Here is a 55,896-nt window from a genome sequence, read left to right as displayed (position 1 = left end):
CGGGCGTCACACCCGGTATACGCGATGCCTGGCCCAGGGTCTCGGGACGAGTGGCGCCCAGCTTGCCCTGGATTTCCTTGGACAACCCGGAGATGCCGACGTAGTCGATATCCACAGGCAGACGAGTGTCTTCGCTGGCACGCAGCCGGGCGATCTCGTCCTGTTGACGATCGATGTACCCGGCGTACTTGGTCTTGATCTCGACCTGTTCGGCCACCTGTGGATCCTGCGCGCCGCCACCGGTGACTTCGACCAGACCGACATAGTCGATTTCCGGACGGCTGAGCAGGTTAAGCAGGTTGTATTCATGGGTCAACGGCGTACCGAATTTCTCGGCAAGCGCATCGCCCACGGCGGTGTTCGGCCGGACCCAGGTGCTCTTGAGCCGCTGTTCCTCGATTTCGATGGCTTCGCGCTTGGCACTGAACGCTGCCCAACGGGCGTCGTCGACCAGGCCCAGCTCGCGACCCTTTTCGGTCAGGCGCAGGTCTGCGTTGTCCTCGCGCAGGATCAGGCGATACTCGGCCCGCGAGGTGAACATCCGGTACGGTTCCTGGGTGCCCAGGGTGATCAGGTCATCGACCAGCACGCCGATGTAGGCTTCGTCCCGGCGCGGGCACCAGGCGTCTTTGCCCTGTGCACGCAACGCCGCGTTGGCGCCGGCCAGCAACCCCTGCGCGCCGGCCTCTTCGTAGCCGGTGGTGCCGTTGATCTGCCCGGCGAAGAACAGACCGGCGATCACCTTGGTTTCGAGGCTGTACTTGAGATCGCGTGGATCGAAGTAGTCGTATTCGATGGCGTAGCCGGGACGCATGATGTGTGCGTTTTCCATGCCACGGATCGAACGGACGATCTGCAGCTGCACATCGAACGGCAGGGACGTGGAAATACCGTTGGGGTACAGCTCGTGGGTGGTCAGCCCCTCCGGCTCGATGAACACCTGATGGCTCTGCTTGTCGGCGAAGCGGTGAATCTTGTCTTCGATCGAGGGGCAGTACCGTGGACCTACGCCTTCGATTTCACCGGCTGCCGAATACATCGGCGAGCGATCGAGGTTGGCCGCGATGATTTCATGGGTGCGCGCGTTGGTATGGGTGATCCAGCAACTGACCTGGCGCGGATGCAGTGCCTTGGATCCCATGAACGACATCACCGGGATCGGGGTATCGCCCGGCTGCTCGGTCATCACCGAAAAGTCCACGGACTTGCCGTCGATGCGCGGCGGTGTACCGGTCTTCAACCGGCCTACTCGCAGGGGCAGTTCACGCAGGCGATGGGCCAGGGCGATCGACGGCGGATCGCCCGCACGCCCACCCGAATAATTCTGCAAACCGATGTGGATGAGCCCGCCGAGGAAGGTACCGGTGGTGAGCACCACGGAATCGGCCATGAAGCGCAGGCCCATCTGGGTGACCACGCCCTTGACCTCGTCCTGCTCGACGATCAGGTCATCTGCCGGCTGCTGGAATATCCACAGGTTGGGTTGATTCTCCAGGATTTCGCGGATCGCCGCCTTGTACAGGACCCGGTCGGCCTGGGCACGGGTGGCCCGCACCGCGGGGCCCTTGCGGTTGTTGAGTACGCGAAACTGAATGCCACCCTTGTCGGTAGCCAGTGCCATGGCACCGCCGAGCGCATCGATCTCCTTTACCAGGTGGCTCTTGCCGATGCCGCCGATGGCCGGGTTGCAACTCATGGCACCGAGGGTTTCCACGTTGTGCGTCAACAGCAGGGTCTTTGCACCCATGCGTGCTGAGGCCAGTGCTGCCTCGGTACCGGCATGACCGCCGCCGATGACGATCACTTCAAAACGGGAAGGGAAATCCACCACGCACCTCGTGCCTGTTCAATGTGGGTAATTGGGATAGCGGCGCAGTATAGGGAATTTGCCTCGGCTAAAGAACCCTTCTGCACAAAAAATAACCAGCTGTGGATAGACCGAGTAATAGAAATTAAAAGAGAGAGATTCATTAAAGCTTTGTTTTTATGTTTATTACTATGCAACGAAAAATCTGTGGATAAGGTTCTAAAACCCTCTGTAATCGTGCTGTACAGAGAAATTAAAGGTTGTGTTCACCTGTTCATGAGCCCGGTGTATAACCGAAATTAACCTGTGGGTAACGCGGTTGCTTACCCACAGGCGGATTTATCATCAGCTTTCGGACCCGCTTATCAACCTGGCTCAGGCGGGCTTTTCCACAGGGCTCCTGAAGCATGTATAAAAAAAAGCCGCCTCGAAAGGCGGCTGTTTATCAGTTTCACGCGCGGGTGGTGGCGGTGCTTGCACGCCTACTTGCCGATGCAGAAGCTCGAAAAGATGCGTCCCAGCAGATCATCTGAACTGAATGCTCCGGTGATTTCACCCAAGGCTTGCTGCGCCAGGCGCAGGTCTTCGGCCAACAGCTCGCCGGCACCGGCCAGGGTCAATTGATCACGTCCATGGTCAAGGTGGTCGCCGGCATGGCGCAAGGCTTCGAGGTGACGTCGACGTGCGCTGAAGCTGCTTTCTGCGGTCTGTTCGTACCCCATGCAGGCCTTGAGGTGTTCGCGCAGCAACTCCAGCCCCTCGCCCGCCCCCTTGGCAGTCAAGCTCAAGGTGACGTGTCCGTCGCCGTCCTGCTGCAGGCCGATGGGTTCCCCACTCAGGTCCGCCTTGTTGCGAATCACCGTGACTTTGCCGATATCGGGCGTGAGCTCGAGGAACTCCGGCCAGAGCGCAAACGGGTCGGCCGCTTCGGCGGCCGTCGCATCCACCACCAGCAGGATACGATCGGCCTCGGCAATGGCCTTCAGCGCTCGCTGCACGCCGATCTGCTCGACTTCATCGGCTGTGGTGCGCAGCCCCGCAGTGTCGATCACGTGCAACGGCATGCCATCGATGTGGATATGTTCGCGCAACACGTCCCGGGTCGTGCCGGCAATCTCCGTCACGATCGCGGCTTCGCGTCCGGCCAGCAGGTTGAGCAGGCTAGACTTGCCGGCATTCGGTCGACCGGCGATGACCACGTTCATGCCATCACGCAGCAAGGCCCCCTGCCCGGCTTCCCGCAGCACGGTGGATAACTCGCCACGTACCTTGTCGAGCAGGCTCAGTACATGACCATCGGCGAGGAAATCGATTTCCTCCTCGGGAAAGTCGATGGCGGCCTCGACGTAGATACGCAACGCGATGAGCTGCTCGGTCAAGTTATCCACACGGCGGGAAAACGCCCCTTGCAGCGAACGCACAGCGTTGCGCGCCGCCTGGGCTGAACTGGCTTCGATGAGATCGGCAATAGCCTCGGCCTGGGCCAGGTCGAGCTTGTCGTTGAGGAATGCACGCTCGCTGAATTCGCCCGGACGTGCCAGGCGGCAGCCCAGTTGCAGACAACGCTGCAGCAGCATGTCCATCACCACAGGCCCACCGTGGCCTTGCAGCTCGAGCACGTCCTCGCCGGTGAACGAATTGGGCCCGGGGAAGTACAGGCTCAGGCCCTCGTCGATGACCTGGCACTGCGCGTCGAGCATCGGGCCGTAGTGGGCGTAGCGAGGCGTTGGCACACGGCCGATGATCGCCTGGGCAGCCGCGCTGGCCAGTGGTCCGGAGATACGCACGATCCCCACTCCACCGCGACCTTGGGCTGTGGCAATGGCAGCGATGGTTTCGCGAACGACGTTCATGCAGATACTCCGGTCGAATTTCAGATAGCAAAACGCCCCACGAGGGGGCGCTTTGTGCACAGGTTAGTCGAGCAACCCGTTAAACGGCAGGTTTGTTTGCCGCAGCTTTCTCGATACCGCGCGTGATGTACCACTGCTGGGCAATCGACAGGGTGTTGTTGGTTACCCAGTACAGTACCAGGCCGGCCGGGAACCAGAGGAAGAAGAAGGTGAACACGATCGGCATCATCTTCATCACCTTGGCCTGCATCGGATCCGGAGGCGTTGGGTTCAAGCGCTGCTGAATGAACATGGTCGCGCCCATGATGATCGGCAGGATGAAGAACGGATCCTTGATCGACAGGTCGGTTATCCACAGCAGCCAAGGTGCCTGACGCATCTCGACGCTTTCCAGCAGTACCCAGTACAGGGACAGGAAGACCGGCATCTGCACCAGGATCGGCAGGCAGCCACCCAGCGGATTGATCTTCTCTTTCTTGTACAGCTCCATCATGGCCTGCGACATCTTCTGGCGATCGTCGCCATGCTGCTCCTTGAGCAATGCCAGTTTCGGCGCAACGGCGCGCATGCGCGCCATCGACCGGTAGCTGGCGGCCGACAAGGGGAAGAACAGCAGCTTGATCAGGATGGTCAGGCAGATGATCGAGAAGCCCCAGTTACCCAGGATCGCGTGGATGTGCTTGAGCAGCCAGAAGATCGGTTGTGCGATGAACCACAGGATGCCGTAGTCGACGGTCAGCTCCAGGCCTGGGGACAACTCCTTGAGCTTGTCCTGTACCTTCGGACCGGCATACAGGGTGGCTGTGGTTTCGACCTTGCCACCTGGTGCGGCGGACAACGTCGGACCGGTGTAGCCGATGATGTAGTTGCCCTGGTTGTCCTTGCGCGTCATGACGTTGTTGCTGTCACCGGGGGCAGGGATCCAGGCCGTCACGAAGTAGTGCTGCAGCCAGGCTACCCAACCACCTTGCACGGTTTCCTTGAGGCCGGCCTTGTCCATGTCCTTCATCGACACTTTCTTGTACGGCTCGCCACTTGTCCACAGGGCAGCACCCAGATAGGTCGCGGTACCGGTGGCCGTAGTCGACGATGGGTCAGAGCTGTTGTCTCGCTTGAGCTGGGCGAACATGTTCCCGCTCCAGTTCTGCGCGCTCTGGTTATCCACAAGGTAGCCGACTTTCAGGTCGTATTCGCCGCGGTCGACCGTGAAGCGCTTGACGTAGTTGACGCCGTTGTCGCTGTAGGTCAGGTCGACTACCAGCTGGTTCTGACCCTCGGCCAGTTGATAACTTTTTTGCGTGGCGCTGTACACGGGGCGCCCAGTGGAACGCGCATCCGGGCCGTTCGCACCGGTCAGGCCACTCTGGGCCAGGTAGGTCAGTTCACCACCGTTGTCGAACAACTGGAATGGAATGTTCGGCATGTCCTGGCGCCGAGGGTACTCGGGCAGGTTCAGCTGGACGATATCACCACCGGTAGGATCGATAGCGAAGTTGAGCACGTCGGTCTTGACCCAGATCAGGTCCTTGCTGACCACGACAGGGGTCGGCACAGGCAGATTGGCATCAGGATTGGCGCTGGGTACATCGGCACTGGCTTGAGTGTTGGTGCCCGGTACCGTTTCCGGCAATGCCGGGGTCGGGTTCTGGGTAGCCATATTCTGAGTCGGCAAGGCGGCTTGACCGTAGTCCTGGTTCCATTTCAGGACCATGACGTAGGCCACGACTGCCAGGGCGACGATCAGGATCGTGCGTTTAATATCCATGATTACTCGGCTATCGAAGAAGAACGGGGTGATGGGGCGTCTGGAACCGGGTCGAAACCACCGGCATTCCATGGGTGACAGCGGCCAAGGCGACGAACGGTCAGCCAGCTTCCACGCAAGAGGCCGTGGATCTCGATGGCTTCGAGCGCGTAGCAAGAGCAACTGGGATAAAAACGACAGTGGTTCGCCATGAGAGGGCTGATGGCGTAGCGGTAGAACTGGATCGGAACGATTGCCAGTTTACGCATCTTGACTGTCCACTCCTGCAGGTTCGGTCTTCACCACTGGAGCGGGCCGGTTACGTGCAAGGCGCTTCCAGAGCTTGCCAAAATGCTCATGCAATTCAGGGTTTTCCACGTCGCCCAAACCTTTGCGCGCGACGATGACGATGTCCCAGCCAGCCAGTATGTCCTGGTGCAGACGGAACGAGTCACGCATCAAACGTTTCAAGCGATTGCGTTGAACGGCGAGCTTGACGCTCTTTTTACCGATGACCAGCCCTAGACGGGGATGTTCGAGGCCGTTCTCACGCGCAAGGAGCAGCAAGTTCTTGCCGGGTACCTTGCCAGACGGCGAGTCGAAGACTGCTTTGAAATGCCGGGCTGTCAGCAGACGCTTTTCCCGACCGTAGTCCTGACTCACCACCTGTGCCGAAGGATCAAACTGCCAGACGCTTGCGGCCCTTGGCGCGACGACGCGACAGGACGGTACGGCCGTTCTTGGTAGCCATGCGGGCACGGAAACCGTGAGTGCGAGCGCGCTTGATGGTGCTGGGTTGGAAAGTACGTTTCATGGTTGTTACCTGGTTCGTCCACAACGGGCCGGAATGGACCCCGTTTTAAGAGACCGGCGATTCTAGTGAAAGCGCGGCAGAAGGTCAATTTCCAACCAGCTATTACTTTTGCATCGTTTATCAGAACCCTGCGCTGCACGTAGACATCGACCCTCACCTTCGATTCATCCGCCTCCTGTTTCCAAGCCGCCGTATGACACACCAGAGCCGATCAAATATAGAAATAGAGAAGGGACTTATTTAAAGCTTTTCTGTAATGCTTATAGATCTTAGTGAGGCCCTTTTCTGTGGATAACTACCTTCAGCCCTTGCTGCCCGTACGTCCTGGGGATTCGCAACCCTGTCCAGAAGAGGTGCTGCGCCTGTGTCGATGCTAAGGACAACCTGTGGATTAAAGACGAGGATATCCACAGGGCTGTTATCCACAGATCTCAACCCCCACTTGTGCATAGATCTCAAGCCAGGTTATCCACAGAGCTCAGGAATCAGATTTCGAGGCATTGAACAGCGGTTTTTTCACGCTTTCCAGGCCAGTGGCCGGACCTACATGTGGATAAGTGTGCTGAGCGTCGGTACAATGGGGGTTGTTTTTGCCTTACCGGCTTTCAATTCAGGGGATACCTGTGTCAGTGGAACTTTGGCAGCAGTGCGTGGAACTCCTGCGCGATGAACTGCCTGCCCAGCAATTCAACACCTGGATCCGTCCGCTACAGGTCGAAGCCGAAGGCGACGAGTTGCGGGTCTACGCGCCCAACCGCTTTGTGCTGGACTGGGTAAACGAGAAGTACCTGACACGACTTCTCGAACTGTTGGGTGAGCACGGCAACGGACTCGCGCCGGCGCTTTCGTTGCTGATCGGCAGCCGCCGCAGCTCGACGCCCCGCGCTGCATTCAACGCCCCGCTGGCAGCCTCTGCAGCGGCAAGCCAGGCGCAGGCGGCCCCGGTGACTGCCGTGCCTGCAGTTGCGCCTGTAGAGGCCGTTTCCAAGCCTTCGGCGGCCAGTGAAGAACCGTCGCGAGACAGCTTCGACCCCATGGCCGGTGCCAGTTCGCAACCGGCCCCTGTGCGCGCCGAGCAGCGCACCGTGCAGGTAGAGGGTGCGCTCAAGCACACCAGCTATCTGAATCGCACCTTTACCTTCGAAAACTTCGTCGAAGGTAAATCCAACCAACTGGCGCGTGCCGCTGCCTGGCAGGTTGCGGACAACCCCAAGCATGGCTACAACCCGCTGTTCCTTTATGGCGGTGTGGGTCTGGGTAAAACGCACTTGATGCATGCTGTGGGTAACCATCTGCTCAAGAAGAATCCGAATGCCAAGGTCGTCTACCTGCATTCCGAGCGATTCGTGGCCGACATGGTCAAGGCGTTGCAGCTGAACGCGATCAACGAATTCAAGCGGTTCTATCGTTCGGTCGATGCGCTGCTGATCGATGACATTCAGTTCTTCGCTCGCAAGGAGCGCTCCCAGGAGGAGTTCTTCCATACCTTCAATGCGCTGCTCGAGGGCGGCCAGCAGGTCATCCTGACCAGCGACCGCTACCCAAAGGAAATCGAAGGGCTCGAAGAGCGCCTGAAGTCGCGCTTTGGCTGGGGTTTGACGGTGGCGGTTGAACCGCCGGAGCTAGAGACGCGAGTCGCGATCCTGATGAAGAAAGCGGATCAGGCCAAGGTTGAGTTGCCCCATGATGCGGCGTTCTTCATCGCCCAGCGGATTCGCTCCAACGTCCGCGAACTCGAAGGTGCACTCAAGCGCGTCATTGCGCACTCGCACTTCATGGGCCGCGAAATCACCATCGAGCTGATCCGCGAGTCGCTCAAGGATTTGCTGGCACTGCAAGACAAGCTGGTGAGTGTGGATAACATCCAGCGCACGGTGGCCGAGTACTACAAGATCAAGATTTCCGATCTGCTGTCCAAGCGACGCTCACGCTCGGTGGCGCGGCCGCGGCAGGTGGCCATGGCCTTGTCCAAGGAACTCACCAACCACAGCTTGCCGGAAATCGGCGATGTGTTTGGTGGCCGTGATCACACCACCGTGCTCCACGCCTGCCGAAAGATCAACGAACTCAAGGAATCCGACGCGGATATCCGCGAGGACTACAAGAACCTGCTGCGTACCCTGACCACGTGAACATTCACTACGCAGCTTTTGAGGCAAGGGACTAGACCATGCATTTCACCATTCAACGCGAAGCCCTGTTGAAACCCCTGCAGCTGGTCGCCGGCGTCGTCGAACGCCGCCAGACCTTGCCTGTGCTTTCCAACGTGCTGCTGGTCGTTCAGGGGCAGCAGTTGTCCCTGACCGGTACCGACCTGGAAGTGGAACTGGTTGGCCGCGTACAGCTGGAAGAGCCCGCCGAGCCTGGCGAGATCACGGTGCCCGCGCGCAAGTTGATGGACATCTGCAAGAGCTTGCCCAACGACGCCCTGATCGACATCAAGGTCGATGAACAGAAGGTGGTGGTCAAAGCCGGGCGCAGCCGTTTTACCTTGTCGACATTGCCGGCCAATGATTTCCCGACGGTCGAGGAAGGCCCGGGTTCGCTGACGTGCAGCCTGGTCCAGAGCAAGCTGCGCCGATTGATCGAGCGCACCAGTTTCGCCATGGCTCAACAAGACGTTCGCTATTACCTCAACGGCATGCTGCTGGAAGTATCGGCAGGTATCATCCGCGCCGTCGCAACCGATGGACACCGCTTGGCCATGTGCTCGATGCAAGCCGACATTGGCCAGGCCGATCGGCATCAGGTCATTGTGCCGCGCAAAGGTATCCTGGAGCTGGCCCGCCTGCTGACCGAGCCTGATGGCAACGTCAGCATCGTGCTGGGCCAGCACCACATCCGTGCTACCACCGGTGAGTTCACCTTCACCTCCAAACTGGTCGATGGCAAGTTCCCCGACTACGAGCGCGTGTTGCCCAAAGGTGGCGACAAGTTGGTGGTCGGAGATCGCCAGGCATTGCGTGAAGCATTCAGCCGCACCGCTATTCTGTCCAACGAAAAGTACCGCGGCATCCGTTTGCAACTGGCGGCCGGTCAGCTCAAGATCCAGGCCAACAACCCTGAGCAGGAAGAAGCGGAAGAAGAAGTGGCCGTGGACTACAACGGTGGCGCGCTGGAGATCGGCTTCAACGTCAGTTATCTGCTCGACGTGCTGGGCGTGATGACGACGGAGCAGGTGCGCCTGATTCTGTCCGATTCCAACAGCAGCGCCTTGGTGCAGGAATCGGACAACGACGACTCGGCATATGTCGTCATGCCGATGCGCCTCTGACCCCTGCCTGAATGTCCCTTACCCGCGTCACAGTCACTGCGGTGCGCAACCTGCACCCGGTGACCTTCTCCCCCTCCCCGCGCATCAACATTCTTTATGGCGCCAACGGCAGTGGCAAGACCAGTGTTCTGGAAGCCATTCACTTGCTGGGTCTGGCTCGATCTTTCCGCAGTACGCGCTTGGTGCCGATCATCCAGCACGATCAGGCGAGCGCTACGGTGTTCGGGCAAGTTGAACTGGCCGAAGGTGGACAGAGCAATCTGGGGATATCCAGAGAGCGCCAAGGCGATTTCACCATTCGCATAGATGGCCAGAATGCGCGAAGCGCAGCCCAGCTTGCCCAGATACTTCCGCTGCAGTTGATAAATCCCGACAGCTTTCGGCTGTTGGAAGGCGCGCCTAAAATTCGCAGACAGTTTCTCGACTGGGGTGTGTTCCACGTGGAACCTCGCTTCATGTCGACCTGGCAGCGCCTGCAGAAGGCCTTGAAGCAACGGAACTCGTGGCTTCGGCATGGTACACTTGACGTTGCTTCGCAAGCGGCGTGGGACCGTGAACTCCGTCTTGCCAGTGCAGAAATCGACGAGTACCGCCGTGCTTACATCAAGGCGCTGAAGCCTGTGTTCGAACAGACACTCGCCGAGTTGGTGCAGCTCGATGGGTTGACGCTGAGCTATTACCGAGGTTGGGACAAGGATCGCGAACTTGCCGATGTATTGGCAGGTTCGCTGTTGAGAGACCAGCAGATGGGGCATACCCAGGCTGGACCTCAACGTGCTGATCTTCGCCTCAGAATGGGCGCCCATAATGCGGCCGACATATTGTCGCGCGGTCAGCAGAAGCTGGTGGTATGCGCACTTCGCATTGCCCAGGGCCATCTGGTAGGCCAGGCCCGCCGAGGGCAATGCATCTATCTGGTAGACGATTTGCCCTCCGAACTGGACGAGAAACATCGTCGCGCATTGTGCCGCTTGCTGGAAGAATTACGCTGCCAGGTGTTCATCACCTGTGTGGATCAAGAATTATTGAGGGAAGGCTGGCAAACGGAAACGCCAGTTGCCGTGTTCCACGTGGAACATGGCGGTATTACCCAGACCCACGATCATCGGGAGTGAAGGCATGAGCGAGAACCAAACGTACGACTCCTCCAGCATCAAGGTGCTGAAAGGGCTTGATGCCGTACGCAAACGTCCCGGTATGTACATCGGCGACACCGATGATGGTAGCGGCCTGCACCACATGGTCTTCGAGGTGGTGGACAATTCCATCGACGAAGCACTGGCCGGCCACTGTGATGAAATCACCATCACCATTCATCCAGACGAATCCATTTCCGTAACCGACAACGGTCGCGGCATTCCAGTGGATGTGCACAAGGAAGAAGGCGTATCTGCGGCCGAGGTCATCATGACCGTGCTGCACGCTGGTGGTAAGTTCGACGATAACTCGTACAAGGTTTCCGGCGGCCTGCACGGCGTTGGTGTGTCCGTGGTGAACGCACTCTCTGAAAGCCTGCAATTGACAGTGCGTCGCGCTGGGAAATTGTGGGAGCAGTTCTACGTGCATGGCGTCCCGCAGGAGCCGATGCAAATCGTCGGTGAAAGCGAAACCACCGGTACCAAGATCCACTTCAAGCCATCGGCCGACACCTTCAAGAACATCCACTTCAGCTGGGACATTCTGGCGAAGCGAATCCGCGAATTGTCCTTCCTCAACTCTGGCGTGGGTATCCTGCTGAAGGATGAGCGCACCGCCAAGGAAGAGCTGTTCAAGTTCGAAGGCGGTCTGCGGGCATTCGTCGAATACCTCAATACCAACAAGACGCCCGTCAATCAGGTGTTCCACTTCAATGTGCAACGCGACGACGGCGTAGGTGTTGAAGTGGCACTGCAGTGGAACGACAGCTTCAACGAAAACCTGTTGTGCTTCACCAACAACATTCCCCAGCGCGATGGCGGAACTCACTTGGTGGGCTTCCGCTCGGCGCTGACACGCAACCTGAACAACTACATCGAGCAGGAAGGCCTGGCCAAGAAGAACAAGGTCTCGACCACTGGCGACGATGCGCGTGAAGGCTTGACCGCAATCATTTCGGTGAAAGTGCCGGACCCCAAGTTCAGCTCGCAGACCAAGGACAAGCTGGTTTCGTCCGAGGTGAAAACTGCGGTCGAGCAGGAGATGGGCAAGTACTTCTCGGATTTCCTTCTGGAGAATCCGAACGAAGCCAAGGCCGTGGTGGGCAAGATGATCGACGCCGCCCGTGCTCGTGAAGCTGCCCGCAAGGCGCGCGAGATGACCCGTCGCAAGGGTGCATTGGACATCGCTGGCCTGCCAGGCAAATTGGCCGACTGCCAGGAGAAGGACCCTGCCCTTTCCGAACTCTACCTGGTGGAGGGTGACTCCGCCGGTGGTTCGGCCAAGCAAGGCCGCAATCGCAAGACCCAGGCGATCCTGCCGCTCAAGGGCAAGATCCTCAACGTCGAGAAGGCACGCTTCGACAAAATGATCTCTTCCCAGGAAGTGGGCACTTTGATCACGGCACTGGGCTGCGGTATCGGTCGCGAAGAGTACAACATCGACAAGTTGCGCTATCACAACATCATCATCATGACCGATGCCGACGTTGACGGATCGCACATCCGTACCTTGTTGCTGACCTTCTTCTTCCGTCAGTTGCCTGAGCTGATCGAGCGCGGTTACATCTACATTGCCCAGCCGCCGTTGTACAAGGTGAAGAAGGGCAAGCAGGAGCAGTACATCAAGGACGACGACGCCATGGAGGAGTACATGACGCAGTCGGCCCTGGAAGATGCGAGCCTGCACCTCAACGATTCGGCGCCCGGTATTTCCGGGGAAGCGCTGGAGCGCCTGGTGAACGATTTCCGTATGGTCATGAAGACGCTCAAGCGTCTGTCGCGTCTGTACCCGCAGGAGCTGACCGAGCACTTCGTGTACCTGCCGGCGGTGGCACTCGAGCAGCTGGGCGACCACGAGGCCATGCAGGCTTGGTTGGCCAAGTTCGACGCACGTCTGCGCACCAGCGAGAAATCGGGCTTGGTGTACAAGGCCAGTCTGCGTGAAGACCGTGAGCGCAACGTCTGGCTGCCAGAGGTGGAGATTACCTCCCACGGCCTGGCGAGCTACATCACCTTCAACCGCGATTTCTTCGGCAGCAACGACTACAAGACTGTGACCGCTCTGGGCGCACAGTTGGCCAGTCTGCTGGACGAAGGCGCCTACGTTAAACGGGGCGAGCGCAAGAAGGCCGTGGTCGAGTTCAAGGAAGCCCTTGAGTGGCTGATGACCGAAAGCACCAAGCGTCATACTATCCAGCGCTACAAAGGTCTGGGTGAGATGAACCCAGACCAGTTGTGGGAAACCACGATGGACCCAAGCGTGCGACGCATGCTCAAGGTCACCATTGAGGATGCGATCGGCGCCGACCAGATCTTCAACACCCTGATGGGTGATGCGGTCGAGCCTCGTCGCGAGTTCATCGAGAGCAATGCACTGGCAGTGTCGAACCTGGATTTCTGAGGCTTGGACCCACCCACCGAACCCCGGCGCCCTTGGCCCGGGGTTTTTTTATGGGTGTGCGTATCCAATGCCTCACGCCGAGAACGGACGAACGGCCCTGGCGTGGATCTTGCGCAGGCTTATTGCAGGTGCGCTGCGGGCATGACTACGTCAATGCCGCTTTTCGGCAGGAGTGTCACAGCCCGCGCCCGATAATCAATGGCTCGTCACGTTTGCACAGGGGTAAAGCTAATGGACCATGCATTGGAGGGGCGGGTATCTCCCGCGACGTTGAAAAAGGTGATCTGCGCCGCTGCCGTGGGCAACTTCGTGGAATGGTTCGACTTTGCCGTCTACGGGTTTCTGGCCACGGCCATTGCCCAACAGTTCTTCCCCAGTGGTGACGCTGCCACGGGCTTGTTGAAAACCTTTGCGGTGTTCGCCGTGGCGTTTGCGTTCCGGCCCCTGGGCGGTATCGTTTTCGGCATGCTCGGCGACCGAATCGGGCGCAAGAAGGTGCTGGCCATGACCATTCTGCTCATGGCTGGTGCAACGACGCTGATCGGTTTGTTGCCCACCTATGCCGCCATCGGTATTGCTGCGCCGATCATGCTGACGCTGATTCGCTGCGCTCAGGGTTTTTCTGCCGGCGGTGAGTATGCCGGCGCCTGTGCCTATCTCATGGAGCATGCGCCGCGTACCCAACGTGCCTGGTATGGGAGCTTCATCCCGGTGTCGACCTTCAGCGCGTTTGCCTGTGCTGCGGTAATGGCCTACGCATTGGACGCTTCGCTGTCGCCCGAGGCGATGGCCAGCTGGGGTTGGCGGGTGCCGTTCCTGATAGCGGCGCCGCTGGGCCTGGTGGGGCTTTACCTGCGCTGGCGGCTGGATGAAACGCCAGCGTTCCAGGCGGTCAAGCAAGAACACGACGTTGCCCATTCACCGCTCAAGGACACCCTACGCAGCCACGGTGGTGCGATCCTGTGCCTGGGTGCATTCGTGTCGCTGACCGCCCTCTCCTTCTATATGTTCACTACCTACTTTGCGACTTATCTGCAGGTGGTGGGTGGCTTGAGCCGGGCCACGGCGTTGTTGATCTCGGTGATCGCCTTGGTGTTTGCCGCGTTGATGTGTCCCGTTGCGGGAGCATTCTCCGACAAGGTCGGGCGTCGGGTAACGGTGGGGACCGCTGGGGTGTTGATCATCTCGGTGGTGTATCCGTCGTTCCTGCTCGCCAGCTCAGGCTCGTTCGTCGCTTCCGTCATCGGGGTGATGATGCTGGCGGTCGGTGCAGTGCTCAGTGGTGTGGTGACTGCAGCACTGTTGTCCGAGACATTCCCGACCCGAACCCGCTACACGGCTTCGGCTATCACCTACAACCTCGCCTACACGGTGTTTGGCGGAACGGCGCCGCTGATGGCGACCTGGTTGATCGGTATGACGGGGAGCAACCTGTCGCCAGCGTTTTACTTGATGGCGGTTTCGGTGCTGGCGCTCGCCGGTGGCTTGGCACTGCCGGAGACGTCGAAGATTTCCCTGCATGGCGATGCGGGAGAAGCTGTTCATGGTGGGCAGCCGGTGGTTGTTTGAGCCGGTTGGATCTATGGCGACTCGGCTGGCGTCTTCGCGGGCAGAGCCCGCTCCCACATGAAGGCAACATTCAGTGCCATGTGGGAGCCGGGCATGGGTTTCAGGTGGCGAGCAAGGTAGCCTGCTGGTCGGCGCACAGTTGCAGGAGGAAATCCCAGACCACGCGCAGCCGTACCGATTTGTGCAGTTCGCGTCGGGTGCTGATCCAGTAACTGCGCTGGATGGTTTCGTCGGGCAGTACGCGCACCAGCCGTGGATCCTTGGCAGCCATGTACACGGGCAACACGGCGATGCCCAGGCCGATGCATGCAGCCTCCTGTTGAGCCAGCACACTGGTGCTGCGAAAGGCCACGACCGGATTGCGACAGAAGCTGTTGAGCAATAACAACTCCTGGCTGAACAGCAGGTCATCGACATAGCCGATCCAGCGATGCTGTGCCAGGTCTTCACGATTGCGCAGCGGCTCGGCAGCAGCCAGGTAATCGGCACTGGCATACAGTGCCAGGTTGTAGTCGGTGAGCTTGCGGGTGATCAGCAGATCGGCATTGGGACGCTCGAGGTGCACGCTGATTTCGGCTTCGCGGTTGAGAATGCTGACAAAGCGCGGCACGGCCACCAGCTCGACCTCCAGGCCTGGATAACGCCTGAACAGCTCACCAAGACGCGGTGTGATGAAGGCGATACCGATGCCTTCGGTGACGCCCAGGCGGATCTTGCCCAGCGGATTGAATGACTGCGTAATGTCCTCCTGCGCGCGCAGGGCCAGGTTCTCCATGGCCTCGGCGTGCTTGAGCAGCGTCTGCCCCGCCGGGGTCAGTTCGTAGCCGTGGGCGTTCTGCACGAACAGCGGCGTGCCCAGGTGGCGCTCGATGCTTTCGATGTGCCGGGCGACCGTACTGTGCGTGGTATGCAGGCGCTTGGCAGCGGTCAGCAATCGGCCGCTGCGTTGCAGCTCGAGAAAGAAGCGCAGGTCGTTCCAGTCGAACATTGATTTTCCCTTGTTAATCAACTGCGCTCTGGACTGTGCGAAAACGCTCAGCCCCTGGGTGAAATCTTTAGTTTTCACCACGAAGCTAATCAATAACATGGGGAACGACAAGAACAATAAAACGGCGCGGAGTACACCATGCCATCAGTCCCATCCGTCTATGACTACATCATTGTCGGCGCAGGTCCTGCAGGTTGTCTGCTTGCCAATCGACTGTCGGCCGACCCTTCGGTACAGGTGCTGTTGCTCGAGGCAGGTGGCCGGGACAACTATGCCTGGATCCACATCCCGGTCGGTTATCTGTTCTGCATCGGTAATCCCCGCACCGACTGGTGTTTCAAGACCCAGCCACAACCAGGCCTCGACGGCCGCAGCCTCAACTACCCTCGCGGCAAGGTCCTCGGCGGCTGCTCGTCGATCAATGGCATGATCTACATGCGCGGCCAGTCCAGCGACTATGATCGCTGGGAGGCCCAAGGCAATCCCGGCTGGGGCTGGAAAGACGTTCTTCCGCTGTTTCGCCAGAGCGAAAACCATCATGCCGGCGACTCCGAGTTCCACAGCGCCCAGGGCGAGTGGCGAGTCGAGCAGCAGCGTTATCGCTGGCCCATTCTCGACGCCTTCCGCAGTGCGGCGGCCGAGTCCGGGATCGCCAGCATCGAAGACTTCAACACCGGAGACAACCAGGGTTGCGGTTACTTCCAGGTCAATCAGAAGTCCGGGGTGCGCTGGAATTCGACCAAGGCGTTCTTGCGCCCTGCGCTGAAGCGGTCGAATCTGACGGTGCATACGGGCGTGCGGGTGGACAAGGTGCTGCTGCAAGACGGCCGTGCCCATGCGGTGGCTGCCCGCTGGCAGGGCGCCGACCATCGGTTCGAGACGCGCGGTGAGATCATTCTGTGCGCCGGCGCCATCGGTTCGCCAAACATTCTCCAGCGCTCCGGCATTGGCCCCCGGCCCTTGCTCGAACGCCTGGGTATCGATGTGCAGCACGAGCTGCCTGGCGTGGGTGGCAATTTGCAGGATCATCTGCAGCTGCGGCTGGTGTACAAGGTCAGCAACGCGCGCACTCTCAACCAGGTTGCCAACAGCCTGTGGGGCAAGTTCGGCATGGGCGTGCGCTACCTGTACGACCGCAGCGGGCCGCTGGCGATGGCGCCGAGTCAACTGGGCGCCTTCGTGCGCTCGAGCCCCGAGCAGCCCTCCCCCAATCTTCAATACCATGTACAGCCGCTGTCGTTGGAGCGCTTCGGCGAGCCGCTGCACCGCTTTCCTGCGTTTACCGCTTCGGTCTGCAACCTGCGGCCCAAGAGCCGCGGGCGGGTGGACATCAGCTCTGCCGATCCGGACGCAGCGCCGTTGATCGATCCCAACTATCTCAGCCATCCCGACGACGTGCAGGTGGCGGTCGATGCCATACGCCTGACGCGCAAGATCGTCCAGGGCTCGGCCCTGCAAGGCTTTGCCCCGCAGGAATACCTGCCAGGCGCGGACGTGCAGAGTGAAGAAGCGCTGCGCGCGGCAGCAGGACGCATAGGAACGACTATCTTTCATCCAGCCGGTACCTGTCGCATGGGCAACGACACCCTGGCGGTGGTGGATGCGCAACTCAAGGTTCGTGGCGTGCAGGGTCTGCGTGTGGCAGACGCGTCGATCATGCCGGAAATCGTCTCGGGCAATACCTGCTCACCGACGGTGATGATTGCAGAAAAGGCAGCGCAGATGATTCTGCATCCGCAGCCGCTGGAGGCCGTGCCGGCCACTGCGCTGCAGGTGCCGGAAACGATTTGACCGAGTGCAGGCAGTACTCGGAAAAGGCAACAGTGGAACAACAACAATAATCACTGAGGATGGCAATATGGCGGATTATCTGCAACACGGCGCGGCGGCTGCGCCTGCCGTGAACCGGGACGAGAAGAAGATCATCTTCGCATCGTCGCTGGGGACGGTTTTCGAATGGTACGACTTCTTCCTGTACGGCGCCCTGGCTGCGGTGATCAGCAAGCAGTTCTTCGCCGGAGTGAACGAGACCACAGCCTTCATCTTCGCCCTGATGGCGTTTGCCGCAGGCTTCCTGGTGCGACCCTTTGGCGCCTTGGTGTTTGGGCGTCTGGGTGACATGATCGGGCGCAAGTACACCTTCCTCATGACCATCATCCTGATGGGCGTCTCGACCTTTGCAGTGGGATTGCTGCCGACCTATGCCAGCATCGGCATTGCCGCGCCGATCATCCTGGTGCTGTTGCGCATGCTTCAGGGCCTGGCCCTGGGCGGCGAGTATGGCGGCGCAGCGACGTACGTGGCCGAACATGCGCCGCAGAAAAAACGGGGCTTTCACACCGGCTGGATCCAGTCGACAGCCACCCTCGGCCTGCTGCTGTCACTGCTGGTGGTGATGGGCAGCCGCTATATCAGTGGCGATCAATTCGAAGTCTGGGGCTGGCGCCTGCCGTTCCTGCTGTCGATCGTACTGCTGGGCATTTCCACCTGGATCCGCCTGAGCCTGAGCGAATCGCCCACCTTCACCAAGATGAAGGCCGAGGGCAAGACCAGTAAATCGCCGATCCGCGAGTCGTTCGGTTCCTGGCAGAACCTGAAGATCGTGTTGACCGCGTTGTTCAGCATCAATGCTGGGCAGGCCGTAACGTTCTACTGTGCGCAATTCTACGTGCTGTTCTTTCTGACGCAGATGCTCAAGATGGACCCGGCACTGGCCAATCAGCTGCTGATCATCAGTGTGGTCATCGGTGCGCCGTTCTTCGTGTTCTTCGGTTGGCTGTCCGACCGTGTCGGGCGCAAACCCATCCTGATGCTTGGCCTGCTGCTGGCGACCTTCGCCTACTTCCCCCTGTTCAAGGGTTTGAGCCACTACGCCAACCCGCAGATCGACAATGCCACTCGCAACTCGCCGGTCACGGTGATGGCGGACCCTTCTACATGCACCTTCCAGTTCGACCCAGTGGGCAAGGCCAAATTCGACAGCCCCTGCGACAAGGTCAAGACGTTGCTGATCAAGTCGGGTGTGCCGTACAGCTCGGCGGCACCGGTCGACGGCACGGATGTGGCAATCACGGTCGGTGAGCAACGGATCAACGGCTACGATGAGCCAGCCCTGCGCGCGGCCATTGCTCAGGCAGGCTACCCCGCCAAGGCCGATTCGAGCCTGGTCAATCAACCCATGGTGGTGTTGATCATCGTTGCCATGATCCTGATTGCCACGATGACCTATGGGCCGCTGGCGGCGGTGATGGTCGAGCTCTTCCCCACCCGCATTCGCTACACGTCCTTGTCCCTGCCCTACCACATTGGCAACGGCTGGTTCGGCGGATTCCTGCCCACGGTCTCGTTCGCGCTGGTGGTGTACACGGGGGATATCTTCTACGGACTGTGGTATCCGGTGCTGGTGACCGGTATCAGCTTCGTGGTGGGGATGTTCTGTTTGAAGGAAACCCGCCACGTGGACCTGGACAAGGTCTGACGTCTGGCTGAAAACCCAGCGGTGAAAGGCTCGAAAAGACGAGCCTTTCACCGCCGTGCAAAAAACTTATGCACCAATTGTCGGGTTTCGATGGGTTTTGAAAACTGCATAGCCAACAGAGGGTTACGCAGCTTTCAAAGACATTGCACGAGAAACAATACACAAGTTATCCACAGAAACTAGATAACCGGCGTGGGTGCGATTTCCGGATGCTCCGGCAGCGCGCCCATGGCTTGTTGAGTTTGCTCGTTCCAGGCCTGGACGCGCTCGTTCAAGGCCGCAATGGCCCGCGGTCCGGTGCCTTCGGCGTACATGGGTGCCCCGATGACCACCTCGATGGTACCGCGATGCTTGTTCCAGCCTTCCTTGGGCCAGTAGCGCCCGGCATTGTGCGCAATGGGCAACACCGGCAACTGCGCGTTCACCGCCAGGGCACTGCCGCTGCGGGTGAATTTGCCGATCTGGCCGTATGGCACACGCGTACCTTCCGGGAAGATCAGTACCCAGACGCCGTCCTTCAACAGCGTGTCGCCCTTGCTGGCGACTTCCTTGAGTGCCGACTTGGGATTGTCGCGGTCGATGGCGATGGGGCGCAGCATGGCCATGGCCCAGCCAAAGAACGGCACGAACAGCAGCTCGCGCTTGAGCACCTGGCTCAGGGGCTGGAAGTAGGCGGAAAGGAAAAAGGTTTCCCACGTGCTCTGGTGGTTGGAAACGATGACGCATGGAGTTTGCGGAACGTTTTCCGCACCTTTCACCCGTACGTCGATACCCAGCATGACGCGCGTCAGCCACAGCGCACAGCGGCACCAGTAGACGTTGATGAAACGGTAGCGCGCCTTGAAGGACAGAAAGGGCGCGATGAAAAAGCTCAGGGTGCACCACAGCAAGGCGCTGCTGCCCAGAAGCAGATAAAAGGCAAAGATTCTGATTGCCCGCAGGATCGACATAGCGGTGGATACCGTCAAGTGTGGATAAGGTGCCTGGCGACTGCCGCCAGGTCATCGAAAATCAGGGTTCCCTCGGGCAGGTCCTGGGTCAGGGTCCGTAGCCCTTTGCCGGTCTTCACCAGCACGGGTCGAGCAGCCACTGCCGTTGCGGCGTGCAGATCGCTCAGGCTGTCGCCGACGAACCAAACGCCGGTCAGGGGCGCGTCATAGTGGGCAGCGATGCGCTGCAGCAAACCCGGCCGCGGTTTGCGGCAGGTGCACTGGTCATTCGGACCATGGGGACAATGCACGATCAGGCCAACCTCGCCGCCCTGCTCCGCGACCAGCGCGCGCAGGTGGGCGTGCATGGCATCGAGGGTGGCCAGGTCGTAGTAACCGCGCGCCAGGCCAGACTGGTTGGTAGCGACGGCCACCGTCCAGCCAGCCTGGTGCAACTGTGCAATGGCCTCGATCGCTCCAGGCAATGGCAGCCATTCGGCGACTGATTTGATGTAGGCGTCGGAGTCATGATTGATGACCCCGTCGCGATCGAGAATCAGCAGTTTCAAGGCCTACCCCAGCAACGAAATGTCGGCGACGCCCAGGAACAGACCGCGCAGACGTGCCAGCAAGGCATAGCGGTTGGCCCGCACATTGGCATCTTCGGCATTGACCATCACCGCTTCGAAGAACGCATCCACTGGCTCGCGCAGGGCGGCCAGACGGGTCAAGGCTTCGTTGTAGCGACGCTCGGCAGCCATCGGCGCCACCGCATGGTCGGCCTGGGTGATGGCCGAGTACAGCGAGAACTCGTTGGCGTTGTCGAAGTACTTGGGCTCCACGGTGGCAGCAACCTTGCCCTCGGCCTTGCTCAGCAGGTTCGAGACACGCTTGTTGACGGCAGCCAGCGCGGCGGCCTCAGGCAACCGGCGGAACGCCTGGACAGCCTGCACGCGCTGATCGAAGTCCAGTGCCGAACCGGGTTGCAGGGCGCGCACCGAAAGATAAGTGGCCACATCGATGCCCTCGTCCTCGTAGCGAGCGCGCAGGCGATCGAAGATGAACTCCTGCACCTGCTCGGCAAGCCCGGCCGACTTGACCTGGGTGCCGAAGGCCGAGACGGCGAAGCTCACGGCTTCGTTGAGGTTCAGGTCCAGCTGCTTTTCGATCAGGATGCGCAGCACGCCCAGGGCCGCGCGACGCAGGGCATAGGGGTCCTTGCTGCCAGTGGGCAGCATGCCGATGCCGAAGATGCCGACCAGGGTGTCGAGCTTGTCGGCGATGGCCACGGCCGCACCGGTCAGGGTGCTGGGCAGCTCGGCGCCGGCGCCACGAGGCATGTATTGCTCGTTGAGTGCCAGCGCGACGTCTTCGGGTTCGCCGGCGTTGAGCGCGTAGTAATAGCCCGCCACGCCCTGCATTTCCGGGAACTCGCCGACCATTTCCGTGGCCAGGTCGCACTTCGACAGCAGGCCTGCCCGCGTCGCGCGCTGGGCATCGCCACCAATGCGCGAGGCAATGTAGGCCGCCAGCTTGGAAACCCGCACGGCCTTGTCGTAGACACTGCCCAACTGCGCCTGGAACACCACGTTTTCCAGGCGTTTGTTGAAGGCTTCCAGCGGTTGCTTCTTGTCCTGATTGAAGAAGAACTCGGCATCGGTCAGGCGTGGACGCACGACTTTCTCGTTGCCCTCGACGATCTGGCGCGGGTCCTTGCTCTCGATGTTGGCCACGGTGATGAAACGCGGCAGCAGCTTGCCGTCGGCGTTGAGCAGGCAGAAATACTTCTGGTTGTCCTGCATGGTGGTGATCAGCGCTTCCTGCGGGACATCCAGGAAGCGTTCCTCGAACGAACACACCAGCGGCACGGGCCACTCGACCAAGGCCGTCACTTCGTCCAGCAGCGCCGGTGGGACGATGGCGCTGCCTTCCTGCTGGGTGGCCAGCTCGGCGGTACGTCGGGCAATCAGTTCACGGCGTTCGTGGGCATCGGCCAGTACGTAGGCCTTGCGCATGTCTTCGCGGTAGCCAGCAGGCGAGCTGATGCGCACGTTCTGCGGGTGATGGAAACGGTGACCACGCGATTCACGGCCTGCCTTCTGGGCCAGGATCGTGCAATCGATGACGTCGTCGCCCAGCAGCATGACCAGCCACTGGGTTGGCCGCACGAACTCTTCCTTGCGCGCGCCCCAGCGCATGCGCTTGGGAATCGGCAGGTCGTTGAGGGAGTCTTCGACGATGGTCGGCAACAGGCTGGCCGTCGGCTTGCCGACGATGTTCTGGCTGAAGCGCAGCTTGGGTCCGCTGCGGTCGATCTCGCTGAGATCCACTCCGCATTTCTTGGCAAAGCCCAGTGCAGCCTGGGTCGGCTCGCCTTCGGCATTGAAGGCGGCCTGCAGCGGCGGGCCGTCGAGATTGATGCTGCGGTCCGGCTGCTGGGTATCCAGGCCGGTGATCAGCACAGCCAGGCGGCGTGGCGCAGCGTAGACGTTCTTGGCGCTGTAGTTCAGGCCGGCGGCCTGCAGGCCTTTCTCGATGCCGGCCAGGAAGGCGTCGGCCAGGGTGTTGAGGGCCTTGGGTGGCAGCTCTTCGGTGCCCAGCTCGACCAGAAAATCTTGAGCACTCATTGCGCAGCCTCCAGCTTGGCCAATACTTCATCTCGCAGATCGGGGGTCGCCATGGGGAAACCCAGCTTGGCACGGGCCATCAGGTAGGCTTGTGCCACACCACGGGCCAGGGTCCGCACGCGCAGGATGTACTGCTGGCGCGCGGTGACCGAAATGGCGCGGCGAGCATCGAGCAGGTTGAAGGTGTGGGACGCCTTCAAGACCATTTCATAGCTGGGCAGCGGCAGTGGCTGGTCCAGTTCGAGCAGGCGCTTGGCCTCGCTTTCGTAGAAATCGAACAGCTCGAAGAGTTTGTCGACGTTGGCGTGCTCGAAGTTGTAGGTGGACTGCTCCACCTCGTTCTGGTGGAACACGTCGCCGTAGGTCACCTTGCCGAACGGGCCATCGGCCCACACCAGGTCGTAGACCGAGTCGACGCCCTGCAGGTACATGGCCAGGCGTTCCAGGCCGTAGGTGATCTCGCCGGTGACCGGGTAGCATTCGATGCCGCCAGCCTGCTGGAAATAGGTGAACTGGGTGACTTCCATGCCGTTGAGCCAGACTTCCCAGCCCAGGCCCCAGGCGCCCAGGGTCGGCGACTCCCAGTTGTCTTCGACGAAGCGGACGTCGTGCACCAGCGGATCGAGGCCGATGTGCTTGAGCGAACCCAAGTACAGTTCCTGGAAGTTGTCCGGGTTGGGCTTCAGAACCACCTGGAACTGATAGTAGTGCTGCAGGCGGTTGGGGTTCTCGCCGTAGCGGCCATCGGTCGGACGGCGGCTGGGTTGCACGTAAGCGGCATTCCAGGTTTCCGGGCCCACGGCGCGCAGGAACGTGGCGGTATGAAAAGTGCCGGCGCCCACTTCCATATCGTAGGGCTGAAGCACCACACAACCTTGCTCGGCCCAGTATTGCTGGAGGGCGAGGATCAAGTCTTGGAAGGTACGCACGGCTGGCGTAGGCTGGCTCACGAAATTCACCTGTTTCTAGGGCTGCGAATATAAAGAGCGGGAGTATACCGCGAATCCGCGGCGCCTCTACCCATGGAGCCCTAATGCCTCGCTGCTTTTGGTGTACCCAAGACCCCTTGTACCAGGCCTACCATGACCTTGAATGGGGCGTGCCGCTGCGCGAGGCGGGCGCCCTGTTCGAGTTGCTTGCGCTGGAAGGGTTCCAGGCCGGCCTGTCGTGGATCACCGTGCTGCGCAAGCGTGAACGCTATCGGCAGGTGCTCCACGGCTTCGACCCGCAACGCCTCGCGCAGATGAGTGACGAGGAAATCGAGGTGCTGATGCAGGATCCGGGCATCGTGCGCAATCGCCTCAAGCTCAACGGTGTACGCAAGAACGCCCGCGCCTGGTTGCAGCTCGAAGACCCGGCAGCCTTCCTCTGGTCGTTCGTCGGTGGGCAGCCGCGGGTCAACCATCGGCGCGATCGCAGCGAGATCCCCACTGAAACCGAGGAAGCCCGGGCCATGAGCAAGGCCCTGAAGAAAGCCGGTTTCACCTTCGTCGGGCCGACCATCTGCTACGCCTTCATGCAGGCCTCGGGCATGGTCATGGACCACACCCAGGATTGCGACCGCTACGCCGAGCTGGCCGGCTGAGGCTAGAATGGGCGCCTGGGCAATTAAGGAGTGATCTGTGGATAAGTTCAAAGGGGCACTGATGGTCGGTGCCTTGCGGTTGTTCGCGCTGCTGCCGTGGCGCACCGTGCAGTGGGTCGGCACGGCCATCGGCTGGTTGATGTGGAAGCTGCCCAACCGCTCTCGCGAGGTGGTGCGCATCAACCTGGCCAAGTGTTTTCCGGACATGGACGCTGCCGAGCGCGAGCGCCTCGCAGGACGCAGCCTGATGGACATCGGCAAGACCCTGACCGAAAGCGCCTGTGCCTGGATCTGGCCGGCCCAGCGCTCGCTCGACCTGGTGCGCGAGGTCGAGGGGCTGGACGTGCTCAAGGATGCCCTGGCATCGGGCAAGGGCGTGGTCGGCATCACCAGCCACCTGGGCAATTGGGAAGTGCTCAATCACTTCTACTGCAACCAGTGCAAGCCGATCATTTTCTACCGTCCACCCAAGCTCAAGGCGGTGGACGAGCTGTTGCGCAAGCAACGGGTGCAATTGGGCAACCGCGTTGCGGCCTCGACCAAGGAAGGCATCCTCAGTGTCATCAAGGAGGTGCGCAAGGGTGGCCAGGTGGGCATTCCCGCCGACCCGGAACCCGCCGAATCGGCCGGGCTGTTCGTGCCGTTTCTCGGCACCCTGGCGCTGACCAGCAAGTTCGTGCCCAACATGCTCGCCGGCGGCAAGGCCGTCGGCGTGTTCCTGCATGCCGTGCGCCTGCCCGATGGTTCGGGCTACAAGGTGATCCTGGAAGCGGCACCCGAGGCGATGTACAGCACCGACACGTACACGTCGGTCGCGGCGATGAGCGGCGTGGTCGAGAAGTATGTGCGGGCCTATCCGAGCCAGTATATGTGGAGCATGAAGCGCTTCAAGAAGCGGCCGGCGGGTGAGGCCAGGTGGTATTGAGCTAGCGGCTGGCGTGGGGGCTTCTTCGCGGGCAGAGACCCGCTCCCACAGGGCATGCTTGCACTAGACCAGCTTTCACAGAGCGGGCTCCTGGACGGCCCGCTTTTTGGATGAGCGAGGCTGGGGGTCAGAAGAAGCTCAGGCCGACGTGGAAGAGCTTCTCGACGTCGCGGATGTATTTCTTGTCCACGACGAATAGGATCACGTGGTCACCGGCCTCGATCACCGTGTCGCTGTGCGCGATGATCACCTGGTCATCGCGAATGATCGCGCCGATCGTCGTTCCCGGAGGCAGGTCGATGGTTTCGATGGGCTTGCCGATCACTTTGCTCGAACGCGCGTCGCCATGGGCGATGGCCTCGATGGCCTCCGCGGCGCCCCGGCGTAGCGAGTGCACACTGACGATATCGCCCCGCCTTACGTGCGCCAGCAGGGTACCGATGGTTGCCAGCTGCGGGCTCAGGGCGATATCGATTTCGCCCCCCTGGACCAGGTCCACGTAGGCCGGGTTGTTGATGATGGTCATGACCTTGCGCGCGCCCAAACGCTTGGCCAGCAACGAGGACATGATGTTGGCTTCGTCGTCGTTGGTCAGGGCCAGGAAGATATCGGCCTGGGCGATGTTCTCTTCGAGCATCAGATCGCGGTCGGACGCGCTGCCCTGCAACACCACGGTGCTGTCCAGGGTATCGGAGAGGTAGCGGCAGCGTGCCGGGTTCATCTCGATGATCTTCACCTGGTAGCGGCTTTCGATGGCCTCGGCCAGGCGCTCGCCGATCTGCCCGCCGCCGGCGATGACCACCCGCTTGTTGCTCTGGTCGACCCGGCGCAGTTCGCTCATCACCGCGCGAATGTCTTCGCGGGCTGCAATGAAGAACACCTCGTCGTCGGCTTCGATGACCGTGTCGCCGCGTGGCAGGATCGGCCGGTCGCGGCGAAAGATGGCAGCCACCCGTGTATCGACCTTGGGCATGTGGTGACGAATCTGCCGCAGTTGCTGACCCACCAGCGGGCCGCCGTAGTAGGCCTTGACCGCCACCAGCTGTGCCTTGCCGCCAGCGAAGTCGATGACCTGCAGGGCGCCGGGGTACTCGATCAGGCGCTTGATGTAGTTGGTCACCACCTGTTCCGGGCTGATCAGCACATCCACCGGAATGGCGTCGTTGTTGAACAGGCCGGCGCGGGTGAGATAGGCCGACTCGCGCACCCGGGCGATCTTGGTGGGGGTATGGAACAGGGTGTAGGCCACCTGACAGGCGACCATGTTGGTCTCGTCGCTGTTGGTCACCGCCACCAGCATGTCGGCATCGTCGGCACCGGCCTGGCGCAGCACTGTCGGATACGAGCCGCGGCCCTGCACGGTGCGGATGTCCAGGCGATCGCCAAGGTTGCGCAGGCGTTCGGCGTCGGTATCGACCACGGTGATGTCATTGGCCTCGCCGGCCAGGTGCTCGGCCAGCGTGCCGCCCACCTGACCTGCGCCCAGGATGATGATCTTCATCCATTACTCCCCGTCAGTGGCCGCGTACGGCGGCGATCTTGATCAGCTTGGCATAGTAGAAGCCATCGTGACCGCCTTCTTGTGCCAGCAATTGGCGGCCATGAGCCTGCTTGATGCCGGCGGACGTGGCCAGGTCCAGTTCGCGGGCGCCGGGCGTGCGCGCCAGGAACGCTTCGATGACTTCGGTATTTTCCGTGGGCAGTGTCGAGCAGGTGGCATAGAGCAGCACCCCGCCGACCTCCAGGGTTGGCCACAGGGCGTCGAGCAACTGCCCTTGCAGCACGGCCAGGGCCGGAATGTCGTCGGGCTGGCGGGTCAGCTTGATGTCGGGATGGCGGCGGATCACGCCAGTGGCCGAACAGGGGGCGTCGAGCAGGATCCGCTGGAACGGCTGACCGTCCCACCAGGCTTGGGTATCGCGGCCATCGGCTGCGATCAACTGGGCTTGCAGCCCCAATCGCTGCAGGTTCTCGCGCACTCGAACCAGACGCTTTTCCTCGAGATCCACGGCTACCACAGTAGCCAGGGCCGGCTCGGCTTCCAGAATGTGGCAGGTCTTGCCGCCCGGCGCGCAGCAGGCGTCGAGTACCCGCTGGCCGGGCGCCAGGTCGAGCAGTTCGGCGGCCAGTTGCGCTGCTTCATCCTGGACGCTGATCCAGCCTTCGCTGAAGCCCGGCAGCCCGCGCACGTCGCAGGCTTCTGCCAGGACGATGCCATCACGGCTGTACACGCAAGCCTGGGCCGCCACGCCTTGTTCGGCCAGCAGGCCCAGGTAGGCATCGCGCGGCTGATGGCGACGGTTGACCCGCAGGATCATCGGCGGATGAGCGTTGTTGGCGGCGCAGATGGCTTCCCACTGCTCGGGCCAGAAGGCTTTCAGCGATTTCTGCAGCCAGCGCGGGTGCGCCATGCGCACCACCGGGTCACGTTCGAGTTCGGCAAGAATGGCCTCGCTCTCACGCTGGGCTCGGCGCAGCACGGCATTGAGCAGCGCCTTGGCCCAGGGCTTCTTCAGCTTGTCGGCACAGCCGACGGTTTCGCCGATCGCGGCATGGGCTGGAATCCGGGTGTACAGCAACTGGTAGAGCCCGACCAGGAGCAAGCCATGTACATCGGCATCGGCGGCCTTGAAAGGCTTCTGCAGCAGGCGCTCGGCCAGCGCGTCGAGACGGGGCTGCCAGCGGGCGGTGCCGAATGCCAGGTCTTGGGTAAGGCCACGGTCGCGCGCCTCGACCTTGTCCAGCTCCCTGGGCAAGGAGCTGTTGAGCGAGGCCTTGCCGCTGAGTACCGTCGCCAACGCACGGGCCGCCGCCAGACGCGGGTTCATTGGCCCAGCACCGTGCCGACCACGAACCGGTCGCGGCGGCTGTTGAACAGGTCACTGAAGTCGAGCGGCTTGCCTCCCGGCAACTGCAGGCGGGTCAGGCGCAGGGCTTGTTCACCGCAGGCTATGGTCAGCCCGTCCTTGTCGACCTGGATGATTTCGCCTGGCCGGCCGCTGCCTTCGGCCAAACTGGCGGCCAGCACCTTCAGCGCTTCGCCATTCAAGGTGCTGTGGCAGACAGGCCAAGGGAAAAACGCCCGCACCTGGCGCTCGAGCACCACGGCCGGTTGGGCCCAGTCGATGCGCGCTTCGTTCTTGTCCAACTTGTGGGCGTAGTTGGCCAGGCTGTCGTCCTGCGCCTCGCCCTGCAGGGTAGCGGCGGCCAGCCCGGCAATGGCCTGGACCACGGCCGGTGGGCCCATTTGCGCCAAGCGGTCGTGCAGGCTGCCGCCGGTGTCGTGAGCGTCGATCGGGGTGCTGACCTTGAGCAGCATCGGGCCGGTATCCAGACCCGCCTCCATGCGCATCACGGTAACGCCGCTGTCGGTATCGCCCGCCTGGATCGCCCGCTGGATCGGCGCCGCTCCGCGCCAGCGCGGCAGCAGCGAGGCATGACTGTTGATGCAGCCCAGCGGCGGGATGTCGAGCACCGCCTGCGGCAGGATCAGGCCATAGGCGACCACCACCATCAAATCCGGCGTCAGCGCGCGCAGCTCGGCCTGGGCCTGGGGGTCGCGCAGGGTCGCTGGCTGCAGGACGGGAATGCCGTGCTCCAGGGCCAATTGCTTGACCGGGCTTTGCATGAGTTTCTGCCCCCGCCCGGCCGGGCGATCGGGCTGGGTGTATACGGCAACGATGTCGTGCGAAGTGGCCAGCAGGGCCTTGAGGTGTTCGGCGGCAAACTCGGGAGTGCCCGCGAAGACGATGCGCATGGAGTTCTCGCTGTTGGGGGTGGGCCGCAACCCTTTGTAGGAGCGGCTAGCAGCCGCGAAGGGGCCCTTCCTGACGCACCGAGGTGCGTTGTTCGCGGCTACTAGCCGCTCCTACAAGGGCACCGAAATCAGGCCTGCTGCTTGTGCAGTTTTTCCAGCTTTTTCTTGATGCGGTCGCGCTTGAGGTTGGACAGGTAGTCAACGAACAGCTTGCCGTTGAGGTGATCGCACTCGTGCTGGATGCACACGGCCAGCAGGCCTTCGGCGATCAGTTCGTAGGATTTGCCGTCGCGGTCCAGCGCGGTGACCTTGACCTTCTGCGGGCGATCGACGTTCTCGTAGAAGCCGGGCACCGACAGGCAACCTTCCTGGTACTGGTCCATCTCGTCGGTCAGCGACTCGAACTCGGGGTTGATGAACACCCGTGGTTCGCTGCGATCTTCGGACAGGTCCATGACCACGATGCGCTTGTGCACGTTGATCTGGGTGGCGGCCAAACCGATGCCAGGGGCGTCGTACATGGTTTCAAACATGTCATCGACAAGCTGGCGAACGCTGTCGTCCACCACCGTGACCGGCTTGGCGACGGTACGCAGGCGCGGGTCTGGAAATTCGAGGATGTTTAAAATAGCCATATGCGTATGTGCTGCACTGTGAGGTAAAGTCGTTATTTCGCGTGAGCAGACATGATAAAGGGATTCACGGCATGAGGAAATCACTACTCGCCCTGCTGATGCTGGCAATGGCCGGCCTGGCGCAGGCGCAAGTGCAGCTCAGGGACGGCTATCCACAGCGCTACACGGTGGTGCGTGGCGATACATTGTGGGACATTTCCGGGAAGTTTCTCAGCCAGCCATGGCAGTGGCCACACCTCTGGCACGCCAACCCGCAGATCGCCAACCCGGACCTCATCTACCCTGGCGATTCGCTGGTGCTGGGCTTCGTCAACGGCCAGCCGCAGCTGATGCTCGAACGTGGCGCCTCGCGCGGCACCATCAAGCTTTCGCCCAGGGTGCGCACCACGCCCGTGGCCGAGGCCATACCCAGCATCCCGCTGGAATCGATCAACAGCTTCCTGCTGACCAACCGCATCATGGATTCGGTCGAGCAATTCAACGCCGCCCCCTACATCGTGGCCGGCAATGCCGAGCGCGTGCTCAGTGGCATGGGCGACCGCATCTACGCACGTGGCGCCTTCGACCCGGCGCAGTCGGTGTACGGCATCTTCCGCCAGGGCAAGACCTACATCGACCCCGACACCCAGGAATTTCTGGGTATCAACGCCGACAACATCGGCGGCGGCGAAATCGTCGCGACCGAGGGGGATATCTCTACCCTGGTACTGCAACGCTCGCGCGAAGAGGTCCGCCTGGGCGACCGACTGTTCAGCGATGAACAACGCGCGGTCAATTCGACGTTTTTCCCCAGCGCGCCAGAGACTGACATTCGTGGTGTGATCATTGATGTGCCACGAGGTGTTACACAGATCGGCAAGTACGACGTGGTCACCTTGAACCGCGGAACGCGCGACGGACTGCGCGAGGGCAACGTTCTCGCGGTGTACAAGACCGGCGAGACAGTGCGCGATCGTATCACCGGCGAGCAGGTCAAGGTCCCCGACGAGCGCTCCGGGCTGCTTATGGTGTTCCGCACTTATGAAAAGCTGAGCTATGGTTTGATCCTCAACGCCAACCGCTCGTTGGCAGTGATGGACAAGGTAGGCAACCCGTAGCGCATAAGGCACCGGGCATGACGAGGTCACGCCCGGGCGCTTTCCGATACTTTTGTGCACAGAGTTATCCACAGCTTGTCCAGCTGTCTGCGAGCCTGCCGATTCAAGGATGATCGGATGCCGCTTTTCGATACCACTGCTCAGACCCTTTCCGAACTCGAGGCGCGCCTGCGCTTGCATGTGCTGCCGGAAATCGGCCCGCAACGCTTCCACAAGCTCGTTGCGTACTTCGGCAGCGCGCGTTCGGCGCTTGCTGCGCCAGTCGGGCAATGGCGCGGGGCCGGCGGCAGCGACGCCAGTGCCCAGGCCCGCCGCGACCCCTGCATCCATCGCGACGCGGCGGCTGCAATGGCCTGGCTAGAGCGTCCGCATCAGCATTTGCTGATGTGGGACCACGCCGACTACCCCGCCCTGCTCAAGGAAATCGCCGATCCACCGCCGCTGTTGTTCGTACGCGGCGACCCCGGTGTGCTGGAGCGGCCGCAGATCGCCGTGGTCGGCAGTCGCCGCGCTTCGCCGCCCGGTCTGGACAACGCCCGGGCCTTCGCCCGCAGCCTGGCAGCGGCGGGATTTGCCATCACCAGTGGCCTGGCCCTGGGTGTGGACGGGGCGGCGCATCAAGGTGCGCTGGAGGTGGGTGGGCACACCATCGGGGTATTGGGCACCGGTCTGGAAAAACTTTATCCACAGAAGCATCGCGTGCTCGCCCAGGCCATCGTCGAGCGCAAGGGTGCGCTGGTTTCCGAGTTTCCCCTCGACGCGCAGGCGCAGCCGGGCAACTTTCCCCGACGCAATCGGATCATCAGCGGTCTGTCGCTGGGAGTGCTGGTCATCGAGGCCAGCCCGGCCAGCGGTTCACTGATCACCGCAAGGCTGGCCGCCGAGCATGGCCGCGAGGTGTGGGCGCTGCCCGGCTCCATTCATCACCCCGGCGCACGCGGTTGTCACCAGTTGATCCGCGATGGCGCGCAACTGGTCGAGACCATCGATCATATTCTCGAAGGGTTGCAGGGCTGGCAGCGTCTGCCACCGGTCCTGCCAGCGGCGCCAGCCCAGCCCGCCGATCCGCTGCTCGAGGTACTGGTGGCCGCCGCGCACACCACCGAAGGCTTGGCCACGGCGTTGGGATGGCCGTTGCCGCGGGTGATGGCGCAACTTACCGAGCTGGAGATGCAGGGGCGCGTGGTCAGCCAGGCGGGGCGTTGGTTTGCACGGGCCAGCTAAGTACACTGGCGGCAGTCTTCAATGGGAGTGACAGCAGATGGTGAGCAGTTGGCGTGTGCAGCAAGCGGCGCGCGAGATCCGAGCGGGCGCGGTGATCGCCTACCCTACCGAAGCTGTCTGGGGATTGGGTTGCGATCCATGGGACGAAGAAGCGGTGTACCGCTTGCTGGCCATCAAGGAACGCTCGGTCGACAAGGGCCTGATCCTGATCGCCGACAACATCCGGCAATTCGACTTTCTGTTCGAGGATTTTCCCGAAGAGTGGATCGATCGCATGGCCAGTACCTGGCCCGGCCCGAACACCTGGCTGGTGCCTCACCAGGGCCTGCTGCCCGAATGGATCACCGGTATCCACGATTCCGTGGCCCTGCGCGTGAGCGATCACCCGCAGGTGCGGGAGCTGTGCGCGCTGGTCGGGCCGCTGGTGTCGACCTCCGCCAATCGCCAAGGCCGCCCGGCCGCGCGCAGCCGCCTGCGCGTCGAGCAATACTTTCGTGGCGAAGTGGACGTCGTGCTGGGCGGCGCGCTGGGCGGGCGCAAGAGCCCGAGCGTGATTCGCGACCTGATCACCGGTGAAGTGATCAGGCCCTGAGGCCTGGCAGGGAGCCGCGTTCACGGGGCCCCCTGCCTGGTTTCATGGCAGCAGGATGGTCGAGCCCACCGTTTCGCGCGCGGCGAGTGCGGTCTGCGCCTTGGCGGCATCGCTCAGTGCGTACTGCTGGCTGACGTCGACCTTGAGCTTGCCGCTGGCGATCATCTCGAACAGCTCGTCGGCCATGCCCTGTACTGCGCCGGGCACAGCGTAGCTGGCCAGGGTCGGGCGAGTCACGTACAGCGAGCCCTTCTGCGACAGGATGCCCAGGTTGACCCCACTGACCGCACCCGACGCATTGCCGAAGCTGACCATCAAGCCGCGCGGCTGGAGACAGTCCAGCGAGGTTTCCCAAGTGTCCTTGCCGACACCGTCGTACACCACCGGGCATTTCTTGCCGTCGGTCAATTCGAGCACTCGCTTGGCCACGTCTTCGTGGCTGTAGTCGATCACCTCCCAGGCACCCAGGGCCTTGGCCCGTTCGGCCTTGGCGGGCGAGCTGACGGTGCCGATCAGCTTCACGCCCAGTGCTGCCGCCCATTGGCAGGCCAGCGAGCCCACACCACCGGCGGCGGCATGGAACAGGATGGTTTCGCCGGCCTCGACCTTGTAGGTCTGACGCAGCAGGTATTGCACGGTCAGGCCCTTGAGCATCACCGCAGCGGCCTGTTCGAAGCTGATGCTCGAGGGCAGGCGTACAGCCATGGCCGCTGGCAGCACGTGCAGATCGCTGTAGGCGCCCAGGGGGCCACCTGCGTAGGCCACACGGTCGCCGACCTTGAACCGGTCCACCTCGCTGCCGACCGCCTCGACCACGCCAGCGGCCTCGGTGCCCAGGCCCGAAGGCAGTGGCGTCGGGTACAGGCCGCTGCGGAAGTAGTTGTCGATGTAGTTCACGCCCACGGCGTGATTGCGTACGCGAATGTCTTGCGGGCCCGGTTGCCTGGGCTCGAAGTCGACGAACTCGAGGACTTCCGGGCCGCCGGTGGAACCGAACTGGATACGCTTTGCCATCTGCTCACTCCTGCTGTCGTTGGGCGAGGGCCTATCGGACGCCTTTGCTTGATCGGCGTCAACTGCCGCACGCGGTGAGCGATGCTATGCTACGCGCCGACTTGATCGCCGGTCAGGCGTGTTCCCAGGCCGCTGGCGGTATTTGCCCTTTTTCAAGGTGATGCCATGACTACCCGCACAGAGGCCGTAAAGGCCTATCTGCTCGATCTGCAGGATCGAATCTGCCACGCCATGCAGGCCGAAGACGGCGGCGCGCACTTCGTCGAAGATGCCTGGACGCGCGCAGCGGGCGGCGGCGGGCGCACCCGGGTGATTGCAGACGGTGAGTTGATCGAGAAAGGCGGGGTCAACTTTTCCCATGTATTCGGCACTGGCCTGCCTCCTTCGGCCAGCGCCCATCGACCGGAGCTGGCCGGTCGCGGCTTCGAGGCACTGGGCGTGTCGCTGGTGATCCACCCGCACAACCCGCACGTGCCCACCTCCCACGCCAACGTGCGGTTCTTCATTGCCGAAAAGGAAGGCGAAGAGGCCGTCTGGTGGTTCGGCGGCGGCTTCGACCTGACGCCCTACTACGCTCACGAGGAAGATTGCATCCACTGGCATCGTGTTGCGCAACAAGCCTGCGAGCCTTTTGGCGCCGATGTCTATCCACGCTACAAGGCCTGGTGCGACCGCTATTTCCACCTCAAGCACCGGGGCGAGCCGCGTGGCGTGGGCGGCCTGTTCTTCGATGACCTGAACGAATGGGATTTCGACACCAGCTTCGCCTTCATGCGCGCCATCGGCGATGCCTTCATCGACGCCTACCTGCCCATCGTGCAGCGGCGCAAGGCCATGGCGTACACCGCGCAGCAGCGTGAATTCCAGGAGTTTCGCCGCGGGCGCTACGTCGAGTTCAACCTGGTCTACGACCGCGGTACGCTGTTCGGCCTGCAGTCGGGTGGCCGTACCGAGTCGATCCTGATGTCACTGCCGCCGCAGGTGCGTTGGGGCTATGACTGGAAAGCCGTACCTGGCAGCGAAGAAGCGCGGCTCACCGACTACTTTCTGCAGGATCGCGACTGGCTGGCGCAGACCCCTACCCTATGATTCAGGAACCGATTCGCATGGACAGTTACGTGGTTTTCGGCAACCCGGTGGGGCACAGCAAATCACCCGCCATTCACCGTTTGTTTGCCGAGCAGACGGGCCAGGCGCTGGTATACGACACACGGCTGGCGCCCATCGACGACTTCACCCGCAGTGCCTTGGGTTTTTTCGAAGAAGGGCTGGGCGCCAACGTCACCGTACCGTTCAAGGAGCAGGCGTTCGGCCTGTGCAGCGTACTGACCCCGCGCGCGCAGCGCGCCGGCGCGGTGAACATGCTCAGTCGGCTGCCCGATGGCAGCCTGCGTGGCGACAATACCGACGGCGTGGGGCTGGTGCGCGACCTGGTCAACAACGCCGGCGTGACCTTGCAGGGCAAGCGCATTCTGCTGTTGGGTGCCGGCGGCGCGGTGCGTGGAGTGGTCGAGCCGTTGCTCGAACAGCAGCCACTGTCACTGGTGATCGCCAACCGCACGGTCGAGAAAGCCGAACAGCTGGCGCAGCTGTTCGCTGACCTGGGCCCGGTGGCGGCCAGTGGCTTCGATTGGCTGGAAGAGCCGGTGGATATCATCATCAATGCCACTTCGGCGAGCCTGGCGGGCGATCTGCCACCGATCGCCGCCAGCCTGATCGAGCCCGGTGTGACGGTCTGCTACGACATGATGTATGGCAAGGAGCCAACGCCGTTTTGCCGCTGGGCCAGCGAACACGGCGCACGGCTGTCGCTGGACGGTTTCGGGATGCTGGTCGAGCAGGCAGCCGAAGCGTTCACCTACTGGCGCGGCGTGGCGGTGGATACGGCGCCGGTGCTGAGCCAGCTGCGCCGGGAAATGGCGGCGGGTTGAGTTGATTGAAGGGTGTCAGTGAAGGCCTCTTCGCGAGCTCTCTGCCCGCGAAGGGGCCATGACTGACACCCATCAAATCAAAGCCCGTCAAATCAAAGCTTCGCGCGTACCGCCGGCAGCGCATCTTTGCCATCCAGCGTTTTCACACCCTCCAGCCACTTCTCCAGCACCGCCGGATTGGCTTTCAGCCAGGCCTGCGCCGCCTGTGCGCTGGTTTTCTTGTTGTTGGCCACATCGGCCATGATGCTGTTCTCCATGTCCTGGGTGAACACCAGATTGCTGAGCAGCTTGCCGGTGTTCGGGCAACTCTCGGCATAGCCCTTGCGGGTGAGGGTGTGCACGGTGCCGGTCGAGCCGAAATACTTCTCGCCGCCGGTGAGGTACTTGAGCTTGATCTGTACGTTCATCGGGTGCGGCGTCCAGCCGAGGAAGACCACGAACGACTTCTTCTTCACGTTGCGATTGACCTCGGTCAGCATCGCCTGCTCGCTGGACTCGACCAGTTTCCAGTCACCCAGGCCGAATTCGTCCTTCTTGATGATCTCGGCCAGCGATAGGTTGGCCGGTGCCCCTGAACCGATCCCGTAGATCTTCTTGCCGAACTTGTCGGCGTGCTTGTCCAGGTCGGCGAAATCCTTCACACCCGCGTCATACACGTAGTCGGGGACGGCCAGGGTGAACTCGGTGCCGTCCAGGTTCTTGGCGTACTGCACCACGTCACCATTGGCCACGAACTTGTCGTAGAAACCCTGCTGGGCCGGCATCCAGTTGCCGAGGAAGACATCCACCTGGCCATCCTTGAGACCGCCAAAGATGATCGGCACCGCCAGCGTGTCGATCTTGGGCCGGTAACCCATGCCTTCCAGCACCAGGCTGGTGAGCGCGTTGGTGGCGGCAATGTCGCTCCAGCCCGGGTCGGCCATCTTCACCGTCTCGCACCGTTGTTCGTCGGCGACCGCCGTGGTTCCGGCAACGGCCAGCCAACCGGCGGCCAGGGCTGTGGATATCTTCATGGTGACCTTCATGCGACTTCCCCTCAGAGCTTCGAATGTTATGGGCAGGGTTGTGGATAACGTGCCTTGCGCTCCAGGTCGTCCAGGTCGATATGGTTGCGCATGTACTGCTGACTGGCGTCCACCAGCGGCTGGTGGTCCCAGCTCTTCAGATTGCCTTGGGCCAGTGCGCCGGCCACGAAGCGGCGCCGGCGCTGGCTGGCGAGCACCTGTTGGTGTATCGCCGGCATGTCCCATTTGCGGCGGGCTTCACTCAGGAAAGCCTCGAACAGTGCCCGGTGCGGGGGTGACTGGCTCAGGTCTTCACGTTCGCGTGGGTCGTTATCCACGTCATAGAGTAGGCAAGGGTCGACCTCGCTGTAGATAAATTTCATCGCGCCACGGCGGATCATCATCAACGGGCTGTGGGTACCTTCGGCCATGTATTCACCGAACGCTTCGTCATGCCCCTTTTCACCCTGCAGATGGGCCACTAGCGAACGTCCGTCCAGCGGCAAGCCGGGTTCCAGTTCGCCACCGGCCAGCTCGACGAAGGTCGGCAGCAGGTCGGCGGTAGACACTGCGGCCTGCACTCGCCCTGGCTTGAACTGCCCGGGCGCGCAAACCAGCAGCGGCACCCGCGCGGCCATCTCGAACCAGTGCATCTTGTACCAGAGCCCACGCTCGCCGAGCATGTCACCGTGATCGCCGGAGAAGACGATGATGGTGTCGTCGGCCAACCCGGTTTCTTCCAGGGTCTGCAGCAGTTTGCCGACGTTGTGATCGATGTAGCTGCACGCACCGAAGTAGGCGCGGCGTGCATCGCGGATCTTGTTCACGGGCAGGGGCTTGTCCCACAGGTCATAGACCTTGAGCAGGCGTTGCGAGTGGGGGTCCAGCGCGGCCTGGTCCGGTACATCCTGAGGCAGTGGGATGTCTTCGTCGCGGTACAGGTCCCAGAACGGCTTGGGAATGGTGTAAGGGTCGTGCGGATGGGTCATCGAAACCGTCAGACAGAATGGCCGATCGCCGTCTTCGCGAATGTGATCGAACAGGTACTGCTGGGCTTTGAAGACCACCTCTTCATCGAAATCCAGCTGGTTGGTGCGCACGCACGGGCCAGCCTGCAACACCGAGGACATATTGTGGTACCAGCTGGGGCGAACGTCGGGTTCGTCCCAATTGACCGCCCAGCCGTAGTCGGCCGGGTAGATATCGCTGGTCAGGCGTTCCTCGTAGCCGTGCAGCTGGTCCGGGCCACAGAAATGCATCTTGCCCGACAGTGCGGTGCGGTAACCCAGGCGCCGCAGGTAGTGGGCATAGGTCGGTACGTCGGCGGCAAAGTCGGCAGCGTTGTCGTAGGCGCCGATCTTGCTCGGCAACTGGCCGCTGACCAATGTGAAGCGCGAAGGCGCGCACAGCGGGCTGTTGCAGTAGGCCGCATCGAAGACCACCCCGGTCTCAGCCAAACGGCTGATGTTCGGCAGCTTGATCGGTGATGGCGCGTAGATCGGCAGCATGGGTGCGGCCATCTGATCGGCCATGATGAAAAGAATGTTCTTGCGCTTCATCGGCTCAGGGCATTCCATAGTGGAGATTAATGCGAAATTTCTGCCGTCCACCATGCGGTGCAGCTGTGGCCTGGTAAAGCCCATGCCGGACAATACCTAGGATAAGTAGCGCTTATGTTTACGAGCCTTGGAGAGATGTCTCTTGACCTGTTGCGGGCTTTCGAGGCGGCCGCCAGGCTGCGCAGCTTTACCGCTGCCGCGGTCGAGCTGGGTACGACGCAGCCTGCCGTCAGCCAGCAGATCAAACGGCTCGAGGAACAGCTGGCCATCCGCCTGTTCGATCGTATCTACCGAGGCATCGAGCTGACCGACGCAGGCTACACCTTGTTCGAGGCGGTACATGGAGGGCTGCGCGGCATTGACGACTGTCTGGGCTTGATCACCAGTCAAACCCAGCACGAAGTGCTTCAGGTCTCTACCGACTTCGCGTTCGCCGCCTACTGGCTCATGCCACGTCTGCATCGCTTCCACCAACGTTATCCACAGGTCGACGTCAGCCTGGTCACCAGTGAACGCAGCCACGCCATGCTTGGCCCGAACATCGATGTGGCGGTCCTGTTCGGCGATGGCCGTTTTCGCCAGGGCGAAAGCCATTGGTTGTTCAACGAGGAAGTCTTCCCGGTGTGCAGCCCGCGCCTGTTGAAGGATCGAACGTCACCGTTGGACCTGGACATATTGCTCGAATGGCCGCTGCTGCACCTGCGCGGCGAAAGCAACAATCAGTGGTTCGATTGGATCGGCCTGTTCCGTGCCCTGCATATTCCCAGTGCGCCGGCGCCTGGACAATTGCGGTTCGACAACTACACGCTGCTTATCCAGGCCGCGATCGCCGGCCAAGGGGTTGCTATCGGCTGGCGTCATCTGGTGGATGCACTGTTGGAGCAGCAACTGCTTTGCTGCCCTTTCGAAGGCGCCGCCACATCGGCGTTGGGTTATTTCGTGGTGGTGCCGCAACGCAAACGCCGTGGACAAATGGTGCAACGGTTCGTGGATTGGGTGATGGAGGAGCAGAGCCGGCGGTAGAGGGGATATCTCACATTCACTTGGGAAACGGCTGCTACTGCACAATCGGTCGACTGGCTAACCTGCATGTCCCGCCGATCAGGAATGCATCGACATGCGCCGTGCCATAGCAGTCGCCGTTGTATCTACCGCCGTTTCAGGATGTTATCTACCCATCCCTCAGGATTATCACCCGCCTACCCCAATCGATATCTTCACCTATACGATCATCCGCATGATGCCGGATGGTCACTCGCCTTCCCTTCGTCTTGATGAAGGTAGATCCATAGGCGCTCGGGCATTTCGACCGTTGGACCATGCATCACTGGTAGCGTTTTTCAAAGGCATGAAAGGCGAATGCGTTTCTGCTCAACACGCCTCGAACCGGATTGTATGTACGGTAATCAGCGAAACCCATTTCCAGCAGCCGGATCGCAACGTCGAAAAAGTGAGCGGCTGTTGGGGCAATATCACGCTTGTTTACGGTTTCGACTATCTCGAGCCTGTTTCAGATCTATCGAATTGGTCATCCATGGACTTTTTGGCTAGTGGCATGGGGTGTATAAGCGCTTGGGCGGCTTCTCATTAGAATATGAGAAAATATTAATTATGTATTTAACTCCATAAGCCGGGTAGTGGAAGCATAGACCGCGGGCTACAGTTCGCGAAGTCATACATCCATCCCTTAACAGGAGTTACCCATGTCACAGCAATATCAAATCGAAGCACGTTCACATGCTATCGCCGGTCTATGGAGCCACAACTTTTGGGCGCTTCGTCACCCGAACGGAGAGGTCATGGCGGAGCTACATGGCTTAGCTACCGACCGCGTCACGCTTCGTACGGCGACAATTGGCACCTCTAATCGCCACTCATTGAGAGCATGGCATTTTGCAGTTAAAAAACATCACGCTGAGGTGGGTGTAATAGGTCACCAGGTGACTACGGGGTATCTCTACCAAGAAGGACAGACTCGAAAAGTGGTCTTGTCCGGAGACAGCGGAAATATACTACCTCGGTGGCGTGCCGCCGTGAAGTCGATTGGGCTTATAAACGATATGAATCTCGACTACCCACCGGGGGGTATCAAGGTGATTGGCAATACAAAAAACAGCAATTCTATGTTTACAACATTTGGAGATTTGATGGGTTTGTCTCGATTTAGTTTTTGGGGTGTGTTCGAGCCTGGTATCGATAATCCTGTTTTGCATGAAGAGATTGTAAGCGCCTTAAGAGCTCTGTTCGATGAAAGCTTGGATGTTCCGGTGCAGCCGTCAATGCCGGTTTTGAGCTCGCCTGTTGATAGCCTATCCGCTGCAAATTTCCCTCTGTCTGCGTCCGGTGGAGCGCCTAGCCATCTAGAGGCTGGGTATGGTCAATGGGGGCTAAATGCGCCTTTCCATGGAAGTGTTAGCATTCCATTCTTTGAGTATCACGATATGTCCGGCATTCCCAGACGCGTTTATGCCGAGTGACATTGGCTATGCGCTAGAAGTGATTCGAAGCGAATGCGCTGAATAGTTTGCTGCGTTGCTGCTATGAGTCGGCGTGGTTCTGCTGCAAGCTATGCAGCGCCTATCTCACCGTTTTCGCGGCTGTACGCCGCTCCTACAAAGAAATGCGACCGTGTAGGAGCGGCGTACAGCCGCGAAGGCGTCACGACAGGCAGTGCATCTCTAGATGGTTGATCAGTTCAACACCCCCTGCAATACCTCATAAACGATCCCGGTACCAATGGCGATCAGCACCACATCCGTGCCCATGCGGCGCCATTCGTAGCCTTCGTAACGTGGTAGATGCTTCAGCGCGGGACCGTCGAGGCGGGCACCGTAGCCGCGAGGCAGGGGTTGTCCCTTGATGGCGCGAATACTGGCGGGAGGTGGGTTGCCGGGCCGGAAGACGTCGCGATGATCCTGAATGGTCTGGCGTACGGGGCCGAAATCCTGGGGTGGACCACCGCGCGCGATGCCGCCACCTGGGTTGCCTGGGCCACGGTTGCCCGGACCGCGCTCGTCATGATCAGGCCGATCGGGTCCGTCCTGCCGCTGATGGGGTTGTTCCTGGCGTCCTTGACGTTGCTCATCCGCTCCACCCGGACCACCGGGAGCGGCTTGCACCAGCGGTGCACAAGCGATCAGCAATGCACCCATGCTCAGGATCAGGTTTTTTGGCATGTTCATCATGGATTTCCTTCACGGCCAAACAGCAAAAAGGGGCACCGAACACAGGTTCGATCCCCCTTGGTCTTGCCGTTTAGTCCCGTGAACCAGAGGCTAATTCCTCTGTATTGGAATCTTTACCTTCAGCTGACACGAGCCTTACGTACGCCCTGCGCCAGTTGACTGCATAGCGACAGCACATCTTCCACAGCCTGACCGTGGTGCTGGGCATGGGCGATCTTGTCCACCAGTGCCGAGCCGACCACCACGCCATCGGCCAGGCGGGCAATGGCGGCAGCCTGGTCAGGGGTGCGGATGCCGAAGCCGACGCTGATCGGCAGGTGGGTGTGCCGGCGTAGTCGCTCGATGGCAGCGCCGACATGCTCGGTGGTGGCCGAGCCTGCACCGGTCACACCGGCCACCGACACGTAGTAGACGAAGCCGGAGCTGCGCTCCAGCACCCGTGGCAGGCGCGCATCATCGGTGGTGGGGGTGGTCAGGCGAATGAAGTCGATACCCGAGGCTTGCGCCGGGGTGGCGAGTTCGCCGTCGTGCTCGGGCGGCAGGTCGACGATGATCAGGCCGTCGACACCGGCTTCCTTGGCCTGGGCCACGAAGGCTTCGACGCCGAAGCGGTGGATCGGGTTGTAGTAACCCATCAGCACGATCGGCGTGGTGCTGTCGTCGACGCGGAATTCGCGGACCATCTGCAAGGTTTTCGCCAGCGTCTGCCCGGCGTTGAGCGCGCGCAGGGTCGCCAGCTGGATGGCCAGGCCGTCGGCCATCGGATCGGTGAAGGGCATGCCCAGTTCGATCACATCGGCGCCGGCAGCCGGCAAGCCTTTGAGGATGGACAGCGAAGCATCGTAGCCTGGGTCGCCCGCCGTGACGAACGTCACCAGCGCGGCGCGGCCTTCGGCCTTGAGGTCGGTGAAGCATTGTTCGAGGCGGCTCATGCCAGTGTCTCCTTCGGGTGGGCGCCCATATGGCTCATGACGGTTTGCATGTCCTTGTCGCCGCGGCCGGACAGGCACACCACCATCAGATGGTCGGCGGGCAATGTTGGCGCGCGCTTCATGGCCTCGGCCAGGGCGTGGGCGGTTTCCAGCGCCGGGATGATGCCTTCCAGGCGGCAGGTGGCGTGGAACGCGGCCAGCGCCTCTTCATCGGTGATGCTGGTGTAGTTCACGCGCTTGATTTCATGCAGAAAAGCGTGTTCAGGGCCGATACCGGGGTAGTCCAGGCCGGCCGAGATGGAGTGCGCGTCGGTGATCTGCCCATCGTCGTCCTGCAGCAGATAGGTACGGTTGCCGTGCAGTACGCCGGGCACGCCGCCGTTGAGGCTGGCGGCATGCTTGCCGGAATCCACGCCATGGCCGGCGGCTTCGACACCGATGATTTCCACGCTGCTGTCATCCAGGAAAGGATGGAACAGGCCCATGGCATTGGAACCGCCACCTACGCAAGCCACCAGGCTGTCGGGCAGGCGCCCTTCCTTCTCCTGCAACTGCTCGCGGGTTTCCTTGCCGATGATCGACTGGAAGTCGCGAACCATGGCCGGGTAAGGGTGCGGGCCGGCCACCGTGCCAATCAGGTAAAAGGTGTCGTCGACATTGGTGACCCAATCGCGCAAGGCGTCGTTCATGGCATCTTTCAAGGTGCCGGTACCGGAAGTGACCGGCACGATCTCAGCGCCCAGCAGCTTCATGCGAAACACGTTGGCCTGCTGGCGCTCGATATCCGTGGCGCCCATGTAGATCACGCAAGGCAAGCCGAACCGAGCCGCCACCGTGGCCGTGGCCACGCCGTGCATGCCGGCGCCGGTCTCGGCGATCAGGCGCTTCTTGCCCATGCGCTTGGCCAGCAGCACCTGGCCGATGCAGTTGTTCACCTTGTGCGCGCCGGTGTGGTTGAGCTCTTCGCGCTTGAAGTAGATTTTCGCCCCGCCGCAGTGTTCGGTCAGGCGCTCGGCGAAATACAGCGGGTTGGGCCGGCCGATGTAGTCGCGTTGGAAGTAGGCGAGCTGCTCGAGAAATTCGGGATCGGCCTTGGCGGCTTCGTATTCGCGAGCCAGCTCCAGCACCAGCGGCATCAGGGTTTCGGCGACGTAGCGGCCACCGAAGGCGCCGAACAGGCCGTTGCTGTCAGGGCCACTGCGAAGATTGGTCTGGGTCATGCGAAGCTCCAGGGGAATTGAATGACGATGTAGCCACTGTACCCACGACAACGATCGAAGAAAACCGATAAGATCTCGACAACCTGTCAGGATTTCTCACAATACCATGAGCCGTGACCTGCCCCCGCTGAATGCCCTCAAAGCGTTCGAAGCCACTGCCCGGCTCAACAGCGTCAGCAAGGCGGCTGACTACCTGAGCGTTACCCACGGTGCCGTGAGCAGACAGTTGAAAGTGCTTGAAGAGCATCTGGGCATCGCGTTGTTCGTCAAGCAGGGGCGTGGCTTGAAACTCACAGATGCCGGCATTCGACTGCGCGATGCCAGCGCCGAGGCCTTCGAGCGTTTGCGTCTGGTCTGCACGGAGCTCAGCCAGGCCCAGGCTCAGGCACCGTTCGTTCTGGGGTGCTCGGGAAGCTTGCTGGCGCGCTGGTTCATACCTCGATTGGGTCGGCTGAACAGCGAGCTGCCGGACTTGCGTCTGCACCTCTCGGCTGGCGAAGGTGACCTGGACCCTCGCCGTCCCGGGCTGGATGCCTTGCTGATGTTCGCCGAGCCCCCCTGGCCCGCCGACATGGACGTGTTCGAGCTGGCCGAAGAGCGTATCGGCCCGGTACTCAGCCCGCGCTTCCAAGGGTTCGAAGCTTTGCAGGGTCGGGCGGGCAGCGACTTGCTCGGGCACTCGTTGCTGCACACCACATCGCGGCCACAGGCCTGGCCCAGCTGGGCACGGCGCAACGGCCTGGATCCCGAGGCGTTGACCATGGGACAGGGGTTCGAGCATTTGTATTATTTGCTGGAGGCAGCGGTGGCCGGGCTGGGCATTGCCATCGCGCCCGAGCCGCTGGTGGTCGATGACCTGCGTGCCGGGCGCCTGGCCGCGCCATGGGGGTTTACGCAAACCCCGGCGCGGCTGGCACTTTGGGTCCCGCGACGCGCCGCAGACGGGCGCGCCCGACAACTGGCGCTATGGCTTGCGCAAGAGCTCGAACGCCAGGTCGATTAGTTGCTGCGATTGCACATCAGGTAGGCGGCGATCAGGCCCAGCGCGCCAACGGCTACGCCAGCGGCGGCCCAAGGGTGCTCCTGAGCATAGTCACGGGTGGCAATACCGGTTTCCTTGGTCTTGACCTTAACTTCTTCATACGCGTCGCTGATCAGGCTGCGCGAATGGCTCAGCGCGGATTCCGCGTTGGCTTTCAGCGCCTTGAGCACCTTGCGCGATTCCTCGGTGGAATCTTCTTTCAGGCTTTCCAGGGAGCGGAGCAGGCTTTCGATTTCTGCTTCCATGCTCTGCAGCGAAGCTTTGCGTGACGAAATTGCCATGGGTAACTCTCCTTCATTGTGGTGAATAGCGTGTGTAGATTCCGACTGCGCTGCAAGATGAAAGTGCAGTGCGTGTGAACTTTTAGCGCAGAAATCCCCACACAGGTAGACAACCACTTCAGTAGCCACCCTAATGGAGAGCATCATGAGCGATCACCACACGTACAAGAAGGTTGAACTGGTAGGTTCCTCGACCACCACCATCGAAGACGCCATCAACAACGCGTTGGCCGAAGCGAGCAAAAGCATCGAAAAAATGGAATGGTTCGAAGTGACCGAAACCCGTGGCCATATCGAAGACGGTCGCGTGGCGCATTTCCAGGTCACACTCAAAGTCGGTTTCCGTATCCAGAACAGCTGACAGAAAACACAGAATCTTCCGACTGGCCGAATGCCATAGGTTGAGTTACAACACATTACCGGCGTGTCGACCTGAATCCAGGCGGCCCGCCGTTTGTCTTTAAACCGGCACTATCAGACCAAGGATGTAAGCGATGAAGCGAGTTTTATTGGCTGTGGGTTTGTTGAGCCTGGCAAGCGGCGCGTTCGCTGCGGGCAAGTCGTGTGAAGAACTCAAGGGCGAAATCGCCGCGAAGATCGACGCCAATGGCGTGTCGGGCTACACGCTGGAAGTGGTCGACAACGTCACTCCGGATGCCGGTTTCCAGGTAGTCGGTTCGTGTGAAGGCGGTACCAAGGCTATCGTCTACAAGCGCTGAAGATTGCAGCCGCCACCCGCTCCCACAGAAAACGAAATCCCCTGTAGGAGCGGTCAGCGGCCGCGAAACGAACCCCGCAATACACCAGGTCGGTGCAAGGCTCAGCCCCGCATCACCTGCGCCAATAGCTCATACGACCGCAAGCGGTCGGCATGCTCGTACAGATCGCAGGTAAAGATCAGCTCATCTGCCTGAGTCTGTTCCTTCAGCACGTCCAGCTTGGCACGGATCTTCGCCGGTCCTCCCACCATCGCCAGGCCCAGAAAGTCCCCGACCGCGGCCTTCTCATGGGGCAACCACAACCCTTCCATGCTTTTCACGGGTGGCTGCTGCACCAGAGTCTGGCCACGCATCAGGTTGAGGATGCGGCGGTAGACCGAGGTTGCCAGGTAGTCGGCGTGCTCGTCGCTGTCGGCTGCCACCAAGGGCACGCCGAGCATCACATAAGGCTTGTCGAGCACCTCGGAGGGCTGGAAGTGGGCGCGATAGACCCGGATTGCCTCATGCATGTAGCGCGGCGCGAAATGCGAAGCGAAGGCGTACGGCAGGCCGTACATGCCCGCCAGCTGCGCGCTGAACAAGCTGGAGCCCAGCAACCAGACCGGCACGTTGGTGCCGCTGCCCGGCACCGCAATCACCTTCTGATCCGGAGTGCGTGGCCCCAGGTAGGCCATCAACTCGCGGACGTCGTCGGGAAAATCGTCGGCACTGCCGGAGCGCTCACGGCGCAACGCGCGCGCCGTCATCTGGTCCGACCCCGGCGCGCGGCCCAGGCCCAGGTCGATGCGCCCCGGATACAGGCTTTCCAAGGTTCCGAACTGCTCGGCGATCACCAGCGGCGCATGGTTGGGCAGCATCACCCCGCCCGAGCCGACGCGGATCGACGAAGTGCCCCCCGCCAGATAGCCCAGCAGCACCGAGGTCGCCGAGCTGGCGATCCCGTCCATGTTGTGATGCTCGGCCACCCAGAAACGGTTGTAGCCCCAGCCTTCGGCGTGGCGTGCCAGGTCCAGCGCGTTGTGCAGCGACCGCGCCGGGCCGTGGTCGGCACGCACCGGTACAAGGTCGAGGACGGAGTATTTCGTATCGGTCAAACCAGTCATGATCATTGGCATCCTGTGGGTATGTGGCAGGTGGGATGCCCCGCGCATCTTTGCTACCGAGTGTGTAATCAATATGGGCTTATGGTTCGGATTCAATAGCCAGCGGTCAGAACGGCGCTGAACTTGCCTCGCGCCGTGGCCTCTGAACACTTGTCACCGCGCGAACCCGTCGCGCCCATCAAGGAGGCTTTATGAGCATCAAGAAAACCGCATCGGCTGTCTGGAAAGGCGATCTGAAAACCGGCAAGGGCGAGATCTCGACGCAAAGCGGCGCCCTGAAAAGCAATCCCTATGGTTTCAACACCCGCTTCGAAGGCCAGCCAGGCACCAACCCTGAAGAATTGATCGGCGCGGCCCATGCCGGCTGCTTCTCCATGGCCTTCTCGATGATCCTGGGTGGCGAAGGCTTCACGCCAGACCAGATCAACACAACGGCCGAGGTCACGCTGGACAAGGAAGGCGAAGGTTTCGCGATCACCGCCATCAAACTGACCATGTCGGCGAAGATCCCCAACATCGACCAGGCCAAGTTCGAAGAACTGGCCAACAAGGCCAAAGAAGGCTGCCCAGTGTCGAAAGTGCTGAACGCCCAGATCACCCTGGACGCTAAGCTGGAATCTTGAGGTAGGGTTGCGCCCGGTTGCCGTACACTGCTCACTCACCTGGAGAATTGCCCATGAAACGATTCATTTTGGCGATGACATGCAGTGTCCTGGCAACCTCGGCGTCGGCTGCACCCGTGTCGTGCGAAGAATTGAAGGCCGAGATCGAAAAAAAGATCCAGGCGGCAGGCGTTGCGTCCTACACGCTGGAAATCGTCGACAATCTGGACGCCAAGGACCCGAGCATGGTGGTGGGTTCGTGCGACAACGGCACGCGCAAGATCATCTATCAGAAGAACGACACCTGATCCCGCGGCATCCGCTGCTGCCATTCAGTGGTGCACTGCTGCGCCTGGATTCAGGGAATGCAGTGAATCGCCCGATCTTCGGCAACAATCTCCCGGCTTGAATCGTACAGACGGGCACTGGCCTGCATGGCAATTGCCCTGCCCTCCAGGCGGTAGCGCTGGCCTGCCTTGAAGCCGTCATAGCGCACGGTCAGGTAGCAGGTACGGTCGAACGGGTCGTTGACCAGCCCGCCACCGGCGTACATTTCGTAGTCAAAACGCACTTCCAGCTCATGGCTGCCCGGATCTACCTGGAAGTAGCGGCCGTCATTGAGTTTGCGACCATCCAGACTTTCTGCCATGACCAGGCGACCGGTCGTGGTGAACATCTCGATCCAGGCCTTGCCAGGGTCAACGGCCGGCAACGGCGGATTGGCGCAGCCAGCAAGCGTGGCGAGGGTCAACAGGGCGAGCACGGCGCGCATGGAAGCTCCTTGGCTGCAGGAAGAAAGTGAGCAGGACAAAGGTCGAGTCTAGAAGCTTTGCGTCGGCGCTGCGAGTCGCCGCCGACGGTGGCCATGTTCAGGCCAGTGCTCAGGCGCTCTGGCAGCCCGCAGGTTGCGCCTGGCCTACCAGTTTGCGCTGCTCGTCGTAGAGCCTGGCCCACGGGCGAAAGCCGACGCTGCCGGCTTCCAGGAAATACCGCTGCCCCGCGTCGAAGCCGGCATAGGTGAGGTTCAGTTCGCAGTTGCGCCACAGCGGCGCGGGGACTGGGCCGATGTTGGTCGGCTGCACGGGGAACTGCAAGCGCACGGTCAGCTCATGGCTGCCGGGTTCGACTTCGAAATAGCGGGTGTCGCCCCATTCCCGCTCGTCGACTTGGGTCGCCTGCAGGGCGTTGTGCCCCTTGGCCTGCAGATCGATCCAGGCCTGGTTGGGGTCCGGGTCGGGCAGACCGGCGCAGCCGGCAAGGGCCAGCATGCCGCCAGCAATGATCAATGCGCGCATGGAATTCTCCTGATGGGATCGTAAGATGCAGGGTCAGCGCCGATAACACCTGCTCGCTGGCGGGCCTGGCCATGGAAAACCACATGCATGAATTCGTTGTTGTTCGTCGTTCCATTCTTGCCGCACTCGACCGCGGTTTGCGCGCTTTTGTTCCCCTGTGCCTGTTGTTCCTGCTCAGCGGTTGCACCAACGTCGGCTATTACGGCCAGTTGATGCAAGGCCAGTGGCAGCTGCTGCAGGCGCGTGAGCCGGTGGCGCGGATCCTGGCCGACCCCTCGCGCGATCCTCGTCTGCGCGAGCAGTTGCAGCGTGCCCAGGCCGCTCGCGATTTCGCCAGCGTGCATCTGCACCTGCCGGACAACCGCAGCTATCGGCTGTATGCCGACATCGGTCGGCCGCTGGTGGTGTGGAACGTGTTCGCCACGCCCGAGTTTTCCCTCGCCCCGTTGACCCACTGCTTTCCCATCGCGGGGTGCGTTGCCTACCGCGGCTACTACAGCCAGTCCGGCGCGCGGGGCGAAGCGGCGCTGCAGAAGCTGGCGGGCCGGGATGTGTACATCGGCGGCGTCGAAGCCTACTCGACCTTGGGCTGGTTCGATGATCCGATTCTCAACACCATGCTGGGCTGGGGCGACGAGCGCCTGGCCACGCTGATCTTCCATGAGCTGGCGCATCAGCGCGTGTATGTGCAGGACGACACCGAGTTCAACGAGTCCTTCGCCACCTTCGTCGAGCAGGAGGGCACTCGGCAGTGGCGGGCCTGGCGCGGTTTGGCAAAGGCGGCAGGCACACCTGCACTACAACGTGAGCAGTTCACCCGGCTGGTGCTCGAGACCCGCGAACGCCTGGGTGCGCTGTACGCACAGCCGCTGTCGGCCGAGGCCATGCGCGCAGGCAAGGCTGCCGAGTTCGAGCACCTGCGCCGCGAGTATCGCCAGTTGCGCGATGGACGCTGGGGTGGCGACCGGCGTTTCGATGCCTGGATGAACGGGCCGATGAACAATGCCAAGCTGCTGCCGTTCGGATTGTACGACCAATGGGTGCCGGCGTTCGCCGGCCTGTTCCGGCAGGTCAATGGTGACTGGCGCGCGTTCTATGCCCAAGCGGAAAAACTGGGCAAGTTGCCGATGGACCAGCGCAGGACCGAGTTGAATCGGTTGGGCAGATGAGGTTTGCAGTGGTTTCGCGGGCCCTTTCGCGGCCACTGGCCGCTCCTACACGAAGCCTTGCGTAACCCGGTATCTATACCGCTGCACGAATCCCCGTAGGAGCGGCGACTGGCCGCTCCTACACGAAGCCTTGCGTAACCCGGTATCTATACCGCTACACGAATCCCCGTAGGAGCGGCCAGTGGCCGCGAAGAGGCCCGCACCTTCACCACATCATCGCGCGCCTTGCAAAAACGCCTCATGCAGCGCCTGCAACGTGTCGAAATGATACGTCGGATTTTCCAGGACCAGCTCTTCCCGCGAACCGAACCCATAGCCCACCGCCGCGCAATCCAGGCCATTGAGCCGGGCACCGATCAGGTCATGCTTGCGGTCGCCGACCATCAAGGTCTGCGTCGGCTGCAGCCCTTCCTGCTCGAGGATATGAGCGATCAGTTGCACCTTGTCGGTCCGCGTGCCGTCGAGCTCGCTGCCGTAGATGACCTTGAAGTGCCTGGCGAAATCGAAATGGCGGGCGATTTCCCGGGCGAACTCCCAGGGTTTGGACGTGGCGATGTACAAATGCCGGCCCTGCGCCTGCAATGTTTCGAGCAGCGCGATGACACCGGCGAAGATCTGGTTTTCATACAGGCCCGTGACGCGGAAACGCTCGCGGTAGAAATTCACTGCCTGCCAGGCGCGGGCTTCGTCGAAACCATAGGCGTGCATGAACTGCTCCAGCAGGGGTGGGCCAATGAAATGCTCCAGGTTGCGCAGATCGGGTTCGTCGATGCCCAGTTTGGCCAAGGCATACTGGATGGAGCGGGTGATGCCCTCGCGCGGGTCGGTCAGGGTGCCGTCGAGGTCGAACAGAATGTTTTGATAATGCACGGAATCAGTCCTTGTCGAAGCCTTCGGCCAGGTGTTGGTCCTTGAGCTTCACGTAGTTGCCAGCGGTGTAGGTGAAGAACGCGCGTTCCTTGTCGGTCAGCGGCCGCGCCTGCCGAGCCGGACTGCCCACGTACAGAAAGCCACTCTGCAGACGTTTGCCTGGTGCTACCAGGCTGCCGGCGCCGATGATCACGTCGTCTTCCACCACCGCGCCGTCCATGACGGTACTGCCCATGCCGACCAGGATGCGATTGCCCAGGGTGCAGCCGTGGAGCATGACTTTGTGTCCAATGGTGACATCATCGCCGATCAGCAGCGGGAAACCGTCCGGATTGAACGGGCCGGCATGGGTGATGTGCAGCACACTGGCATCCTGCACGCTGGTGCGCTTGCCGATGCGGATGCGGTGCATGTCTGCGCGCACCACGGTCAGCGGCCAGATCGAACTGTCGGCGCCGATCTCGACGTCGCCGATGACCACCGCCGAGCGGTCGACGAAGGCGCGTTCGCCAAGGCGCGGCGTATGCTGCTGGAATGTGCGAATAGCCACGATAGGCATCCTCTGTGTTGTCGATAGCTGCGGTGAATCGCAATTGTAATTAAGATGTCCCAGTGTTTCTTCAATAGCCAAGGTGTTTAACCGTGAGCGCGAATCCCCTTCTGCAGTCCTACGACCTGCCGCCGTTCTCGGCGATCCGTGCCGAGCACGTACAACCGGCGATTGAACAGATCCTGGCCGACAACCGCGCGGCCATTGCCCACATTCTGCAAACCCAGGGCAGTCAGCCTACCTGGGCCGGCCTGGTGCTGGCCATGGACGAGCTGAACGACCGCCTGGGCGCCGCCTGGAGCCCGGTCAGCCACCTCAATGCCGTGTGCAACAGTGCCGAACTGCGCCAGGCCTATGAAGCGTGCCTGCCGGCGCTCAGTGCCTACTCCACCGAGCTGGGCCAGAACCGCGAACTGTTCCAGGCCTTCGAAACCCTGGCCAACAGTCCTGAAGCTGCGAACTTCGACGTTGCCCAGAAAACCATTCTGGAGCATTCGCTGCGCGATTTCCGCCTGTCCGGTATCGATCTGCCGGTGGATCGGCAGCAGCGCTACGCACAGGTACAGAGCAAGCTCTCGGAACTGGGCAGCCGTTTCTCCAACCAGCTGCTCGATGCCACCCAGGCCTGGACCAAGCATGTTACCGACGAAGCGGCCCTGGCCGGGCTGACAGACTCGGCCAAGGCACAGATGGCTGCGGCGGCGCAGGCCAAGGGCCTGGACGGCTGGCTGATCAGCCTCGAGTTCCCCAGCTACTACGCGGTCATGACCTACGCTCACGACCGCGCCCTGCGTGAAGAACTCTACGCAGCCTACTGCACCCGCGCGTCGGACCAAGGCCCCAATGCTGGCCAGAACGACAACACGCCGGTGATGCGCGAGATCCTCGACCTGCGCCAGGAGCTGGCGCAGCTGCTGGGCTACGCCAGCTATTCGGAGTTGAGCCTAGCCACCAAGATGGCCGAATCGACCGATCAGGTGTTGACCTTCCTGCGTGATCTGGCTCAGCGCAGCAAGCCGTTCGCGGCCCAGGATCTGGAACAGCTCAAGGCCTACGCCGCCGAACAGGGTTGTGCCGACCTGCAAAGCTGGGACAGCGGCTTCTATGGCGAAAAGTTGCGCGAACAGCGCTACAGCGTTTCCCAAGAGGCGCTGCGCGCCTACTTCCCCATCGACAAGGTGCTGGGCGGCCTGTTCGCCATCGTGCAGCGCCTGTACGGCATCGAGATCGCCGAGCAGAAAGGGTTCGACACCTGGCACCCCGACGTACGCCTGTTCGAGATCAAGGAAAACGGCCAGCACGTGGGCCGCTTTTTCTTCGATCTCTATGCGCGCGCCAACAAGCGCGGCGGCGCCTGGATGGACGGCGCGCGCGACCGGCGTCGCACCGAGGCCGGCGAGTTGCAGAGCCCGGTGGCCAATCTGGTATGCAATTTCACCCCGGCCGATGCCGGCAAGCCCGCGCTGTTGACCCACGATGAAGTCACCACCCTGTTCCACGAGTTCGGCCATGGCCTGCACCACCTGCTGACGCGGGTCGAGCATGTGGGCGTCTCGGGTATCAACGGCGTGGCGTGGGACGCAGTCGAGTTGCCCAGCCAGTTCATGGAAAACTGGTGCTGGGAACCCGAAGGCCTGGCCCTGATTTCGGGTCACTACGAAACCGGCGAGCCGTTGCCCCAGGACCTGCTGGAGAAGATGCTGGCGGCGAAGAACTTCCAGTCCGGCTTGATGATGGTCCGGCAGATCGAGTTCTCGCTGTTCGACTTCGAACTGCATGCCTCCCACGGCGACGGCCGCAGCGTGATGGAAGTGCTCGACGGTGTCCGCGACGAGGTTTCGGTCATGCGTCCACCGGCCTACAACCGCTTTCCCAACAGCTTCGCGCACATCTTCGCCGGTGGCTACGCGGCCGGTTACTACAGCTACAAATGGGCCGAAGTGCTGTCGGCTGACGCGTTCAGCAAGTTCGAGGAAGACGGGGTGCTCAACGCCGACACTGGCCGCGCTTTCCGCGAAGCCATTCTGGCCCGCGGCGGGTCGCAGGCACCCATGGTGCTGTTCGTCGACTTCCGCGGCCGCGAGCCTTCCATCGATGCGCTGCTGCGCCACAGCGGGTTGAGTGAGGAAGCGGCAGCATGATCACCAAGAAACGCTTCATCGCCGGGGCCGTCTGCCCGGCCTGCAGCGAGCCGGACAAGCTGATGATGTGGAGCGTGGACGAAGTTCCGCATCGCGAATGCGTGGCCTGCGGCTACAGCGACACGCTGAACGCGCAGGGCCAATCGGTGCCCAGCGAGCTGGGCACGCGGGTCAATAAGGTGGCCGTCAAGGTCGCCCGGCCCACTTCGCAACCGGTGCAGTTCTTTCCCAACCCCAAGCTCAAGAAGCCTTGAGCCAGGCGTGCCGTCGACTTGCCGCAAGGGCAGGCCGACGGCAATAGCCGGCTACCACGTCATGCTTCGTTCCCGTTCCTAGACTGGCGCGCCACTCAGGCGTCATTCAAGGAATCGAACATGACCGCTGCGCACCTCGCTGTACTCCCCGCCCTGCTTGCCGAAAACCCCCTGCTGGGCCATCACGATGTGATCCCCTACCACTTGATCAGGGCCGAACACGTCGAGCCGGCGATCGAGCATGTGATCCAGACCAACCTCCGGCAGCTGGCGCAATTGCTCCCCGAGCAGCTCGCGGCACCTACATGGGAAGGCTTGGTCAAGCCATTGGAAGACATGCACCAGCGCCTGCTGGCGGTGCTGCAGCCCGAGCAGTTGCTCAGTCGTCATCAGCACCTGGCGGTGATCGACGCCTATGCGCGCTGCCGCGATCGGGTGCAGGCCTATGAATTGGCCATCAAGCACAACCGTACCGTGCATGCCGTGCTGCAGCTGTTGCAGCAGAGCCCGCAGGCGCTCGATTTCGATCCGACCCAGCAGGCTGCATTGAGCCATGCGTTGCGTGCTTCGCGCCTGGCCGGGGTAGGCACCCAGCCGTCGATCCAAAAGCGCATTGGGCGTCTGCAGATGGAGCTGGCCGGGTTGTACCAAACCTTTGCCGACAACCTGAGTGCAGCCAGCGAAGCCGGGGCCTTGGCGTTCGACAACGAAACCGCTCTGGCAGGCATTGCTCCCGCGGTACTTGCCAGCATGGCGCTATGCGCGCGCGAGGCCGGCCAGTCGGGCTGGCGGCTGCCACTGGAGCTGCCACTGGTGCTGGCGGTATTGAGCCAGGCTCATGACCGCGCGCTGCGCGAGCAGGTTTACCGCGCCTTCTACACCCAGGCTTCGGAGCAAGGCCCGCAGGCCGGAACCTATGACAATGGACCGGTGCTGCAACGCATCCTTGCCGCCCGCGCCGAGCTGGCCGAAGCGGGTGGCTATCGCAGCTATGCCTCGCTGGCCCAGGCCACGCGCATGTTCGACGAGGCCGCGGACGTGGAGCAGCTCTTGCTGCAATTGATCGACAAGGTCCGCCCTGCGGCGCAGGCGGAGTTCGCCCCGCTGCAGGAACTGGCCGCGCTGTTCGGAGTGCCGGCGCTGCAGCCCTGGGACTGCAATTACTATCAGGAGAAATACCTGCAGATCCATCATGGGGTGACAGAGCTCAAGGTGCGTGAGTACTTTCCCGTGCAGGCGGTGCTCGATGGGCTGCAGCGTCTGCTCGAGCAGCTGTTCGACGTGCAGTGGCTGCAATGCCCGCCAGCACCGCGCCAGCCGGCATCGGTGCACCTGATTCAACTCAGCGAGCAGGGGCAGGTCCTGGGCCATATCTACCTGGACCTGCACAGTCGGCCGAAGAAACGCGCGGGTGCCTGGATGGAAGCCTTGCGTGACCGCCACCGTTTCGCCGATGGTCGGCTGCAGCTGCCCATCGCCCACGTGGGGTGTGATTTCGCCGCCGACATGCCAGCGTTTCCCTGCCTGCTGAGCCTGGGCGAAATCCAGACGTTCTTCCACGAGCTGGGGCATGCGCTGCACCATGTACTGACCCGCATCGACCATGGCAGCGTCTCTGGCATCAAGGGCGTGGCCGAAGATGCGGTGGAATTGCCCAGCGGCGTGTTCGAGCACTGGGCCATGCAGCCTGAAGTTCTGCAATCGATGTCGCGACATCACCGGACCGGCGAAGCCATCGGTACCGCCTTCGTCGAGCGGGCGCTCGCGGCCCAGGCCCGCTTTCGTGGCCAGGCCCTACTGTGGCAACTCGAATACGCTCTGGTCGACTATCGCCTGCACAGCCACAGCGACACCCTGTCGGCGCAGCAGATTGGCGAACAGGTGCTGGAGCAGACGCAGATCGTCCGTCATCCGCCCTATGTTCGTTGGCTCAACACTTTCGCCCACCTGTTCACCGGCGCCGACTACGCCGCCGGGTACTACAGCTATGTCTGGGCGCAGGTGCTGGCCGCTCATCTGTTCGCCCGCTTCAAGCGTGAGGGGCTGTTCTCGAGTCAGGTCGGCGGGGATTTCGAACGTTTGATTCTGGCATCGGGAGGGACGCGACCTTTTGCGGAACTGGTCGAGAGCTTCGCTGGCAGCGAGCCGGGTATCGAAGCGCTGTTGCTCGATCTGGGCGTCAAGACGTGAGCCGTTCGGGTAACGAAAGACGTGAAGACTGAGCACAGGTAGGCTGAAACCGGTTTCATTTGGCGTCACAAATAGATACATTTATCGGCTGAACCGTCAGGGCGGCATTTTGCCGCGCCTGGCTTCGTGCCGAATGTGTCGCGTCTGCGCCTTCAACAAAGCACCACCCGCCTCCGGCCGCGTGGTGCAACGAACACGTACCGCTGGGCTGCGCATCGATAAAACCGTATCGAACAGCTGATGAGAACCTTGATGTCCGAGCAAGAAAACAACCCGCGCCGGGATTTTCTGCGCAAAACCCTGACCCTCATTCCGGTGGTGACCGTTGCCAGCAGTGGCCTGGGCGTCGCTGCCCTGACTGCCTATGCCGATACTCGCTCGCCAGCGCCAGCGCCAGCCC

General features: G+C 61.6%; 54 protein-coding genes (2 of these 54 running past the window's edge). 27 read left to right on the top strand and 27 right to left on the bottom strand.

Features of this window, described 5'->3' with window-relative positions; all coding sequences use genetic code 11:
* The 6 genes from mnmG to rpmH all read right to left on the bottom strand — a co-directional run.
* A protein-coding gene (mnmG, locus tag IFU31_RS11740; RefSeq protein WP_185794629.1) for a tRNA uridine-5-carboxymethylaminomethyl(34) synthesis enzyme MnmG crosses the window boundary here: on the bottom strand, positions 1-1,828 show its 5' portion. Its footprint begins 71 nt before the window's first position; the window shows 1,828 of its 1,899 coding nt (coding positions 1-1,828); it begins with the start codon at positions 1,826-1,828; its stop codon lies off the left edge, out of view.
* 461 nt (positions 1,829-2,289) lie between these two features.
* On the bottom strand, positions 2,290-3,660 hold the full coding sequence (gene mnmE, locus IFU31_RS11735) for a tRNA uridine-5-carboxymethylaminomethyl(34) synthesis GTPase MnmE (protein WP_122480039.1): 1,371 nt from the start codon (positions 3,658-3,660) through the stop codon (positions 2,290-2,292).
* A 79-nt stretch (positions 3,661-3,739) separates the two neighbouring features.
* Positions 3,740-5,425 (bottom strand): membrane protein insertase YidC, encoded by a 1,686-nt coding sequence (yidC, locus tag IFU31_RS11730; RefSeq protein WP_192050259.1) that lies wholly within the window; start codon positions 5,423-5,425, stop codon positions 3,740-3,742.
* Between the two features lie 2 nt (positions 5,426-5,427).
* Positions 5,428-5,673 carry a membrane protein insertion efficiency factor YidD gene (gene yidD / locus IFU31_RS11725; RefSeq protein WP_082223633.1) on the bottom strand — a complete coding sequence of 82 codons (246 nt, stop codon included), beginning with the start codon at positions 5,671-5,673 and terminating at the stop codon, positions 5,428-5,430.
* Positions 5,666-6,070 (bottom strand): ribonuclease P protein component, encoded by a 405-nt coding sequence (rnpA, locus tag IFU31_RS11720; protein WP_049860458.1) that lies wholly within the window; start codon positions 6,068-6,070, stop codon positions 5,666-5,668. The genes yidD and rnpA overlap by 8 nt, the downstream gene beginning before the upstream one ends.
* Before the next feature lie 13 nt (positions 6,071-6,083).
* On the bottom strand, positions 6,084-6,218 hold the full coding sequence (gene rpmH, locus IFU31_RS11715) for a 50S ribosomal protein L34 (RefSeq protein WP_043192020.1): 135 nt from the start codon (positions 6,216-6,218) through the stop codon (positions 6,084-6,086).
* Between the two features lie 623 nt (positions 6,219-6,841).
* Here rpmH and dnaA point away from each other — a divergent pair.
* From dnaA to IFU31_RS11690, 5 genes are all read left to right on the top strand, one after another.
* A complete protein-coding gene (gene dnaA / locus IFU31_RS11710) occupies positions 6,842-8,350 on the top strand; it encodes a chromosomal replication initiator protein DnaA (RefSeq protein WP_192103046.1) in 1,509 nt (502 codons plus the stop codon).
* Between the two features lie 38 nt (positions 8,351-8,388).
* Complete coding sequence (dnaN, locus tag IFU31_RS11705; protein WP_122480043.1) at positions 8,389-9,492, top strand: DNA polymerase III subunit beta; 1,104 nt, start codon at positions 8,389-8,391, stop codon at positions 9,490-9,492.
* Positions 9,493-9,503: 11 nt separating this feature from the next.
* Positions 9,504-10,607, top strand: a complete 1,104-nt coding sequence (gene recF / locus IFU31_RS11700; protein WP_192103044.1) for a DNA replication/repair protein RecF — start codon at positions 9,504-9,506, stop codon at positions 10,605-10,607.
* 4 nt (positions 10,608-10,611) lie between these two features.
* Positions 10,612-13,029, top strand: a complete 2,418-nt coding sequence (gyrB, locus tag IFU31_RS11695) for a DNA topoisomerase (ATP-hydrolyzing) subunit B (protein WP_122480045.1) — start codon at positions 10,612-10,614, stop codon at positions 13,027-13,029.
* A gap of 231 nt (positions 13,030-13,260) precedes the next feature.
* Positions 13,261-14,598, top strand: coding sequence for an MFS transporter (locus tag IFU31_RS11690; RefSeq protein ID WP_192103042.1), 1,338 nt, complete (start codon positions 13,261-13,263; stop codon positions 14,596-14,598).
* A gap of 100 nt (positions 14,599-14,698) precedes the next feature.
* Here the strand turns inward: IFU31_RS11690 and IFU31_RS11685 are convergent, their stop codons facing one another.
* Positions 14,699-15,586 carry a LysR family transcriptional regulator gene (locus IFU31_RS11685; protein WP_192055181.1) on the bottom strand — a complete coding sequence of 296 codons (888 nt, stop codon included), beginning with the start codon at positions 15,584-15,586 and terminating at the stop codon, positions 14,699-14,701.
* Between the two features lie 138 nt (positions 15,587-15,724).
* Between IFU31_RS11685 and IFU31_RS11680 the strand changes: the two genes are divergently transcribed.
* Positions 15,725-17,377 (top strand): GMC family oxidoreductase, encoded by a 1,653-nt coding sequence (locus tag IFU31_RS11680; RefSeq protein ID WP_192059275.1) that lies wholly within the window; start codon positions 15,725-15,727, stop codon positions 17,375-17,377.
* A gap of 67 nt (positions 17,378-17,444) precedes the next feature.
* Positions 17,445-19,064, top strand: a complete 1,620-nt coding sequence (locus tag IFU31_RS11675) for an MFS transporter (RefSeq protein ID WP_122716097.1) — start codon at positions 17,445-17,447, stop codon at positions 19,062-19,064.
* Positions 19,065-19,243: 179 nt separating this feature from the next.
* Here IFU31_RS11675 and IFU31_RS11670 read toward each other — a convergent pair whose 3' ends face one another.
* Genes IFU31_RS11670 through glyQ form a run of 4 tightly spaced genes read right to left on the bottom strand, consistent with a single transcriptional unit; the run spans position 19,244 to position 23,570 of the window.
* Positions 19,244-20,014 carry a lysophospholipid acyltransferase family protein gene (locus tag IFU31_RS11670; RefSeq protein ID WP_122480050.1) on the bottom strand — a complete coding sequence of 257 codons (771 nt, stop codon included), beginning with the start codon at positions 20,012-20,014 and terminating at the stop codon, positions 19,244-19,246.
* Positions 20,015-20,028: 14 nt separating this feature from the next.
* The gene (gene gmhB, locus IFU31_RS11665; RefSeq protein WP_122480051.1) at positions 20,029-20,562 is read right to left on the bottom strand and encodes a D-glycero-beta-D-manno-heptose 1,7-bisphosphate 7-phosphatase; all 534 of its coding nucleotides are present in this window, start codon (positions 20,560-20,562) and stop codon (positions 20,029-20,031) included.
* A gap of 3 nt (positions 20,563-20,565) precedes the next feature.
* Entirely contained in the window at positions 20,566-22,620 is a 2,055-nt protein-coding gene (gene glyS, locus IFU31_RS11660; protein ID WP_192059274.1) for a glycine--tRNA ligase subunit beta, read from the bottom strand.
* Positions 22,617-23,570: a glycine--tRNA ligase subunit alpha gene (gene glyQ, locus IFU31_RS11655; RefSeq protein ID WP_043193756.1), complete on the bottom strand. Its 954-nt coding sequence runs from the start codon at positions 23,568-23,570 to the stop codon at positions 22,617-22,619. Before glyQ ends, glyS begins: the two co-directional genes overlap by 4 nt.
* An 83-nt stretch (positions 23,571-23,653) precedes the next feature.
* Here glyQ and IFU31_RS11650 point away from each other — a divergent pair, with 83 nt between their 5' ends.
* Together IFU31_RS11650 and IFU31_RS11645 are read left to right on the top strand one after the other, a co-directional pair.
* Positions 23,654-24,205, top strand: a complete 552-nt coding sequence (locus IFU31_RS11650; RefSeq protein WP_192059272.1) for a DNA-3-methyladenine glycosylase I — start codon at positions 23,654-23,656, stop codon at positions 24,203-24,205.
* 37 nt (positions 24,206-24,242) lie between these two features.
* Positions 24,243-25,130, top strand: coding sequence for a lysophospholipid acyltransferase (locus IFU31_RS11645; RefSeq protein ID WP_122796662.1), 888 nt, complete (start codon positions 24,243-24,245; stop codon positions 25,128-25,130).
* Positions 25,131-25,257: 127 nt separating this feature from the next.
* Here the strand turns inward: IFU31_RS11645 and trkA are convergent, their stop codons facing one another.
* From trkA to def, 4 genes are all read right to left on the bottom strand, one after another.
* Positions 25,258-26,631 carry a Trk system potassium transporter TrkA gene (trkA, locus tag IFU31_RS11640; RefSeq protein ID WP_122480055.1) on the bottom strand — a complete coding sequence of 458 codons (1,374 nt, stop codon included), beginning with the start codon at positions 26,629-26,631 and terminating at the stop codon, positions 25,258-25,260.
* Positions 26,632-26,644: 13 nt separating this feature from the next.
* Positions 26,645-27,958, bottom strand: a complete 1,314-nt coding sequence (gene rsmB, locus IFU31_RS11635; RefSeq protein ID WP_192103040.1) for a 16S rRNA (cytosine(967)-C(5))-methyltransferase RsmB — start codon at positions 27,956-27,958, stop codon at positions 26,645-26,647.
* On the bottom strand, positions 27,955-28,887 hold the full coding sequence (gene fmt / locus IFU31_RS11630) for a methionyl-tRNA formyltransferase (protein ID WP_192059267.1): 933 nt from the start codon (positions 28,885-28,887) through the stop codon (positions 27,955-27,957). The genes rsmB and fmt overlap by 4 nt, the downstream gene beginning before the upstream one ends.
* Positions 28,888-29,015: 128 nt before the next feature.
* Positions 29,016-29,522, bottom strand: coding sequence for a peptide deformylase (def, locus tag IFU31_RS11625; RefSeq protein ID WP_122480058.1), 507 nt, complete (start codon positions 29,520-29,522; stop codon positions 29,016-29,018).
* Between the two features lie 71 nt (positions 29,523-29,593).
* Here def and IFU31_RS11620 point away from each other — a divergent pair, with 71 nt between their 5' ends.
* From IFU31_RS11620 to IFU31_RS11610, 3 genes are all read left to right on the top strand, one after another.
* Positions 29,594-30,619: a LysM peptidoglycan-binding domain-containing protein gene (locus tag IFU31_RS11620; protein WP_122480059.1), complete on the top strand. Its 1,026-nt coding sequence runs from the start codon at positions 29,594-29,596 to the stop codon at positions 30,617-30,619.
* Between the two features lie 117 nt (positions 30,620-30,736).
* A complete protein-coding gene (gene dprA, locus IFU31_RS11615) occupies positions 30,737-31,843 on the top strand; it encodes a DNA-processing protein DprA (RefSeq protein ID WP_192103038.1) in 1,107 nt (368 codons plus the stop codon).
* A gap of 37 nt (positions 31,844-31,880) precedes the next feature.
* Complete coding sequence (locus tag IFU31_RS11610) at positions 31,881-32,435, top strand: L-threonylcarbamoyladenylate synthase (protein ID WP_122480061.1); 555 nt, start codon at positions 31,881-31,883, stop codon at positions 32,433-32,435.
* 42 nt (positions 32,436-32,477) lie between these two features.
* Here IFU31_RS11610 and IFU31_RS11605 read toward each other — a convergent pair whose 3' ends face one another.
* Positions 32,478-33,449 (bottom strand): NADPH:quinone reductase, encoded by a 972-nt coding sequence (locus IFU31_RS11605; RefSeq protein WP_192055196.1) that lies wholly within the window; start codon positions 33,447-33,449, stop codon positions 32,478-32,480.
* Positions 33,450-33,614: 165 nt separating this feature from the next.
* Here IFU31_RS11605 and hemF point away from each other — a divergent pair, with 165 nt between their 5' ends.
* Together hemF and aroE are read left to right on the top strand one after the other, a co-directional pair.
* Positions 33,615-34,538, top strand: coding sequence for an oxygen-dependent coproporphyrinogen oxidase (gene hemF, locus IFU31_RS11600; protein ID WP_192103035.1), 924 nt, complete (start codon positions 33,615-33,617; stop codon positions 34,536-34,538).
* 17 nt (positions 34,539-34,555) lie between these two features.
* Positions 34,556-35,380 carry a shikimate dehydrogenase gene (aroE, locus tag IFU31_RS11595; RefSeq protein WP_122480137.1) on the top strand — a complete coding sequence of 275 codons (825 nt, stop codon included), beginning with the start codon at positions 34,556-34,558 and terminating at the stop codon, positions 35,378-35,380.
* A 92-nt stretch (positions 35,381-35,472) separates the two neighbouring features.
* Here the strand turns inward: aroE and choX are convergent, their stop codons facing one another.
* Positions 35,473-36,393, bottom strand: coding sequence for a choline ABC transporter substrate-binding protein (gene choX, locus IFU31_RS11590; protein ID WP_122480064.1), 921 nt, complete (start codon positions 36,391-36,393; stop codon positions 35,473-35,475).
* Between the two features lie 38 nt (positions 36,394-36,431).
* Positions 36,432-37,943 (bottom strand): choline-sulfatase, encoded by a 1,512-nt coding sequence (gene betC, locus IFU31_RS11585; protein WP_192103033.1) that lies wholly within the window; start codon positions 37,941-37,943, stop codon positions 36,432-36,434.
* A gap of 114 nt (positions 37,944-38,057) precedes the next feature.
* On the opposite strand from betC, the gene IFU31_RS11580 reads away from it, so the two are divergent.
* The 3 genes from IFU31_RS11580 (at position 38,058) to IFU31_RS11570 (ending at position 40,420) form a co-directional block, all read left to right on the top strand.
* On the top strand, positions 38,058-38,966 hold the full coding sequence (locus tag IFU31_RS11580; protein ID WP_192103031.1) for a choline sulfate utilization transcriptional regulator: 909 nt from the start codon (positions 38,058-38,060) through the stop codon (positions 38,964-38,966).
* Between the two features lie 94 nt (positions 38,967-39,060).
* A complete protein-coding gene (locus tag IFU31_RS11575; RefSeq protein ID WP_192050301.1) occupies positions 39,061-39,534 on the top strand; it encodes a hypothetical protein in 474 nt (157 codons plus the stop codon).
* A 112-nt stretch (positions 39,535-39,646) separates the two neighbouring features.
* Positions 39,647-40,420, top strand: coding sequence for a hypothetical protein (locus IFU31_RS11570; protein WP_152965730.1), 774 nt, complete (start codon positions 39,647-39,649; stop codon positions 40,418-40,420).
* Positions 40,421-40,633: 213 nt separating this feature from the next.
* On the opposite strand, the gene IFU31_RS11565 is transcribed toward IFU31_RS11570, so the two are convergent.
* The 3 genes from IFU31_RS11565 to trpB all read right to left on the bottom strand — a co-directional run bounded on the left by IFU31_RS11565 (position 40,634) and on the right by trpB (position 43,280).
* The gene (locus tag IFU31_RS11565; protein ID WP_192050303.1) at positions 40,634-41,125 is read right to left on the bottom strand and encodes an anti-virulence regulator CigR family protein; all 492 of its coding nucleotides are present in this window, start codon (positions 41,123-41,125) and stop codon (positions 40,634-40,636) included.
* A 122-nt stretch (positions 41,126-41,247) separates the two neighbouring features.
* Positions 41,248-42,060, bottom strand: a complete 813-nt coding sequence (gene trpA, locus IFU31_RS11560) for a tryptophan synthase subunit alpha (RefSeq protein ID WP_192103029.1) — start codon at positions 42,058-42,060, stop codon at positions 41,248-41,250.
* Positions 42,057-43,280 (bottom strand): tryptophan synthase subunit beta, encoded by a 1,224-nt coding sequence (gene trpB / locus IFU31_RS11555; RefSeq protein ID WP_185794611.1) that lies wholly within the window; start codon positions 43,278-43,280, stop codon positions 42,057-42,059. Before trpB ends, trpA begins: the two co-directional genes overlap by 4 nt.
* A 106-nt stretch (positions 43,281-43,386) precedes the next feature.
* On the opposite strand from trpB, the gene IFU31_RS11550 reads away from it, so the two are divergent.
* Positions 43,387-44,283, top strand: coding sequence for a LysR family transcriptional regulator (locus tag IFU31_RS11550; RefSeq protein ID WP_122480069.1), 897 nt, complete (start codon positions 43,387-43,389; stop codon positions 44,281-44,283).
* Here the strand turns inward: IFU31_RS11550 and IFU31_RS11545 are convergent.
* Positions 44,280-44,603 (bottom strand): DUF883 family protein, encoded by a 324-nt coding sequence (locus IFU31_RS11545; RefSeq protein ID WP_122480070.1) that lies wholly within the window; start codon positions 44,601-44,603, stop codon positions 44,280-44,282. The two genes, IFU31_RS11550 and IFU31_RS11545, sit on opposite strands and share 4 nt — an antisense overlap.
* A gap of 145 nt (positions 44,604-44,748) precedes the next feature.
* Between IFU31_RS11545 and IFU31_RS11540 the strand changes: the two genes are divergently transcribed.
* Complete coding sequence (locus IFU31_RS11540; protein ID WP_043191958.1) at positions 44,749-44,964, top strand: dodecin; 216 nt, start codon at positions 44,749-44,751, stop codon at positions 44,962-44,964.
* Positions 44,965-45,097: 133 nt separating this feature from the next.
* On the top strand, positions 45,098-45,322 hold the full coding sequence (locus tag IFU31_RS11535; RefSeq protein ID WP_122480071.1) for a DUF1161 domain-containing protein: 225 nt from the start codon (positions 45,098-45,100) through the stop codon (positions 45,320-45,322).
* A gap of 101 nt (positions 45,323-45,423) precedes the next feature.
* Here the strand turns inward: IFU31_RS11535 and IFU31_RS11530 are convergent, their stop codons facing one another.
* Positions 45,424-46,425: an LLM class flavin-dependent oxidoreductase gene (locus IFU31_RS11530; RefSeq protein WP_192103027.1), complete on the bottom strand. Its 1,002-nt coding sequence runs from the start codon at positions 46,423-46,425 to the stop codon at positions 45,424-45,426.
* A 197-nt stretch (positions 46,426-46,622) separates the two neighbouring features.
* Between IFU31_RS11530 and IFU31_RS11525 the strand changes: the two genes are divergently transcribed.
* Both IFU31_RS11525 and IFU31_RS11520 read left to right on the top strand, forming a co-directional pair.
* Positions 46,623-47,048, top strand: coding sequence for an OsmC family protein (locus tag IFU31_RS11525; protein ID WP_122480139.1), 426 nt, complete (start codon positions 46,623-46,625; stop codon positions 47,046-47,048).
* A gap of 53 nt (positions 47,049-47,101) precedes the next feature.
* The gene (locus IFU31_RS11520; RefSeq protein ID WP_122480072.1) at positions 47,102-47,335 is read left to right on the top strand and encodes a DUF1161 domain-containing protein; all 234 of its coding nucleotides are present in this window, start codon (positions 47,102-47,104) and stop codon (positions 47,333-47,335) included.
* Positions 47,336-47,385: 50 nt separating this feature from the next.
* Here IFU31_RS11520 and IFU31_RS11515 read toward each other — a convergent pair whose 3' ends face one another.
* Both IFU31_RS11515 and IFU31_RS11510 read right to left on the bottom strand, forming a co-directional pair.
* Positions 47,386-47,799 (bottom strand): PA0061/PA0062 family lipoprotein, encoded by a 414-nt coding sequence (locus IFU31_RS11515; RefSeq protein ID WP_122480073.1) that lies wholly within the window; start codon positions 47,797-47,799, stop codon positions 47,386-47,388.
* Between the two features lie 109 nt (positions 47,800-47,908).
* Positions 47,909-48,322 carry a PA0061/PA0062 family lipoprotein gene (locus IFU31_RS11510; protein WP_192059246.1) on the bottom strand — a complete coding sequence of 138 codons (414 nt, stop codon included), beginning with the start codon at positions 48,320-48,322 and terminating at the stop codon, positions 47,909-47,911.
* 83 nt (positions 48,323-48,405) lie between these two features.
* On the opposite strand from IFU31_RS11510, the gene IFU31_RS11505 reads away from it, so the two are divergent.
* The gene (locus tag IFU31_RS11505) at positions 48,406-49,491 is read left to right on the top strand and encodes an aminopeptidase (protein WP_192103025.1); all 1,086 of its coding nucleotides are present in this window, start codon (positions 48,406-48,408) and stop codon (positions 49,489-49,491) included.
* Positions 49,492-49,704: 213 nt separating this feature from the next.
* Here the strand turns inward: IFU31_RS11505 and IFU31_RS11500 are convergent, their stop codons facing one another.
* Positions 49,705-50,361, bottom strand: a complete 657-nt coding sequence (locus IFU31_RS11500; protein WP_192103023.1) for an HAD hydrolase-like protein — start codon at positions 50,359-50,361, stop codon at positions 49,705-49,707.
* Between the two features lie 4 nt (positions 50,362-50,365).
* Entirely contained in the window at positions 50,366-50,911 is a 546-nt protein-coding gene (locus tag IFU31_RS11495; RefSeq protein ID WP_192059240.1) for a gamma carbonic anhydrase family protein, read from the bottom strand.
* 92 nt (positions 50,912-51,003) lie between these two features.
* Between IFU31_RS11495 and prlC the strand changes: the two genes are divergently transcribed.
* The 4 genes from prlC to IFU31_RS11475 all read left to right on the top strand — a co-directional run.
* Positions 51,004-53,052 (top strand): oligopeptidase A, encoded by a 2,049-nt coding sequence (gene prlC / locus IFU31_RS11490; protein WP_192103021.1) that lies wholly within the window; start codon positions 51,004-51,006, stop codon positions 53,050-53,052.
* A complete protein-coding gene (locus tag IFU31_RS11485; RefSeq protein WP_043191945.1) occupies positions 53,049-53,306 on the top strand; it encodes a YheV family putative zinc ribbon protein in 258 nt (85 codons plus the stop codon). Before prlC ends, IFU31_RS11485 begins: the two co-directional genes overlap by 4 nt.
* 120 nt (positions 53,307-53,426) lie before the next feature.
* Entirely contained in the window at positions 53,427-55,496 is a 2,070-nt protein-coding gene (locus tag IFU31_RS11480; protein ID WP_192103019.1) for a M3 family metallopeptidase, read from the top strand.
* Between the two features lie 252 nt (positions 55,497-55,748).
* Positions 55,749-55,896 carry the 5' portion of a gluconate 2-dehydrogenase subunit 3 family protein gene (locus IFU31_RS11475; RefSeq protein WP_192103017.1) on the top strand. 590 nt of this gene lie beyond the right edge of the window, so 148 of the gene's 738 nt are visible here — the first part of the coding sequence; its start codon is at positions 55,749-55,751; the stop codon falls past the right edge of the window.

Origin of the sequence: Pseudomonas sp. CFBP 13602, assembly GCF_014842725.1 — a bacterium.
Taxonomy (GTDB): Bacteria; Pseudomonadota; Gammaproteobacteria; order Pseudomonadales; family Pseudomonadaceae; genus Aquipseudomonas; species Aquipseudomonas baltica.
This window is presented reverse-complemented; position numbering and strand designations above follow the sequence as displayed.

Coding starts and splice junctions, on each gene's coding strand:
- mnmE (WP_122480039.1), bottom strand. CDS start 3,660: ATGAACGTCGTTCGCGAAACCATCGCTGCCATTGCCACAGCCCAAGGT.
- yidC (WP_192050259.1), bottom strand. CDS start 5,425: ATGGATATTAAACGCACGATCCTGATCGTCGCCCTGGCAGTCGTGGCC.
- yidD (WP_082223633.1), bottom strand. CDS start 5,673: ATGCGTAAACTGGCAATCGTTCCGATCCAGTTCTACCGCTACGCCATC.
- rpmH (WP_043192020.1), bottom strand. CDS start 6,218: ATGAAACGTACTTTCCAACCCAGCACCATCAAGCGCGCTCGCACTCAC.
- dnaN (WP_122480043.1), top strand. CDS start 8,389: ATGCATTTCACCATTCAACGCGAAGCCCTGTTGAAACCCCTGCAGCTG.
- recF (WP_192103044.1), top strand. CDS start 9,504: ATGTCCCTTACCCGCGTCACAGTCACTGCGGTGCGCAACCTGCACCCG.
- gyrB (WP_122480045.1), top strand. CDS start 10,612: ATGAGCGAGAACCAAACGTACGACTCCTCCAGCATCAAGGTGCTGAAA.
- IFU31_RS11690 (WP_192103042.1), top strand. CDS start 13,261: ATGGACCATGCATTGGAGGGGCGGGTATCTCCCGCGACGTTGAAAAAG.
- IFU31_RS11685 (WP_192055181.1), bottom strand. CDS start 15,586: ATGTTCGACTGGAACGACCTGCGCTTCTTTCTCGAGCTGCAACGCAGC.
- IFU31_RS11680 (WP_192059275.1), top strand. CDS start 15,725: ATGCCATCAGTCCCATCCGTCTATGACTACATCATTGTCGGCGCAGGT.
- IFU31_RS11675 (WP_122716097.1), top strand. CDS start 17,445: ATGGCGGATTATCTGCAACACGGCGCGGCGGCTGCGCCTGCCGTGAAC.
- IFU31_RS11670 (WP_122480050.1), bottom strand. CDS start 20,014: ATGTCGATCCTGCGGGCAATCAGAATCTTTGCCTTTTATCTGCTTCTG.
- glyS (WP_192059274.1), bottom strand. CDS start 22,620: ATGAGTGCTCAAGATTTTCTGGTCGAGCTGGGCACCGAAGAGCTGCCA.
- IFU31_RS11650 (WP_192059272.1), top strand. CDS start 23,654: ATGCCTCGCTGCTTTTGGTGTACCCAAGACCCCTTGTACCAGGCCTAC.
- trkA (WP_122480055.1), bottom strand. CDS start 26,631: ATGAAGATCATCATCCTGGGCGCAGGTCAGGTGGGCGGCACGCTGGCC.
- rsmB (WP_192103040.1), bottom strand. CDS start 27,958: ATGAACCCGCGTCTGGCGGCGGCCCGTGCGTTGGCGACGGTACTCAGC.
- fmt (WP_192059267.1), bottom strand. CDS start 28,887: ATGCGCATCGTCTTCGCGGGCACTCCCGAGTTTGCCGCCGAACACCTC.
- def (WP_122480058.1), bottom strand. CDS start 29,522: ATGGCTATTTTAAACATCCTCGAATTTCCAGACCCGCGCCTGCGTACC.
- IFU31_RS11620 (WP_122480059.1), top strand. CDS start 29,594: ATGAGGAAATCACTACTCGCCCTGCTGATGCTGGCAATGGCCGGCCTG.
- dprA (WP_192103038.1), top strand. CDS start 30,737: ATGCCGCTTTTCGATACCACTGCTCAGACCCTTTCCGAACTCGAGGCG.
- IFU31_RS11610 (WP_122480061.1), top strand. CDS start 31,881: ATGGTGAGCAGTTGGCGTGTGCAGCAAGCGGCGCGCGAGATCCGAGCG.
- IFU31_RS11605 (WP_192055196.1), bottom strand. CDS start 33,449: ATGGCAAAGCGTATCCAGTTCGGTTCCACCGGCGGCCCGGAAGTCCTC.
- hemF (WP_192103035.1), top strand. CDS start 33,615: ATGACTACCCGCACAGAGGCCGTAAAGGCCTATCTGCTCGATCTGCAG.
- aroE (WP_122480137.1), top strand. CDS start 34,556: ATGGACAGTTACGTGGTTTTCGGCAACCCGGTGGGGCACAGCAAATCA.
- choX (WP_122480064.1), bottom strand. CDS start 36,393: ATGAAGATATCCACAGCCCTGGCCGCCGGTTGGCTGGCCGTTGCCGGA.
- betC (WP_192103033.1), bottom strand. CDS start 37,943: ATGAAGCGCAAGAACATTCTTTTCATCATGGCCGATCAGATGGCCGCA.
- IFU31_RS11580 (WP_192103031.1), top strand. CDS start 38,058: ATGTTTACGAGCCTTGGAGAGATGTCTCTTGACCTGTTGCGGGCTTTC.
- IFU31_RS11575 (WP_192050301.1), top strand. CDS start 39,061: ATGCGCCGTGCCATAGCAGTCGCCGTTGTATCTACCGCCGTTTCAGGA.
- IFU31_RS11570 (WP_152965730.1), top strand. CDS start 39,647: ATGTCACAGCAATATCAAATCGAAGCACGTTCACATGCTATCGCCGGT.
- IFU31_RS11565 (WP_192050303.1), bottom strand. CDS start 41,125: ATGAACATGCCAAAAAACCTGATCCTGAGCATGGGTGCATTGCTGATC.
- trpA (WP_192103029.1), bottom strand. CDS start 42,060: ATGAGCCGCCTCGAACAATGCTTCACCGACCTCAAGGCCGAAGGCCGC.
- trpB (WP_185794611.1), bottom strand. CDS start 43,280: ATGACCCAGACCAATCTTCGCAGTGGCCCTGACAGCAACGGCCTGTTC.
- IFU31_RS11550 (WP_122480069.1), top strand. CDS start 43,387: ATGAGCCGTGACCTGCCCCCGCTGAATGCCCTCAAAGCGTTCGAAGCC.
- IFU31_RS11545 (WP_122480070.1), bottom strand. CDS start 44,603: ATGGCAATTTCGTCACGCAAAGCTTCGCTGCAGAGCATGGAAGCAGAA.
- IFU31_RS11540 (WP_043191958.1), top strand. CDS start 44,749: ATGAGCGATCACCACACGTACAAGAAGGTTGAACTGGTAGGTTCCTCG.
- IFU31_RS11535 (WP_122480071.1), top strand. CDS start 45,098: ATGAAGCGAGTTTTATTGGCTGTGGGTTTGTTGAGCCTGGCAAGCGGC.
- IFU31_RS11530 (WP_192103027.1), bottom strand. CDS start 46,425: ATGACTGGTTTGACCGATACGAAATACTCCGTCCTCGACCTTGTACCG.
- IFU31_RS11520 (WP_122480072.1), top strand. CDS start 47,102: ATGAAACGATTCATTTTGGCGATGACATGCAGTGTCCTGGCAACCTCG.
- IFU31_RS11515 (WP_122480073.1), bottom strand. CDS start 47,799: ATGCGCGCCGTGCTCGCCCTGTTGACCCTCGCCACGCTTGCTGGCTGC.
- IFU31_RS11510 (WP_192059246.1), bottom strand. CDS start 48,322: ATGCGCGCATTGATCATTGCTGGCGGCATGCTGGCCCTTGCCGGCTGC.
- IFU31_RS11505 (WP_192103025.1), top strand. CDS start 48,406: ATGCATGAATTCGTTGTTGTTCGTCGTTCCATTCTTGCCGCACTCGAC.
- IFU31_RS11485 (WP_043191945.1), top strand. CDS start 53,049: ATGATCACCAAGAAACGCTTCATCGCCGGGGCCGTCTGCCCGGCCTGC.
- IFU31_RS11480 (WP_192103019.1), top strand. CDS start 53,427: ATGACCGCTGCGCACCTCGCTGTACTCCCCGCCCTGCTTGCCGAAAAC.